This is a genomic window from Psychrobacillus mangrovi (assembly GCF_037104765.1).
In the GTDB taxonomy this organism is placed as follows: Bacteria; Bacillota; Bacilli; order Bacillales_A; family Planococcaceae; genus Psychrobacillus; species Psychrobacillus mangrovi.
The window spans coordinates 152407-210077 of sequence record NZ_JBAWSY010000002.1 but is presented as its reverse complement, the minus strand read 5'-3'; the positions used below and the strand labels follow the sequence as shown (position 1 = coordinate 210077).

At 34.1% G+C, this 57671-nt stretch carries 44 protein-coding genes and 4 pseudogenes (2 of these 48 only partly in view); 41 read left to right on the top strand and 7 right to left on the bottom strand.

Annotated features, from left to right (window positions below):
• Together WAX74_RS04080 and galE are read left to right on the top strand one after the other, a co-directional pair.
• A protein-coding gene (locus WAX74_RS04080) for an undecaprenyl-phosphate glucose phosphotransferase (RefSeq protein WP_336496386.1) crosses the window boundary here: on the top strand, positions 1–372 show its end. The gene continues 1038 nt to the left of window position 1, outside the view; the window shows 372 of its 1410 coding nt (coding positions 1039–1410); the start codon falls outside the window, past its left edge; the stop codon is at positions 370–372.
• Between the two features lie 150 nt (positions 373–522).
• On the top strand, positions 523–1509 hold the full coding sequence (gene galE / locus WAX74_RS04075) for a UDP-glucose 4-epimerase GalE (protein ID WP_336496385.1): 987 nt from the start codon (positions 523–525) through the stop codon (positions 1507–1509).
• Between the two features lie 191 nt (positions 1510–1700).
• Here the strand turns inward: galE and WAX74_RS20970 are convergent, their stop codons facing one another.
• Positions 1701–1880 carry a hypothetical protein gene (locus WAX74_RS20970; RefSeq protein WP_413788927.1) on the bottom strand — a complete coding sequence of 60 codons (180 nt, stop codon included), beginning with the start codon at positions 1878–1880 and terminating at the stop codon, positions 1701–1703.
• Positions 1881–2156: 276 nt separating this feature from the next.
• Between WAX74_RS20970 and WAX74_RS04065 the strand changes: the two genes are divergently transcribed.
• A complete protein-coding gene (locus tag WAX74_RS04065) occupies positions 2157–4409 on the top strand; it encodes a hypothetical protein (protein WP_336496383.1) in 2253 nt (750 codons plus the stop codon).
• A gap of 262 nt (positions 4410–4671) precedes the next feature.
• Here the strand turns inward: WAX74_RS04065 and WAX74_RS04060 are convergent, their stop codons facing one another.
• Positions 4672–5523 carry an SLAP domain-containing protein gene (locus tag WAX74_RS04060; protein ID WP_336496382.1) on the bottom strand — a complete coding sequence of 284 codons (852 nt, stop codon included), beginning with the start codon at positions 5521–5523 and terminating at the stop codon, positions 4672–4674.
• A 175-nt stretch (positions 5524–5698) separates the two neighbouring features.
• Here WAX74_RS04060 and WAX74_RS04055 point away from each other — a divergent pair, with 175 nt between their 5' ends.
• Positions 5699–7942, top strand: coding sequence for a hypothetical protein (locus WAX74_RS04055; protein ID WP_336496381.1), 2244 nt, complete (start codon positions 5699–5701; stop codon positions 7940–7942).
• Between the two features lie 79 nt (positions 7943–8021).
• Here the strand turns inward: WAX74_RS04055 and WAX74_RS04050 are convergent, their stop codons facing one another.
• Positions 8022–9344 carry a S8 family peptidase gene (locus WAX74_RS04050; protein WP_336496380.1) on the bottom strand — a complete coding sequence of 441 codons (1323 nt, stop codon included), beginning with the start codon at positions 9342–9344 and terminating at the stop codon, positions 8022–8024.
• A 265-nt stretch (positions 9345–9609) separates the two neighbouring features.
• On the opposite strand from WAX74_RS04050, the gene WAX74_RS04045 reads away from it, so the two are divergent.
• Positions 9610–10059 (top strand): hypothetical protein, encoded by a 450-nt coding sequence (locus WAX74_RS04045; protein ID WP_336496379.1) that lies wholly within the window; start codon positions 9610–9612, stop codon positions 10057–10059.
• A 160-nt stretch (positions 10060–10219) separates the two neighbouring features.
• On the opposite strand, the pseudogene WAX74_RS04040 reads toward WAX74_RS04045, so the two are convergent.
• Positions 10220–10976, bottom strand: a pseudogene (locus WAX74_RS04040) (IS3 family transposase).
• Positions 10977–11305: 329 nt separating this feature from the next.
• Between WAX74_RS04040 and WAX74_RS04035 the strand changes: the two are divergent.
• Together WAX74_RS04035 and WAX74_RS04030 are read left to right on the top strand one after the other, a co-directional pair.
• Positions 11306–11992 carry a hypothetical protein gene (locus WAX74_RS04035; RefSeq protein WP_336496378.1) on the top strand — a complete coding sequence of 229 codons (687 nt, stop codon included), beginning with the start codon at positions 11306–11308 and terminating at the stop codon, positions 11990–11992.
• Positions 11993–12190: 198 nt separating this feature from the next.
• A complete protein-coding gene (locus WAX74_RS04030) occupies positions 12191–13675 on the top strand; it encodes a hypothetical protein (RefSeq protein WP_336496377.1) in 1485 nt (494 codons plus the stop codon).
• Positions 13676–14004: 329 nt separating this feature from the next.
• On the opposite strand, the gene WAX74_RS04025 is transcribed toward WAX74_RS04030, so the two are convergent.
• Positions 14005–15570, bottom strand: coding sequence for an NlpC/P60 family protein (locus tag WAX74_RS04025; protein WP_336496376.1), 1566 nt, complete (start codon positions 15568–15570; stop codon positions 14005–14007).
• 262 nt (positions 15571–15832) lie between these two features.
• Between WAX74_RS04025 and WAX74_RS04020 the strand changes: the two are divergent.
• A pseudogene (locus WAX74_RS04020) lies at positions 15833–16349 on the top strand (SDR family NAD(P)-dependent oxidoreductase); the annotation flags it as partial.
• Positions 16350–16487: 138 nt separating this feature from the next.
• Here the strand turns inward: WAX74_RS04020 and WAX74_RS04015 are convergent.
• A complete protein-coding gene (locus WAX74_RS04015; protein WP_336496375.1) occupies positions 16488–17897 on the bottom strand; it encodes a TcaA 3rd/4th domain-containing protein in 1410 nt (469 codons plus the stop codon).
• A gap of 166 nt (positions 17898–18063) precedes the next feature.
• On the opposite strand from WAX74_RS04015, the gene WAX74_RS04010 reads away from it, so the two are divergent.
• The 4 genes and pseudogenes from WAX74_RS04010 to WAX74_RS03995 all read left to right on the top strand — a co-directional run bounded on the left by WAX74_RS04010 (position 18064) and on the right by WAX74_RS03995 (position 23249).
• On the top strand, positions 18064–18555 hold the full coding sequence (locus WAX74_RS04010) for a zinc ribbon domain-containing protein (RefSeq protein WP_336496374.1): 492 nt from the start codon (positions 18064–18066) through the stop codon (positions 18553–18555).
• Positions 18556–18565: 10 nt separating this feature from the next.
• Positions 18566–20155: a zinc ribbon domain-containing protein gene (locus WAX74_RS04005; protein WP_336496373.1), complete on the top strand. Its 1590-nt coding sequence runs from the start codon at positions 18566–18568 to the stop codon at positions 20153–20155.
• Complete coding sequence (locus WAX74_RS04000) at positions 20152–21480, top strand: TcaA NTF2-like domain-containing protein (RefSeq protein WP_336496372.1); 1329 nt, start codon at positions 20152–20154, stop codon at positions 21478–21480. The genes WAX74_RS04005 and WAX74_RS04000 overlap by 4 nt, the downstream gene beginning before the upstream one ends.
• Positions 21481–21681: 201 nt before the next feature.
• Positions 21682–23249: pseudogene (locus WAX74_RS03995) on the top strand (IS1182 family transposase).
• A 191-nt stretch (positions 23250–23440) separates the two neighbouring features.
• Here WAX74_RS03995 and WAX74_RS03990 read toward each other — a convergent pair.
• Positions 23441–23836 (bottom strand): hypothetical protein, encoded by a 396-nt coding sequence (locus WAX74_RS03990; RefSeq protein ID WP_336496371.1) that lies wholly within the window; start codon positions 23834–23836, stop codon positions 23441–23443.
• Between the two features lie 596 nt (positions 23837–24432).
• On the opposite strand from WAX74_RS03990, the gene WAX74_RS03985 reads away from it, so the two are divergent.
• From WAX74_RS03985 to WAX74_RS03850, 29 genes and pseudogenes are all read left to right on the top strand, one after another.
• A complete protein-coding gene (locus WAX74_RS03985; protein ID WP_336496370.1) occupies positions 24433–25680 on the top strand; it encodes an Nramp family divalent metal transporter in 1248 nt (415 codons plus the stop codon).
• Positions 25681–25692: 12 nt separating this feature from the next.
• A complete protein-coding gene (locus tag WAX74_RS03980) occupies positions 25693–26709 on the top strand; it encodes an NAD-dependent epimerase/dehydratase family protein (protein ID WP_336496369.1) in 1017 nt (338 codons plus the stop codon).
• On the top strand, positions 26710–27768 hold the full coding sequence (locus tag WAX74_RS03975) for a dihydrodipicolinate synthase family protein (RefSeq protein WP_336496368.1): 1059 nt from the start codon (positions 26710–26712) through the stop codon (positions 27766–27768).
• A gap of 60 nt (positions 27769–27828) precedes the next feature.
• Positions 27829–29151 (top strand): GGDEF domain-containing protein, encoded by a 1323-nt coding sequence (locus tag WAX74_RS03970; protein ID WP_336496367.1) that lies wholly within the window; start codon positions 27829–27831, stop codon positions 29149–29151.
• Positions 29148–29945 (top strand): 3-ketoacyl-ACP reductase, encoded by a 798-nt coding sequence (locus WAX74_RS03965; protein WP_336496366.1) that lies wholly within the window; start codon positions 29148–29150, stop codon positions 29943–29945. Before WAX74_RS03970 ends, WAX74_RS03965 begins: the two co-directional genes overlap by 4 nt.
• Before the next feature lie 116 nt (positions 29946–30061).
• Entirely contained in the window at positions 30062–30445 is a 384-nt protein-coding gene (locus WAX74_RS20965) for an SLAP domain-containing protein (protein ID WP_413788926.1), read from the top strand.
• 98 nt (positions 30446–30543) lie between these two features.
• Positions 30544–32097 (top strand): helix-turn-helix domain-containing protein, encoded by a 1554-nt coding sequence (locus WAX74_RS03960; protein ID WP_336496365.1) that lies wholly within the window; start codon positions 30544–30546, stop codon positions 32095–32097.
• Between the two features lie 117 nt (positions 32098–32214).
• Positions 32215–33384, top strand: coding sequence for a metal-dependent hydrolase family protein (locus WAX74_RS03955; protein WP_336496364.1), 1170 nt, complete (start codon positions 32215–32217; stop codon positions 33382–33384).
• 14 nt (positions 33385–33398) lie between these two features.
• Entirely contained in the window at positions 33399–34580 is a 1182-nt protein-coding gene (locus WAX74_RS03950; RefSeq protein WP_336496363.1) for a metal-dependent hydrolase family protein, read from the top strand.
• A gap of 12 nt (positions 34581–34592) precedes the next feature.
• Complete coding sequence (locus WAX74_RS03945) at positions 34593–35729, top strand: Xaa-Pro peptidase family protein (RefSeq protein ID WP_336496362.1); 1137 nt, start codon at positions 34593–34595, stop codon at positions 35727–35729.
• Between the two features lie 40 nt (positions 35730–35769).
• Positions 35770–37176: a sodium:solute symporter family protein gene (locus WAX74_RS03940; protein ID WP_336496361.1), complete on the top strand. Its 1407-nt coding sequence runs from the start codon at positions 35770–35772 to the stop codon at positions 37174–37176.
• Between the two features lie 431 nt (positions 37177–37607).
• Positions 37608–37853, top strand: a pseudogene (locus tag WAX74_RS03935) (SDR family NAD(P)-dependent oxidoreductase); the annotation flags it as partial.
• Positions 37854–38195: 342 nt separating this feature from the next.
• Entirely contained in the window at positions 38196–38765 is a 570-nt protein-coding gene (locus tag WAX74_RS03930; protein WP_336496360.1) for an RDD family protein, read from the top strand.
• A gap of 85 nt (positions 38766–38850) precedes the next feature.
• Positions 38851–39459, top strand: coding sequence for a hypothetical protein (locus tag WAX74_RS03925; protein ID WP_336496359.1), 609 nt, complete (start codon positions 38851–38853; stop codon positions 39457–39459).
• Positions 39460–39880: 421 nt separating this feature from the next.
• Positions 39881–40366, top strand: coding sequence for a hypothetical protein (locus tag WAX74_RS03920; protein WP_336496358.1), 486 nt, complete (start codon positions 39881–39883; stop codon positions 40364–40366).
• 559 nt (positions 40367–40925) lie between these two features.
• Positions 40926–41765, top strand: coding sequence for a DUF2599 domain-containing protein (locus tag WAX74_RS03915; RefSeq protein ID WP_336496357.1), 840 nt, complete (start codon positions 40926–40928; stop codon positions 41763–41765).
• A 273-nt stretch (positions 41766–42038) separates the two neighbouring features.
• Positions 42039–44642, top strand: coding sequence for a bifunctional 2',3'-cyclic-nucleotide 2'-phosphodiesterase/3'-nucleotidase (locus WAX74_RS03910; protein WP_336496356.1), 2604 nt, complete (start codon positions 42039–42041; stop codon positions 44640–44642).
• 243 nt (positions 44643–44885) lie between these two features.
• Positions 44886–46025 carry a hypothetical protein gene (locus tag WAX74_RS03905; RefSeq protein WP_336496355.1) on the top strand — a complete coding sequence of 380 codons (1140 nt, stop codon included), beginning with the start codon at positions 44886–44888 and terminating at the stop codon, positions 46023–46025.
• 465 nt (positions 46026–46490) lie between these two features.
• Complete coding sequence (locus WAX74_RS03900) at positions 46491–47621, top strand: hypothetical protein (RefSeq protein WP_336496354.1); 1131 nt, start codon at positions 46491–46493, stop codon at positions 47619–47621.
• A 135-nt stretch (positions 47622–47756) separates the two neighbouring features.
• Complete coding sequence (locus WAX74_RS03895) at positions 47757–48485, top strand: hypothetical protein (RefSeq protein WP_336496353.1); 729 nt, start codon at positions 47757–47759, stop codon at positions 48483–48485.
• Positions 48486–49409: 924 nt separating this feature from the next.
• Positions 49410–50135 (top strand): YveK family protein, encoded by a 726-nt coding sequence (locus WAX74_RS03890; protein ID WP_336496352.1) that lies wholly within the window; start codon positions 49410–49412, stop codon positions 50133–50135.
• Between the two features lie 6 nt (positions 50136–50141).
• A complete protein-coding gene (locus WAX74_RS03885) occupies positions 50142–50855 on the top strand; it encodes a CpsD/CapB family tyrosine-protein kinase (protein WP_336496351.1) in 714 nt (237 codons plus the stop codon).
• A 64-nt stretch (positions 50856–50919) separates the two neighbouring features.
• The gene (locus WAX74_RS03880; protein ID WP_336496350.1) at positions 50920–51687 is read left to right on the top strand and encodes a tyrosine-protein phosphatase; all 768 of its coding nucleotides are present in this window, start codon (positions 50920–50922) and stop codon (positions 51685–51687) included.
• 212 nt (positions 51688–51899) lie between these two features.
• On the top strand, positions 51900–53738 hold the full coding sequence (locus WAX74_RS03875; protein ID WP_336496349.1) for a polysaccharide biosynthesis protein: 1839 nt from the start codon (positions 51900–51902) through the stop codon (positions 53736–53738).
• A gap of 67 nt (positions 53739–53805) precedes the next feature.
• Positions 53806–54921 carry a DegT/DnrJ/EryC1/StrS family aminotransferase gene (locus tag WAX74_RS03870; RefSeq protein ID WP_336496348.1) on the top strand — a complete coding sequence of 372 codons (1116 nt, stop codon included), beginning with the start codon at positions 53806–53808 and terminating at the stop codon, positions 54919–54921.
• Entirely contained in the window at positions 54921–55559 is a 639-nt protein-coding gene (locus WAX74_RS03865) for a sugar transferase (RefSeq protein ID WP_336496347.1), read from the top strand. Before WAX74_RS03870 ends, WAX74_RS03865 begins: the two co-directional genes overlap by 1 nt.
• Positions 55504–56214 (top strand): acetyltransferase, encoded by a 711-nt coding sequence (locus WAX74_RS03860; RefSeq protein ID WP_336496346.1) that lies wholly within the window; start codon positions 55504–55506, stop codon positions 56212–56214. Before WAX74_RS03865 ends, WAX74_RS03860 begins: the two co-directional genes overlap by 56 nt.
• A 35-nt stretch (positions 56215–56249) precedes the next feature.
• Positions 56250–57536: a phenylacetate--CoA ligase family protein gene (locus tag WAX74_RS03855; protein WP_336496345.1), complete on the top strand. Its 1287-nt coding sequence runs from the start codon at positions 56250–56252 to the stop codon at positions 57534–57536.
• Between the two features lie 34 nt (positions 57537–57570).
• Positions 57571–57671, top strand: partial view of a glycosyltransferase family 4 protein gene (locus WAX74_RS03850; protein ID WP_336496344.1) — the 5' portion only. The gene runs 1138 nt beyond the window's last position; only the first 101 of its 1239 coding nucleotides appear in the window; the start codon lies at positions 57571–57573; its stop codon lies off the right edge, out of view.

The window sequence follows — 57671 nt, the reverse complement described above, 5'->3', positions numbered from 1 at the left end:
AACACAGAATGGACGGTAGAAAATGATCCTCGTCGAACAAAGTTTGGTACTTTTCTTAGGAAAACAAGCTTAGATGAGCTTCCACAGTTTTTTAACGTACTAAAAGGTGACATGAGTGTAGTAGGTCCGCGACCAGAACGTCCATATTTTGTAGAACAATTTAAAGAAGAAGTGCCAAAATATATGATAAAACATCAGGTTAGCCCCGGAATCACTGGATGGGCTCAAGTGTGTGGTTTGCGTGGAGACACTTCTATCGAGAATCGTATTGAACATGATATATATTATATAGAAAATTGGACTTTGTTGTTTGACGTAAAAATAATTTTGAAGACAATTGTAAATGGATTTATGAATAAAAACGCGTATTAAATTTTTTGAATGTGTCTATATGAATCTACTGAAATATTTTATGTTTCCCCTATCTTCTACTAGGTGGGACATAGTGTAGAGTTAGAGTTTTGTGTTTTCTTATTCTATTTAAACAATTTAAGTCATTACTTACGTAGGGATGGGATCATTATGATATTAGTAGTTGGTGGTGCTGGCTATATAGGTAGTCATTGTGTAAAGGAATTAGTAAAGGAACGCTCGGTTATAGTTTTAGATAATTTATCTACAGGTCATTTTTGGGCTATTGATGAGAAAGCTATATTTATCGAGGGTGATTTACGTGATGAAAAAGTAGTTGAAAAAATATTTCTTTCTTATAAAATTGATGCTGTTATGCATTTTGCTGCAAATAGCTTAGTATCAGAGTCAGTAAATAACCCAATAAAGTATTATGAGAATAATGTTGCTGGAACACTCAATTTATTAAAGCAAATGGTTAAGCATAATATTAATAACTTTATCTTTTCATCAACAGCAGCAGTTTATGGTATTCCAAAGGAAAATGTAATCACTGAGGAGTCATTTACAAATCCGATTAATCCATACGGGAAATCTAAATTGATGATAGAAGAAATGCTCAGAGATTTTCAGAGTGCATATGGTTTGAATTATGTTGTTTTTCGTTATTTTAATGCTGCAGGTGCACATAGTTCTAAAGAAATTGGTGAAGACCATGAACCAGAAACTCACCTAATACCACTAATTTTACAGCATTTATTAGGAAAACGAGAAAAAATTAAAGTATTTGGAACTGATTACGATACCCTTGATGGTACATGTATACGTGATTATATACATGTAACAGATATAGCAATAGCACATATTTTGGGTTTAGATGCTCTATTATATAAAAGAATTGATAATAATATATATAATTTAGGAAATGGCCATGGATACTCGGTCAAAGATATAATTGACATGTGTGAGAGAGTTACAGGCAAAAAAGCTACTATAGAATATGAATCTAGAAGAATAGGTGATCCTGCAAGACTGATTGCTTCTTCCAAGAAGATTAGAGAGCAGCTCGGGTGGGAAACGGAATATAATCTAAATAAGATTATTGAAACTGCATGGGAATGGCATATTAATAAGAATTTAAATAAAATATTAAAGTAATTACAATTTAGATATGATTTATAGTTAAAACTATGCAATAAGTTTCGAAATAGTAAGAGGGTACCACTAGTTCAATATGAACTAGTGGTACCCTCTTTAACGTTTAAGCTATCCATTTACATTCGGCATTGTTGTCTTCTAGTGACTGTGGAATCATTCTATTTTCCATTAACTAAAATTAGGATTTTCTTTCAAGAAAACTTCTTTGGAGATGGATGAACTAATTGGTCTTGCCTGTTTAGAAGAAATTTTAAATAGACCAAGTGGAAACCAAGTTTACATAACAAATCTCCAGTTGCATCAAATAATTGAATTGGTAGGTTTTCGATTGTTAAAACCTGAGAAAAAGCATTTCGAATAATAACATAGATATTTACTGCAACCTCCGACTCATGAAAGTGGAATCCAACAATCGAGATTTCGTTTTACTTGATAGGTTCTAACGAAGAAACTAGTGCATGTACATATTTAATTTGGTCTTCTGTTAGTCCTTATGACCAGTTTTCATCTAAGAAGTAAAGTAAAAATGGTGAAGTCACTTAATCGAGAAACGCTTAATGGGCTTTTTTGTTTACTAATAAACATATTATCGTTCCATATATACATATAATTACAATGATGGCTAGTATAAATGGGAGGTAAATTTTATGGTGAAATTAATTAGAACGGCAGTTTCATCGGTAGTTGCATTGTCGACCTTTGTTGCGACTGCGCCAACTCAACAAGGAAATGCTGCGATAAATATGGAACAATTAATGGTAGATGTACAAAATGCAGGTAACGTTTTAAAGTGGGCGATTTCTGTCGAGGGTTCTGCGGATGGTATGACTCAGCCATGGGAACAATTTAACAATGCAAAAATAGCAATTGCAAAAGTGGAAGGTGCACTAGATGGGGTAAGTTTTTCGGATAAGTTAAAGTATGAAGCCCAACTAATGGATACAAAAGTTCAAATTCAACGTGCTCAAGCGTATCTTGATGCAATTACGGCAAGTACGAAAATCGATGCAAAAACGAATGCACTTTCGAATGCAGTTTACTCAAACAACTTAGACCGAGTAGAAAAGACATATCATGAAATGACAGCGGAATTTCGTAAACAAACAATTTTGTTGGATCGCGTATATGGGCAATCTACTCGCGATAGAATCCGTAATGTAGTAAAAGGACCTGCAGAGAAGTTAATATTAGAATTAAAAAATGATGTGACCGTTCATATGCTAGCTAAAAGTGCTGAAGCAGAAGTGAGATGGGGGAATTATTCGGAAGCTGCTAAGAAAGTTTATGAAGCTCAAGCAATTCTTAATGCAAACGTTTTAAAATGGGAGAATGCTCTACAGAATAGGATAAATGGTGTTAATGTATCTTTGCCATTTCAAATTGTATCAAGCTCTATAATAAATAATACGACATTATCTATCAAACTTAACAGACCGATCTCTTCAATCAAACCTTCTGAATTTACAACAGATAATGGGTTGGAAGTTACAAACACTTCATTAAGTAAAGATGGGTTAACGATTACATTAACTACTTCCATTCAAATACCTGGATCAATCTACACGTTGAAATATAAAACTAATACGATTAGATTTAACATTCCAGGAAGTGTTGTACCTATTTATGTCGGAGATAAAACAATTCAACATAAGGAAACTTCGGAAATAGTTGCATTAGCGGCAATATTTAAAGAGTCGAATGGGCAGCCTTCTAAAGCTACAATCCGTGTTGATATTCCAACAGGATTGAAGCTAGTTTCAGTGAATGGAGCAGCAAATAATGCGGTTGGTGCTAAGTCAGTCAATCTAGCGCCAGATAGCAATGGTATAGTTACGATTGTATTTACAGCGAAAGAGCTAAATTCAGCAGCACTAGATAAATCTATTTCATTTAACAAAATGGAGAAAAACAAAGTGGTTGAAACACAAACTTCAAGTTCTTTGAATTTCTATGTAGCAGCAAAAGCAGGCTCCATATCAAAAAAAGCAGTGCATTTCATTGACAGTTTGAATAACTACTTCGTAACAACTGACGGATTAAAATATAATATGAAGTCTTCTGGCGACAATTACCGAAATGAAGGAACAGTTGTCTCTTTTGATTCGTTCAAGGCAGCATTAGATAAAGAAGACGTAGTTAATGGAACTTATTCCCCGTCTTCGGTGTCTTCCTTCAATATCACAAGTAATAAAGTGGTTGCTAAAATAAACCTAGATTCTAAGTTTTCAACCATACCTGGAACTGCTGGGTACCGCATGGATGGTAACAAAATCGAGTTGTATGGCACAGGTGAACCAAATTATGAGATCTACTTTTTCAAAAACGCAGGGAAATCTCTTGGAAAAACAAAAGTGGGTTCTAATGGAATCTGGACATTTAATACAGACTCGGAACAAAGTGCGATTACGGATTATTCGATGGTTCAACAAGCTGCAGGTATGGCAATTCCCGAATATGTCGGCTGGGGTCTAACGACACTAAGAGTAATTGAGGGACCATTTGAACTTGCTATGATTAGTGAAGGAACTAGTGATGATAATAACATTTCAAATGAAGTAATAACTTTTACGATAGCCCCCATAAAACATAAAAATGGTTCGGTATTAGCTCAGGATCAAGCATATGTTTCCAAACAAGCTTCGATTACTATAAGTGATTCCGATGGTACTAAAGTAAAATATACAAATAATCAAAGAGAAACGTACATCAATGCGGTGAAAGATGGCTTTACTCTTTCGTTCGGTTTAAAAGATAAGAACAAGAGTGTTGGTTCAATCATTGACAAAGGAAAAGACGGAAAGATATCTGGAACATTAAACGTTGTTTCAGTCGAAGGTGTTACGAATGAATATGGGTTAAACTTAAAAATTAATTCACATGATCAGATTAAGGGATACTAAATGTTAATGAGTTTTTTGTAGATAGGAAATAGAAAGAGGCTGTCCACTATGTCAGTAAATAACCGATTAGTAGAATCAGCCTTACTAAATAATTCTTTAGAGTATTCTTGCCCGTAATCCTATAGTTTTTAAAACAACATACCACCAAATATGGGATTAAAATAGGACGGTGAATATAACTATTCATCGTCCTCACTTTATTTTCTTATAGAATGTGTAATCCTTGAAGAACAATCAGAGAGATTTATATCGGTAAAAGAATCTAAAGAGTCTGTGGAATCATTTCAATCTTCCATGAGCTAAAATCGGGGGTTTCTTTTTGGAATACTTCTTTAGAGAAAGATAAACTAATCGGTCTAGCTTGTTTTGATGCTATTGTAAATTGTCCTAGTGGGAATCCGAGCTTGCATACCATATCACCAGCTGCATCAAACAGTTGAATTGGTAGGTTTTCGATTGTTAAGCCGTTAGAAAATGAATTTCGAATAATAATATAAATGTTCACTGCATCAGCTGATTCGTGAAAATGGAATCCAACTATTGAAATTTCATTTTCCTTAAGGGGCTCTAATGTAGAAACTAGTTCGTGTACATAGTTTTGTTGATCCTCAGTAAGTCCGTTTGACCAATTTTCATCTAAGTATAACTCGAAGTCTTTTACAACTTTTTCATAATACTCAAATGCCATCTCAAATTCCATTTCATTCTTTATTTCTTCATAAGGAACTGATAAGTCCTCCATTTCAAATAAGAAGTTCCATGGTCTAGCTGTACATGGCTCAAGATCTCCAAATAGCTGCATATCAAATTGCTTCTTCGCAAGTTCTTTTCCTTCTGTATCTTTTACTAATAATACTACTTGGTCTAGTCGTAATTTCTTTGGTAATGAGTGTCTAATAATAGCAGTTACAACTATTCCAGAATCTACTGTGTATAATTTTACGCCATGTACGTGTAACTGATTAGCCTCTAAATCTTTTAATTGTTGATGATAAAATTGAAAAATATATTTCTCTTGAGCTGGTATTTCCCAATCGGCCGAAAAATCTATTTCTGTTTTATATGTTTTAGGAGTATTTGTCATTAGTAAAATCCTTTCTTTTCTAGATAACATACTATTATTATAGCATACTAAAAGATTTATTCATCTTGTCCAAACAATGGTAGTTAGTTTTGTAACTATTTTACAATGCAAGTCGTTATTGGATTGTTAAAAGGTAATATATTCATGATAGACTTAATTATAGAAATGTACATCTAGAGAGACGTACTAGTAAAGGGAGAACAAAATGAGAAGAATTGCTAAAAAAATTGCATGTTCAATTGCAATTGTTGCTGTTATTTCATCATCAACACAACAAGCTGGTGCAGCGACAAATACAAACCAATTAGTAACAGACGCACAAAACGCAGGAACGATATTAAAATGGGCTATTTCAGTAGAAGGTTCTGCTGATTTTAAAACTCGCCCATATAATCAATACAATATTGCTAAAAAAACAATCCTAGCAGCAGAAAACGCAGCTTTGAATGTATCAACCTCAGAAAAATTGAGTGTTCAGGCTAAACTAGTTGAACCTAAGATTCATGTAAAAAGAGCTCAAGCCTACATAGATGCAATTACATCAAGTGAGAAAATTAAGGAATTAACTTACAATCTTCAAAAAGCTATCTCTTCGGAGGACCTCAATCAAGTTGAGTCCGCTTACCATACAGCAACTGCTGAATACCGAAAACAAGTCAAACTACTAGACCGCGTCTATGGGCAATCGACTCGAGATGGTATTCGAAATGCGGTTAAACCAGCAATGGAAAAGTTGATAAATCAAGTAAATTATGATGTTACGGTGAAAATGCATTTAGATAAAGCTTCAAATAATATTCAAGAAAACAAGCTAGAAGAAGCTGCTTTTGAATTAGAAAAAGCAGATTACTATTTAAATCTTAAAGATGCAAAATTCACTTTTAAAAACTTATTAACAAAAACTTATGCGGATATATTAGAATCATTACCATTAAAACCACTTACCGTTTTTACTGATGGAAAAAATACAGTAACTATTAATTTCTCTAAAATGTATGCTATACCATTGATTGGCTTTGAAGCTGGACAATTTAAAATATCAAGGGAAACAATACAATCCGCTAAATTATCAGAAGACAAAAAATCAGTAATTATAACAACTTCTGACCTTAATCCTTCTACATATTATACGGTTACTTGGAAAGACCATAAGTTAGAATTTGCTACAGAAGCAAAACCTGATACTACTGGTATTTTACTAAGTGAAACAAATGTTGCATACATGGAGACCACAAATAATCGTATATATAGTGCTAAATTAACAAATTCGGATGGTTCTCCTTATGTAGGTCGTGTAAGGGTAAGTTTGACAGATGCAAATCCAACAAATGAAACAACTACATCCTCAACGGCGAGGATAACCTCTGCAAATGGTAACTTTGGAACAGCAGGACAAGAAGCAACAACATACACCGATCAAAACGGGAATTTATTCTTTATTATTGAAGCAGGAAATTTAACCTCTGTAACGTATGTTCAGCCAATAATTCAAAAACTTAATGGAAATCAAACAAGTAAAAAAGCATCAATAACTCACTTTTTACAGTTACAAAATACAAGTGGATTCTATAAGTTAGGTATCAATGGCTCACACATATTTCTAGAGAATGACTATTTGTATTCTGTAGGATTTAAATACAAATGGGATTCAAACGATCTATTTTTCATTCGGGGACAAAATGTACCGCAAGAAGTATTTGAAAGAGCCCTTTCAAATGGAGATGCACTCATGGTTGGGTATGAAGTAAGAGATGAAAATATTTCTACTTGGAATATAACAATAGATGTCACCGAAGCAGCAAAGGTAGAAATTACAAACCCAGCGCATACCCCTGTGACATATGACGGTTCAAGCTATATGATCAGTGGTACTGGCCAAGCCGAATATACTGTTCATTTATATCAAAATGGTATTTTTCTTGGTACAACCAAAGTAGATGCAAATGGGGAATGGACGTATGGCTCAGTGAGTCTACTACAAAACGAAGCCAATAAATTTGAAGCTTATCAATATGCCCCTGGTAAAGATGGCCATAATGGGGAAGGATCTGAAAACCCAACTAGTCCGGCTAACGCTATAATTAACGAAGGTGCCTTTGCTTCAACTAAAATTACTTTAAATGATGTTGATAATAATGGAATAACTATCTCAGATACGATAGATTTTACTTTCTTAAATCCTTCATATGGACATCAGTTTAAAAAAGATTTAGCAGGTAGTTTGACAATTAATGATGGTTTCGGTAGAACTGCTGTAGTAAAAGTGGATTATATAGATGGAGATACACTTAAAGTAGTTGATTTTGTTACTACAGAACCTAAATTTACTCACAACTCTGCATCTTTAATCATTGTTGGAACAACGGGTGTAGTGAATCAAAATCAACTAGCATTCAATGTAAAGGTAACAAATTCTAATGGACCGGTAATTTTAAGTTCAGTTAAATAATAATATTAAAGAAGTTCTACTGATAGAATTCTCAGTATAACTTCTTTAATAGAAATAGTAGAATTAATAATCTTTGAGTTTAATTTAAACTTTTAGTTACAAAGTATTTTTCAAATGTAACATGGTCCTCTATCTTAATAACTAGTAGGTATTTAGTGTTCGGGAGTAGTAGTTCATTAGGAGTGACAATAATCTCTTTTTTGTTTAAATAAGAAGAGAGTGTTATAGGAACTTCCTTGCCTTCTCTATAGAGTTTAATTTCTAAAGTATCATTATCGTATATTTTCCGACTCATCTTAACCGTGAATTTTTTATTTAAGGGAATATCTTTTTGCTCGGCAATTTGTGAGGTTTTATTATTTAAAGTCATTGTGTTTTCTTCAAAATGTTTTACATTGACGATACCTTCTCCATAAATCGGGTCCCATCCCTGCTCACCTTTATCATCTACATATTTTTTCAATAGCAATTCAATTTGTTGAACATTTCTAGATGAATTTTCAAGTTTCATCATTGCAACAATTCCTGAAACGAATGGTGCTGCCATTGATGTGCCACTTACACTTCCATATTGCCCCCCTGGAATGGTAGAAACAATATCGACGCCAGGTGCAGAGATATCAATGGAGCTACCATTGTTACTAAAAGAAGCGATGATATCATTTTTATCTGTTGCTGAAACGACAATTACATTGTCCTCCGAAGCAGGATAAGAGTGCTTTGTATCTATGCTTTCATTACCAGCAGCTAGAATAATAGGTACGTTTTTTGAAAGGGCATATTTAATAGCAGAAGCAAGTATAGCAGAATATGTATCACCTGAAAAACTTAGATTAATAACTTCCGCTCCATTATCCACGGCATACCGTATACCTTTTGAAACATGCAAGTCATAGCCATTACCTTTTTCATTCAAAGCACGAATAGGCATGATTTTCACGTTAGGTGGTGTTGTGTCAGCAACAATCCCAGCAATATGCGTCCCGTGAAAGTGCACATCCATTGGGTCTGTATCATTATCAACAAAATCATAGCCGGCAACCATTCTGTCCTTTAAAAAGGGATGGTTATAATCAACACCGGTATCAATAATTGCAACAATAACACTATCATTGATAGAAGCAGTGAGACTCTTCAACCTGCTTGCACCAATCCGTTCAGCCCCCCAAGATTGTGTCGCAATATTATAGTCTATCATTCCAACTGAACGAATATAGTTTGGTTGGAGTACCTTGGCATTATTTAGAGTATATACCTCTTCTTTTAAATTCCTTTCTAATATTTGATTGTGCTTTTCATTCGTTACTTCTACAATTGTGTATTCAGGAACTACTGCAGAAGCAGGAAATGCACCAAAAATCACAAATAAGAATAGTGTACTAGCAAACAAAAATCTCTTCAATATCTCACCTCATAAAAAAATCTATTCCTATCTTACCATCTAATAATTCTTTAGTGGTGATTCAAAATACCTATTTTGAGAACTGAAGAGACCATCTTAAGATTTAATTATAGAGATTAATCTTTTAGTGGGTCTAATCGAAGGGAAAGTGAGTTAGGTAGTTATAGAGAAAAGTAGACTTTGTAAAATAAAAAATAGTAGAATTAACCATTTTAATGTAAACTAGAATAATAATGATCTTACTAAAAAAGGAGGAAATGAATTGATGAGAAAGGGGTTCCGGTTAGCAACAATTATTGTACTTATTATCTCTGTACTTACCTTAACTACAAATCAAACAAGTGCAGCCACAAAAGTGATGTGGGGTAAGACTGAATTAAAGATTGGTCAACTTGGTAAAGTAACGATTCTTTCAAACACAAGTTTATGGAAATTAGAGAGCGATGGTTCTTTATCAAAAATACGTGACTTGAAAAAAGGAGAAGAGTATCGGGTTTACAGCTATAAAAGTATTCATAGTGGATTATATGGGGTAGGTGCTGGAGCATTTGTTCAAAAGAATGTTTCCATTAAATATGAAACTCCTTCTAAGGCTAAGTTAAGATTATTAAATGGAAGCAAGCCTGAAATAATTGTTACACCTGTAGATCCTAATCCAGGTGAAACTAATCCGGTTGAACCCCCTGAGCCAGTGGAAGTAATCTCTGTAGAATAATTAAAGTGTGAAAGACTCTAAATCGATAAAGAATCTTTTTCTTTAACATTTAAGGTTGTATCTTGAGATTGACAAAAGTAATTATTTGGTTAGAACATAAGTCTCTTACTTACTTGAAAGGTACTCACTAACGTTTTTGAGACAGGAATAAAACACCCTATTATGCAGCCAATTGACGGTATTGAACCGGCGATTGGCTGTTTAGTTTCGTTTGAATACGGATATTGTTATAATAAGTAATGTATTCTTCGACGATTTGTATAACACGTGCGTTCGTTGTACGATAGATATCGTCGAGATAGAACGTTTCAGACTTTAGCGTGGAATGAAACGTTTCAATTGGGGAATTATGAGTTGGCGTGCCTTTGCGGGACATGCTCATGGTAATTCCTTTTTCTTTGACTGCCTTTTGATAAGCATAGGATGTATAAACGGAACCTTGGTCACTATGCAGAATACAGCCTTCTGGTAGCTCTGGCAATTGATAGAGCGTGTCCAACACAAAAACGGTGTCTAGTATGACGAGCGACCTACGCCTAGGTGTCGACATATCTCGCCTACTGGCATAAAATCCTTTAATTCTTCGACTAATTGAATTACTACTTTTGGCGTCACTTCCTTTCCAATTCCGCGTACTTTTTTAAGACTTCAATCTGCTGTTTCAAATACCGATTCTCCGTCTCTAGCTTTGCTGTTTGACTTTCATTTTCCGGTCCTTTGCCGAAGGCATATTGTTTACCGACTGGTTGATTAAAACGATGCATTTTTCCATTTTGATACCAACGCATCCATGTCTTCAGTTGGGTGTGGTTTCGAATATTCAATTCTTCCATCACTTCTTTTACCGGTACCTTAGCCAATCGCATTTCAATCGCCTTCATTTTCACTTCTACTGGATAACTAACTCTTGTCCCCATAGAAAAAACACCTCCACATTGAATTTAGGTATTGTATACCCGTTTTCAACGAAAGGTGTTTTTATTTGTCTCATTTTTTTAGGTCAGTGCAAACAGATACTTCTAAGTTTTTTTATTTTTGTTTTTCCATTCTTCTTTTTCTAAACCAACTTTTCATCAAATTTTTTTACTGCTTTACTTAAACTCAAAAATACCAATGAGTATAAAAAATTCACATATTTTTACTTAAAATTAACCGGGTTATTAGTACTATTGTTTTAAAATGTATACATTACTATAGACTTATATATTTTCTAGATGTAGTATTAAAGGTATTGGAGGGATACAAAATGTTTAATAAAATTTTTAAGATAATTTTCCTATTTGTATTGGCACTTGGAGTAAGTACATACAATGCCGAAACTGCAGACGCAGCAACGAAAGTAATGTGGGGCAAAACAGAATTAAAACTAGGACAGATTGGAAAAGTAACAATTTTAACAGATACTACACTAGTGAAATTGGAAGGTGACGGATCGCTTTCAACTGTACGTGCAATGAAAAAAGGTGAAGAATATCGTGTATACAGCTATAAAAATAACCACGGAGGTCTATACGGTTTAGGTGGTGGAAGTTTCGTTCAAAAGAACACAAAGGTAAAATACGAAACTCCATCAAAATCAAAATTAGCTTTACTAAACGGACCAGCATTTAATAGTGGAAGTGTATGGGAAGGAACATACACTGCTAATCAAGGAGAAACAAAAGTAACATTAACCGTTAAGGAAGAAACAGTAGAATTCGCTTTTGGTCCTACCTTAGGAAATCCTACAGTACCTGAAGGAAAATTTGTTATGTTTTACGAATATGATAGTGTAACTGGGGCTTTAAGTTTAGAGCAAGGTAAATGGATTCAAAAGCCAAATGGATACAGAATGCTTGATATGGTTGGAAGTGTTTCTGGAGATTATTATACTGGTGTTCTTTTAGATGGTAATTCTGTAGAAGGTAAGTTTAGTGTGAAGAAAATAAAATAGTATCCATTTAAGAGGACTCTATATCACAAATGCGATTCTGATAATGGTCGATGACACTGAGAATTATAGTCCCTCAATGGAAATTCCGTTGAGGGACTTTTTCTTGTTGTTTATTGAAAAATAGAAGTACATTTTTCGGATAGACAAAAAACCGTATAATAACTACTCGATTTTTTTAATATGATAGGAGCTAATAAGATGAAGAAAAAGTGGATTGTTGCTGCAGCTGTAATGCTAATCGTAGCTGGATGTAGCAACGAAACAGTGCAGGACGAACTCAAGGAGGAAACAACGAAAACCAAAGTTGCCGAGACTTCAACAGTAAAGGAAGATGTTAAAAGCTTAAAATCGGCTGACCTGACTGAACTTAAAGAAGCGGTACCGGCTTTGGCAAAGGAGATAAGTAACAAGCTTGAGACGATCAAATTGCCCGCCATACAAGAAGGTCATCAGAACAGACCTATCTCAAGCCTTAACATAGATGAAGATTCTTTTAATCTGTACATATCTTTAGAAGAGATTAGCACAGAATCATCGGGAATTCCGTTGAATATTTTTATACGGACTTTCGAAAAGGAAGACTATCAATTCTTCCTAGATGAAGGATTTACCAAACTTGAGTCGAATCGGGAGTATCTAATTGCTCCTAACGGAAGTAAGAAAATTGTCTTCATTGATGGAGATTATCTTTATGAGATGGATTCAATTTCAAATGTTATGAATTATGAAGGTAGCACATACTCGGTAGAACAGCTGTTGGACATAGCAGATAAATTGAATATTGATTCTGGATACAAGCAATTTTTCGTAGTAAATATAGAGAACTATAAATTACCTACATATTTCTTAAATGACGGAAAAGAGCCGTATCGTTTGTTTGTAAATTATTCTGGTAAAAATGATAAGTTTGAACCTAAAGAACAATCTCTACAGATTAGCAATAACACTATGAACTTCGAACAGTCTGCTCTGTACCCACATTATGAAGCCTATGGAGATGAAATAGTCATTCAGGAAAATGTTGGATACTTAAGTTTTGGAGATAATTCAATCTTCGAAATGGTGATTGGAGATCGATTATATAGTTTAAGCCTTGCTACTGCAGATGTGAACCAAACAACTGGTAAGCCATCATATGTGGAAGTACCCAATTGGCAAGAAGAAATAACTAAGGTGATTGAAAGTTTAAATCTACCTAAGCAAGAAAGTGCCACCAAGGTAAAAGATACTTCCGAATATGAGAAAATGTTGAATAAGCAACAAAAAGAAAGGGAAATGAGAATAGCTAAAATCAAGGAAGTGTATATCGAATCTACGCTAGCTGACGATGTGTTCTTTGAAACGGCTGTTCAATTCAGTAATTTAGGTCCAGAAAACTCAGTTGGTTATATGAAAGAGCAACTCTTTAAGAGATTCATTAAGGTCGAAAAAGAATTTGAGCGGTTAAATCTAATGGAGATTAGTAAAACGCATATTGGATTAATGAATGAAAATGCTGAAGCGTCTATTGATGATTTATTTGAATTTTATATGATCAATCCAAATGAGGTGTTTTACCTGCAAGAAGAAATAGATGGTGAACCAACTTTGTACTGGATGTTACAAATGGAGCAATCAGTTGATGGATATAAGGTGCTAAATATTTACGATACTGAAAATGATATATTCTTGACTGATTTTTGATTATTAATCTAGCTTTTTCGTGAAGTCAATAGATATGTATAATTGTTGAATGATTATTCAAAAAAACACCTTTTATAATTGGAGATTAGGAACGTAAAAGAAGTCAAAGTAAGATATTGGTTTTCCTGATATAGATGATGGAGTTTCAGGATTCTATGAATAATATGGTTCAAACGATGTGCAGAACCGAGCAAGCCTTACAAATTGACTTTGTCATATTAACAAGTTAGATTTCATGAATAAATTAAGCAATATATAATACGTAAAATGTATCAGATAGTTAAAAATAAAGCCTTGCAAAGAAAAATCCTTGCAAGGCATTTTTATATTCATTTCAAATATCTTCTTGCACCTGAGTAGTTTGTTTTATAAACACCAGCCGATATAGATTCAATTTTTACCTTGTCTGAAGAGTTTGGTGCGTGAAGCATTTTACCTTCTCCGATGTATAAGCCCACATGATAAACTTTTCCTTTCCCTCTATTGCCAGCGAAAAAGACTAGATCGCCAGGTTGTAGGTCATTCTTTGCAACTGGTGTTCCTTTCGTTGCTTGGTAAAAGGAGTCACGTGGAATGACTATTCCGTGATTTTTGTAAACGGAATAGATAATTCCGGAACAATCAAAACCAAAAGCTGATGTACCTGCCCATAAATATGGGAGGCCAAGGAACATTTTAGCACTATTCACAATATCCTTTTGGGTTGGTTTTGGAACTGATGCATAGTTTTTGTGTACCTTTGCATCTTTTTTAGGTAAGTATTTTACTCCGTTTTGTGGGGTAATTACGTGTAACCATTCTCCATCTTCTTTTACTACAGGAAGGATAGTTGTATAGCTGATATCTATATATTTGTTCTTTTTGTTTTTATCGCTGTAAAGAGTAGTAGATTTGGCATTTACAATCGCAATAGAACAATTAGTTGTATCAGTTGTTGTTTCATATAAGTGGGAACTAGGAACCCAGCCGGGATACCCTTCCTTTTGGTAAGGTACATATTGATCTTTTATTGCTATTTTGGTCCATTTTCCGCTTTTTTGTAGAACAACTACTTCATCGCCAAACAATGCTTGAGTATCCGTTTTGTCTACGAGCCACCATTTCTGTTTTAAATTCATACTTTTCGTCCACTTAGAAATGTCCACTGGTGTTTTAATAGAAGCGAGGTCCACAGCTCGGTCAATCCCGGGTGTATGCCAAAGAGATGTAACTTGAACGTTTACTTTAACTTTTTTTGTTTTACTAGGCTTTTCACAAGAGACAGCTTCAGGAATTGGAGTAGTAGGAACCTTCCGGAAATCTGGATTTAAAGTACGGGCAAGTTGAATGGCAAAATCCACTTTCGTAATGTTAGCGAGTGGTTTATATGTATTGTCTGCATAGCCTGTGGCAATTTTATTTGCTTGTAAAATGTTGATAGACTCTGAAACCCAATAATCAGCTAATACATCCACAAACGGCGTTTTAACTGTACCCTTTAAATCATAAGCTCTCACAAGGAAGACTGCGCTTTCCCCTCTAGTAAAAGGAGCATCTGGATTAAATGCACCATTCTCATCTGTTTTCATTATTCCTTCATCCACAATGGTAGCAATGATTGGATAACTGGTGTGATCTGGAGTTATGTCTGTGAAAATAATTGCTGGCGGATTTGTCGTTTCTATTCCTAAAGATTTTATTATCATCTCAGCAGCTTCTAGGCGAGTTATTTCTTTGTTAACATCAAAATTCTTCGTTGGATCCCCTTTTATTATTCCTTTAGAAGCTAAAAAATCCAACTCTGCTTTAGCAGAATATGTATCTTCTACATCTTTAAACAATGGAGCCGCTGAAACAGTGCTATATGTAGAAAATAAAACAATAAGGGCAGTGCAAAAAGCTATTAATCTCTTCATCTTTCTAGATCTCCTTTAAAATAAAAGTAAAACAATATACACAATGTTATGGAATTCCCCCGTTCTTTGTATTTATTTTAGGTTGAAGATTTTACTTCTATAGTATTATCGTCTGTTTAGTAATTGCTTTTAACCTTGTGTTTGCTTTTCTATAGTGAAAGCTTCCTTAGTTCACTGTGATATTTCTCTCACTCATCCTTATTATGGAATTTATTCTTAATTTAAGACATATTTAAGTCATGTCATTAATTTTTTGCTTCAGTTGTCTTCAAATGATGAAGTAAAGAAAGCAATTGAGCATTGACCAGTGGACTGGGTCAGGTGGATATACTAATCAATAACGCAGGAATAGCGAAGTTCGGTAATTTTATGGACTTGGAAGTATCGGAATGAGAAAAAAATATTTCAATTGAAGATGATGGGCGTGTATTATGTAACACATGCTGTCCTACCTGGAAAAATCAGGCGATATCATTAATATTTCCTCTTCGGCTAGACAAAAGGGAGCACCTTTGACAAGTGCGTATAGCGCTTTAAAGTTTGGAGTATTTGGTATAACGGAGTCACTGGCGATGGAAGTGCGCAAGCATAATATTCGTGTGATAGCTTTAGCGCCTAGTACTATTGCAACAGATTTAGCCTTCGGAAAATAAATTAACTAACGGCAATCCGGACAAAGTGTTGCAATCGGAAGATATTGCAGAATTTATCGTGGCACAGTTGAAACTGAACAAACGATCTTCATTTAGAAAGCATGCCTTTGGTCGACGAATCAATAAATTGGTTATGAATAGAATGATGATCTAAAATGGTAAAAGCCGACTCCAATTATGAAGCCGGCTGTTTCTATACTGGGATATTCGATGGAGTCTTCATGTCTGCCCTTGTTACAAGTCAATGATGCACTATTTATCCAATTAAATAATTTCTTTTTCTGTTGTCAATTGCTCAATATTTGTTATAAAGTATTGATCACCATTGATTGTTACAGTATATCCTTTTGTTTTGTTGTATATGTAATCTTCGTCATCAGAATAAAAGTAGAACACTTCTGCAGTTTCTACATATAATGTATTTTGGTCAATTGCTTTAATATCAGTAATAGTGTTCGATTGAAAATCGTAGTCATAATAACCATCGATTTTACCGTGGTTTTCAATTTCCTTTAAATAAATAGATTGTATCTCACTACTAGTTGGGAAATACCCCGATATATATGAAAAGTCTGCTGAGTTTAGTGCATTTTCAAAATCATATCGGAAGTTATCAATATAGTAACCTACATTTTCTTCGTGCTCGTTCTTCAGCAGACGCATTACTTCAATTTCCAGTTGTTTCTTACGATCAGAAGCAATTTTATCTTGAATATGAGCAAACTTTATATGGGCAGAGTTAGACTTAATAGCGACTTGTTCTCCTTTAACAATCTTTCCTTCTGTATCTTTTGCCTCTGCGGTTATGGTCACTGTACCATCATATGGGACTGGTCCAAGGGAAGTAATTTCTGTAACTGTTTTTCCAGTAGATTTGTTATTTACCCATAATACTGCATCAGGTAAATCCGACGTTATTGTTGCCATACCTGCTTCCATTTCAGGCTTAAATATAAATGAATTATTTCCATCCCCTATAACGTTAATGATCCCTTCATTTTCAATAGTTGCAAACTCACTTGGTGCTGAGGCCTTCCAATTATATTCTCCAGGTAGAAAGTTTCCAATAGTTATACTTTTTCCTTCATCTTCGGTTACTGTTTGTTCGTTTATCACAATTGAAGTTTCATTAAGTGGAATTTCTGCTTGCACTTTTATAGGATGCAATACAAAAGAAACACGATCATATAGACCAAAAAGTAAAGGTTCATTTGTAACAGACATTAACTTGTTTCCATGAGAATCTAAAATAATATTCGATAATTCATCATCTTCCAGAATTTTAACTTCTTCTTTTATCTGGTTACGCAATTGATCCCAGCCTTCATCTTCAATAAATGAATAAAAACCTTCACTATCTTCAATTACTTTTTCGGGTATAGAGAAGAATGAAAGAAATTCAGTATGTTCACCTTTTACATAAGCTTTATTCATCTCGATAATTATTTTAGAAGTATCATATTTCCAATTTAGGAATAAGTGTGCTCCATATAAACCTACTATGATAACAAAAATAGAGATTATACTAGCTATGCGCATTTTTTTTTGTTTAGGATTAATTGTACTTCTCTTTGTTGTTTTTATTGGAACAACTTCCTCTAGTTTTGTTCCACAATTTAAACAGAAATTTTCTGTTCCTTGCCTTTTCACTCCGCAGTTTACACAGTTTGCCATTGTCAGCTTCCTCCATGATGTTTCTATAGTTCTATAAATATAACACGTAAAATAGTTCTTTTGAATAACAATTATTTTATAAATAGAAAAAAATACATATAATATTAATAGTAATATGGTATTATTTAATTGTAAATTATTAATCATTGTATATGGAGGGATACTCATGAATGAAATCCAAAACAAAATAGGTGGAGGATTGAACAAGATTCAAGATTCATTGCAACAAGGAAAACAAAAAATCCAAGTAGCGCAAGAAGTAAGTCAGATTCAGCAAAATATTAACTCTTTAAGGCAAAAACGACAGGTGTTAATATTACAAATTGGTAATATAACGCATAAAAAACTACGGCTTAATTTAATTTCTGATGAGGATTTAAAGGATATTGCATTGAATATTGAACAAATAGATAAAGAAATTTATATTCAAGCTAGTAATATGAAAAGATTAAATGAGACTGTTCAAAATACATATGAGTGTGTTTCATGTAATTCCGCTATTAATCCGAACGATAAATTTTGTGGTTCTTGTGGAACACCAGTTGTTATTCCACCAAAAGAAGAAGAGTCATTCAAACTTTGTAGTACATGTGAAGAAAATATTCCTAGTTCAGCTGCATATTGCCCTTGTTGTGGCAATGCAACTAATGAACTGTAGGAGGATATAAATGTTCTGTAAAGAGTGTGGTCAACAACATGATCCAAATTTAAATTATTGTCCTAGAGATGGACAAAACTTACACCCCGAATTACCGTTTGGTGTAGAACATCGTGCTTCAGGCTTTTGTGCTAGTTGTGGAAAATCAGTCGTTTCCGACGCTCAGTATTGCCAACATTGTGGAGAATCACATAGCACAATTAGCTTTTCAAAAGGTGGTCCTAAAAAAAACACCAGTGAATCATTTAAGAAAAAAAGCTTTGCAACTCCAAGTTTTTCAGTTGCAAAATTCTCATCTGCATCGGTCACTCCAATATTATTAGCAGTTGGAATATCTATTCTACTTACATTATTAGGTGCGTTTTTTATTAAATCACAAGTTGAAAATAGTATTATTGAATATTCGGGAAATGAAGTAACCTCGGATGATATAAAAAATTTGAATATTTTAACAGAAGAGTTAGAAAATGAATCTGGAATTGACTTGAATTTGCCTAATATTTATAACATTTTTACTTATGTATCTCTTATGCATAGTGTTGATTTTAAACTAACAGGTGAAGTTAAGAGTGATATTATAGATGGTGAAAAATTAAGTGAAAGTGCCACACTAATTCTTCAAAATTTATCTTTGACGTTCTTACCCGTCGTTATTTTTATATTATTAATAAGTGGACTTATTCTTGGATTTATTGCTAAAAAGCGAAATCTATCTTTTAGTAGCTCTATTTTAGGGTTTGGCATACTTTATGGAATCTTTTTGTCTATTTCTTCTTTTATAGCAAATTTTACTTATAAAAATGGAATTTCTATTTTCTTTACAGATATTGATGTTTTAGTAAAAGGAAGATTTCCACTAATTGAATCTTTTATAGTAGGGTTTTTACTTGCTATTTCTATTGCAGGAATTGCATCTATGTTCATGTTATACAAAAGAGATGTTTTTGCATTTATTAAAACAAAAGCATCTTACATTCAGTACACAATCTATTCAACTGTTATTATGATAATTGGTACCTTTTTGTATACTGTAGTTTCTTTTTCTATACTGTCTAAAATAGAAGAAGTACGCGATGAATATTTACATTACTTGTTTACTGGGCCAGTTGGAATGATTTTTTGGAAGATGAGCCACCTAATTCCTATTAACTTTGTGTATAAAGAATATTCACAAGAAGAATCCTTCTCTCTCCATCTATTTAGCTCAATTGCAAAATTTGAGGAAAGTGGTTTTGTAAATGAATTTCTAGAATTTTCAATGGAAAATGGAATCCCTTTTTGGTTGAAAGCTAGTATTCTAATACCTGCTGTATTTCTAATAATTGCTGGATATAATCTATATCAAACTCACAATATAAAAGTTGCGGAACTAGTTAAATTTTCATTAATTTATGCATTCATTATGTCTTTAATATCTTTACTTTCTAATATTAAGTATTCTGTCGAAGGAAAAGGATCTGAAATATTTGATCTTGGTCATACTATGTTTCAAGTGAGCTCAGGGGTTTTTGGGACGTTCTTCATTTCTGCTATTTTTGCATTTATCTTTATTACCCTTGGGGGATATATTAAACATTATGTAGGGGATTCTACTAAATGAAAAATTGTCCAAATTGTACAGAGCTAATAAAAAATGAAAGCCAGTTTTGTTCACATTGTGGCTTAAGGTTCCAAACACAGAAAAAGAAACAAACTAATTTAATCATCCCAATCATTTTTATAGTATTGCTCGGTGCCATTTTTATAACGCATGGGCAAATAAAAGAAAAAACTGGTCCATACAGAACGATAGTAGAATTGGATAACATCTTATCTCAACAAGATGCTACTGCCGCTTTAATTCTATTCGAATCGCAATTATCAGGTACTCCACTGTCTGAACCAATCATGCAGGACTTTCTGAATTATTTGTACCTTGAAACGAATTGGGAATCCACTTTAAAAGAATGGAAAAAAGCCGCATTACGTGAAAAAGAAACATATAAACCTCTTAAAACTTATAATGGAGATGTACTTTTCACACTTGAAAAAACAGGTTCTATTTTAGGGATTTATCCGAAATATGAAGTGATGGTTCATCCTTATTCAGTTCAAGTCAAAACAAATACAGAGGGAACACGTGTAACTCTTAATGATCAAACAAAATCTTTAACAAAAGTAGACGATTTCCAAAAGGTTTCTAGCATTTTACCCTCTGAATCGATTCAAGAACTTACCTTTAAAGTGGAAACGAAATATACGAATTTTAGTGATTCAATCGATTTTTCGACAATGACGCAAAAACCAAATATAGTACAACTAGAACTTCCTCTAGAACTAGTTGACATAAGTATCTACTCTAACAAATTGGATGCAATTGTCTATGTCAATGGGAAAAGTACAAGTACAAGTGTCCGAGACATTGGATTAATTGGTCCTTTGCCTACAGATGGAAGTATATCAATTCAATTAGAATTAGATGGAAGAAAGACAGAAAATGTAGAAGTCTATTCAGGTGGAGAATATCAATTAATGTTTGAAGAAGAAATGGAAGTTGCTTCTTTTTATGATGACTTATTTAATCCCAATAAAGAGGATTTAGAACTTCTATATGATTCTTTCATTGCTACATCAGTGAATGCCATAAATCATCGTGATTTTACACTTGTAGAACAGTACTTTCATCCACTTGGTAACTCGGGTATAGAGTTAGAGGAGTATATTCCATATTTAGAGACGAAAGGGATTACAGAGCAACTGTTAGAGAGTGAAGTTGTAAGCTTCGAGGTTCAAGATGATGGTTTACACCTTTTTACCTTTGAATCCTATATTATAAATTACCCAGATAAACCATCAATACAAAAATCATTTTATACAGAAAATCTACTAGTGATAGATGATAATCAATGGAAATTCTATGAACTTCTTAAAACAACTGAGTTATAAAGCAGTATAAAGAATATTTCAGGAAAAAAATATTAAGCAAAAAGAAGAGGCTGGGACAAAACCCACCTCTGAAATGAAAGTAGCCGATGGCTTTTTACGAAAGTAAAAGTCAGCGGCTATATTTTTTGCATGAAAAAAGAACACTATCTGTTAAAATTTAAGTATCTGACCCCAAAAATTTTAAAAGAAAGAAGTGTCCTTATGTTTAAAAATTATAACATGAATCAATTAATTTTACCTTTAGATTTAGAAGTAAAACTAAAAAAAAATGATATGCCTTCCATGTTCATCATTTAGTGGAAAGTATTCCTCAAGAAGCCTTTGCCCCATTTCTACGAAATGAGGGTTGTCCTGCATATCATCCTCGCATGATGCTTAAGATTATTTTATGCGCTTATACTCAATCAACTTTTTCGGGTCGTAAGATTGAAGCTTTGCTACAAGACAGTATTCGAATGATGTGGTTAGCTCAAGGTTATGAACCTAGCTATCGTACAATCAATCGCTTCCGCGTTCATCCCGAAGTAAAAGATTTAATTCGTCAGTGCTTTATTCAATTTCGTTGTCAGTTAGTTAAAGAACAATTAATTGATCAAGAAGCCCTTTTTATTGATGGTACAAAAATTGAAGCGAATGCGAATAAATTTACCTTTGTCTGGAAGAAGTCTGTAGAAAAATATAATCAAGCCCTTATAGAAAAATCAAACCAGCTTTACAATGAACTTTTAGAAAATGAAATCATCCCTGAAATAGAACGTGAAAACGAGGAACAATTATCCTTAGAAGAAATTGCGCAGCTTGTTCAAAAAGCAGATGACGTGGTACATGAATATGATAAGCAAATTGAAACATCGACAGATGTTCCAACAAGAAAAGCACTAAGAAATCAACGTAAATACCCTAAGCAAATTAGAAATCAATTGTTAGATATGGTTGTGCGAAAAATGAAGTATCAACGAGATTTAGAGATATGTGGTTCAAGGAATAGTTATTCAAAAACTGACCCTGATGCAACATTTATGCGTATGAAAGATGATTACATGCAAAACGGACAATTAAAAGCTGGATATAATATTCAAATTGCGACAGAAGGTCAATATACGCTAGCCTATAGTATATTCTCTAATCCAACGGATACTCGTACACTGATTCCGTTCTTAGATATAATTGAACAAAACTATTTTGAATTACCCAAACATATTGTCGCAGACGCAGGTTATGGTAGCCAACAAAACTATGATGACATTTTATCTAACCGCAAACGAGAAGCTTTAATTACTTACGGTATGTATTTGAAGGAGCAAAAGAAGAAACATAAACAAAGTGAATTCAATACAGACAATTGGGTATATAACAACGAAACAGATACCTACACTTGTCCAAACGGAAAACAATTATTCTTCCAATACCATTCCGTTCGGAATGATCGATATGGCTTCCAACGAAAGTTTAAGATTTACGAATGTGAAGATTGTACCGGTTGTCCGTTACGTTCTCTTTGCACAAAAGCATAAGAGGGTAGTAACCGTAAACTAATGTTCAATGAAAAGTGGGAACAACAAAAAGAATATGTTAGAGCGAAGCTTTCAGAAGAAAAAACTAGTTCGATTTATCGTAAGAGAAAAATCGATGTAGAACCAGTTTTTGGATTCTTGAAGGCTAATTTACGTTTTACTCGATTTTCTGTCCGTGGGACATCGAAGGTTGAAAACGAAATGGGCCTAGCGTTAATGGCCGTGAATTTAAGGAAATTCACGGCTAACGCCTAAGCTAAACACTTAAAATTCTCTAAAAGTTAAAAATCCAGATTTGAATGTGCTCAAATCTGGATTTCTCATTATTAGAAGCTAGATATGTCCCAGCCTCTTCTTTATGATTCTATGTATATATTAATTTTAGAGCTTAAATATGTATATTTCCAAATTCATTTAGAACCTGAAGTTAAATATTAAATACCCCATTAGTAGTTGCTATTTTGAGTATCGTAACGCTTTGCTTGATTCAATTTCTTCAGTGCAATAAACACCCCAACGATCCAGCCTAAACAGAGGGCTAGTCCAATTCTTAAAACTGTTCCCATTAATCTACCATTATGATAAATATTACGTTCTTGTACAGTGTAGTATCTGTCAGCTGGTAAGTAAGGTTCCGTGTAGCTAGCGTAACCAAGTATATAACGCCATCCGTAAACAATACCTAATGGGTAGAGAGCTACGGTGAAAATTACATATAATCCGCCGTCGAATATATCGATTGTTTGATATTCAATCATTACGCTAACGACAAATGCTATTGCAAGGATAATTCCAATGATAAGCAATATCTTCACTTTTTTTAGTTCTTTCTTAAAAGCCATTATTTAATTTCCTCCTAGTTCCTTTGTGGTGAGTATTATTTACTAAATATATTAAAAATAATAGTTAAAGTAAAGTGTAATTTAGAATTGTTAAAACAGTTATAAAGCAACTGTTTTAGATATTATAATTGAAAATAATTTAGCTTTTTAGAACTAATTTTGAATGGTGGATAAGATAACAAGTTCAGATGAAATAATGGGTCCATAAATAAAAAGTTTGAGGAGAATCGGACGAGAGGATTACAGAAAGTGATGAAGATTATCCGATTTTAATACTTTATTACGAAGACGTAAATATACTTGTCCATGTCCGTAGACTTGACGCTGCTCGTTTAGTAAACTGCAGTTGAATTAAAAAATGAATAAGGAGAAAGAGATTAAAAGTAAAAACAGAAAGGTAAGACACTAAAAGCTTGAATGTCAAAACTAGTTGAGCAATTAGAATGGAGAAAAGTCATTAATCGTTGTAATTGTTTGATGGCTTTTTTTCTTAAGTTTGTGTTAATTAAAGACATATTTAAGACGTGTCATTAATTCTTTGCTTCAGTTAATATAATGATAGAGTATTCAGAATAATTAATCGGAGGGGAATTAGTTTGAATGAAGGGGCGAAATTATCATCAGTAACAAGTAGTGGTAAAGTGCGTACGAAGAAAAATATTTTCAATTACTTAGGCCCTGCTTTGATTACTTCGGCGTTGGTGCTTGGTCCAGGGAGTGTCACGTTGTCATCCAAAATAGGCGCAATTTATGGATCACAATTAGTTTGGACACTTGTTTTAGCTGTCGTTCTGATGATGGTTTACACAGAAATGAGCACGAGGATTGGGATAGCGGCAAAATCTAGTTTCATAGAAGTTATTAAGAAAAAATGGGGTTTTGTAGCGGGGTTATTAATAGGTATAGGGGCATTTCTCGTAACTGCATCTTTTCAAGCAGGCAATGCGATTGGAACTGGTATAGCTGTGTCCACAGTTACTAATTTGAATCCGACAGTTTGGATTGACATTTTTACTCTTTTATCCATTGCTTTGTTGTTTGCAAAACAATTTTATCAAATTCTAGAAAAGTTGATGCTTGTTTTAGTAGTAATAATGCTTCTTGCTTTTCTTATTACAGTAATTTTGGTTCAGCCTTCATTAGTTGATATTTTTAAGGGGTTCATCCCTACTATTCCACAGGGAAGTACAGGGTTAATAATTGCGCTATTTGCTACAAGTTTTTCAATTGTAGGTGCCTTGTATCAATCGTATTTAGTAAAAGAAAAAGGCTGGACGATTTCCGATGCAGGAAGTGGGAGAAAAGAATCGTTTCTAGGTATTTTCCTACTAGGTTTTATTTCATTTCTTATTATGATTACTGCTGCAACAATTTTAAAGCCACAGGGGCTTATAGTAAATGATGCGACTGAAATGGGGTTGGCGTTAGAACCGCTTTTCGGAGGTTGGTCTACATTTGTCTTCATGCTTGGTCTGTTTGGAGCATCCTTTTCATCTCTTATGGGAAATGCAACAATCGGGGGATCTTTACTAGCAGACGGTGTTGGAGTAGGGAATAATCTATCGAATATGAAGGTAAAATTTTTAATCATTCTCGTTATGCTTTTCGGTTCCGTCATTGGAATTGTTTTTGGATCAGCACCATTGAATTTAATCATCTTCGCACAAGCAGTGACAATTTTCGTTGTGCCTTTCATCGCTATTTCGATTTTAGTTGTTGCAAATGATGAGAAGGTAATGGGCGAGCTCAAAAATAAAATGCTAAGTAATGTTTTAGGGATTATCGGACTGCTCGTTTTATTCTATCTTGCATTTAACAATGTAAAAAACATCTTTTTTTCTTAAGGGGGAAATAAGTTGAAAACAGTTGAAGAATTAGAAAATTTAATGACAGGACCATCTGCTGCTTTGATTGAGGATATGGTGAAAATAGAAGGTAATATAATCATTCTAGGTATTGGTGGGAAGATGGGACCAACGCTTGCTGTTATGGCAAAGAGAGCGATCGATGCTGCAGGGTTAGATAAGAAAGTTATCGGGGTTTCTCGTTTTTCCAATGGTACATTGCAACAGGAACTGGAGTCTGCAGGTATAGAAACGATTGCTGCCGATCTTTTAAATGAGGAAGAGTTAAAGCGTCTTCCAGTAGAAAAAAACGTGATTTACATGGCAGGAAATAAATTCGGAACTACTGGAAATGAGCATTTTACTTGGGCGATGAACGCTTATTTACCAGGTCGAGTGGCTGAGCATTTTAAAGGTTCCAATATTGTTGCATTTTCAACAGGAAATGTGTATCCATTAGTGCCAGTATATTCGGGTGGTTGTGATGAACTTCACCAAGTTGCTCCTGTTGGCGAATATGGTCAGTCATCACTTGGAAGAGAAAGAGTCTTCACATACTTTTCTCAAAAGGATCAAACACCTCTAACGATTTTTAGATTAAATTATGCGATTGATATGCGGTATGGAGTAATACTAGAAATCGCTCGATCCGTATATAATGAAAAGCCGCTTGATTTATCGATGGGCCATGTAAATGTGATTTGGCAGGGAGATGCCAATGAATATGCGATTCGCTCGTTATTGCTAGCTAGTACAACGCCAACTATTCTTAATGTAACTGGACCGGAGACACTATCTGTTAGATGGATTGCAAATGAATTTGGTCGTTTGTTTGGTAAAAAGCCAGTTTTTGTTGGAGCAGAACAAGAAAATGCATTGTTAAATAACTCAAGCAAAGCGCATAAGTTATTTGGATATCCACGAGTTTCCATAAGAGAAATGATCGAATGGACAGCTGATTGGGTTGCAAATAATGGAGAAACGATTAATAAACCAACTCACTTCCAAGAGCGGAAAGGGGAGTTTTAAATGGCATTATCATCAGAACTGAAAAAGCATTTACTTGACGGGGCATTTATTCCTGCACATCCTTTGGCAATTACGAGCGATAAGCAATTGGATGAAAATTCACAGAGAAGATTGACGAGATACTATATTGAAGCTGGTGTAGGTGGAATTGCTGTAGGTGTTCACACGACTCAATTTGAAATTCGAGATCCTGCTTTTAATTTGTATGAAACGGTTCTTAGAGTTGCGATGGAGGAAGTAGAGAAGGCAAAGCTACAACGCCCCTTTTTAAAGATTGCAGGCGTTTGTGGGGGAACGGAGCAGGCGCTGAAAGAAACAAAAATAGCTAAAGAACTTGGCTATGATATGGTATTATTAAGTAACGGCGGATTGAAAGATTATTCTGAAAAAGAACTTCTTGATCGAACGAAAGAGGTTGCAAACGAGTTGCCGGTGTTTGGATTCTATCTTCAACCAGCAGTTGGAGGTCGAGTTTTCAGTTATGATTTTTGGAAAGCATTTGCGGATATACAGAATGTAGTAGGGATCAAAATAGCTCCATTCAATCGATATCTAACTTTAGATGTGATTCGTGCGGTTTGTGCTTCCTCTAGAAGAGATGAAATTGCTCTCTATACAGGAAATGACGATAATATCATTACAGATCTATTCACTTCTTATGCTGTTGAACTTGATGGCAAAATTGTAACGAAACAAATTGTCGGGGGACTTTTGGGACATTGGTCAGTATGGACACACAAAGCTGTAGAATTATTTGAACAACAAAAAGTTGCTCGTGACAAAGATCAAATCGATAAAAAATGGTTTTCAATTGCTCAAAATGTAACCGATGCAAACTCTGCATTTTTTGATTCTAAAAACGATTTTAAAGGAAGTATTGCAGGCATCAATGAAGTGCTCAGAAGACAGGGACTTCTACAAGGAAACTGGTGTTTAATGGATCATGAAGTATTAAGCCCTGGTCAGTCAGAAGAAATTGATCGTGTCTACGCAACCTATCCAGAGTTAAATGATGATGAATTTGTAAACTCTTTTCTAGAAAAGGAAAGTGTACATTAAGAAAGAGGAAAAGACACATGATTAAATGTGTCTTTTCACGTTGTTGGGGGGAAGGATATCATGAAAACACATATTAAGGTTGGGGTAATCGGACCACTTTGGATTCGTGAGACGCTCATACGGTGCTTCGATCTCTTTCCTACCATTCAACCTATTTTTCGATTGTCGGATGTGTTAGAGGAAGCTAAAGATTTCACCATTGAACTTAGAGACGAAGTAGATTGTTTGTTTTACTCTGGTCGAATACCTTACTTGGTGGCTAAAGAGGAAATACCTGTGGAAACTCCGGCATTTTATATTCCTTTAAAAGGGTCTGGACTGTATCAGGCACTTTATAAATTAAAAGCTAAAAAGAATCTTACGCAAATAAGTCTTGATGGAATTCAAAATGAACATATAGATATTGTTAAAAAAAATTTGGACGAAACCTTTACGTATTGTATTTATCAAGGTATGGTTTCCGATGAAAATATAGATGACTTGGTTAATTTTCATCTTGAAAAAGTAGCAGAAGATCCTAAGACGGTTGTGATAACTAGTTTGAGATTAGTAAGTGAATCATTGACAAATAAAAACATTATGAACGAGTGGTTGAAGCCTTCAGAAGAAGATATTATTGTTGCAATTGAAAGAATGCTTCTAGGAACAAACCAGCGAAAACAAAAAGAGATGCAAATTATTATAGGAAGAATTTTTTTAGATAATTCCGCATCAACGATAAATGAATTCATGACAGAACAGCAGGTACAAAACAGAAACCATGATACATACCGTATGCTACTTCATTTCGCGGAGCAAATGAGCGGTTATTTAACGGCACTCAGTAGCAATGAATATTTGTTTGTCACTAATCGCGGAACGTTTGAGAGAATTACAGAAGGATATAAATCTTTACCTATTGTCGATGAAGTAAAGAAAAAATTGGGAGTACATTTATCCATAGGGATTGGAATTGGTTTTTCTGCTTTGGAGGCCGGCTCCCACGCAAGAGTAGCACTTATTCAAGCTCAAGATAGCGGAGGGTCTTGCTGTTTTATTGTAAGAGAAGACCGTAGTGTATTTGGTCCAATCGATTTGATTGCCCCGATGAAATATCCATTAACTGTGACTGATCAATTATTAATAAATCAGGCAGAAACTATAGGAATGAGTGCAGCGAATATTGAGAAGACAATGGCTTTAATTAAACGAAAAAAGAAAAATGAATTTACTGCTCATGAATTAGCTTCCGTTTTAGGAATTACACCGAGAAGTGCCCATCGAATTATCCAGTCTTGGTTGGATGGAAAATTAATCGAAGTAATAGGCATGGAAAAAATCTCAAGAAGAGGCAGACCGCGACAAGTTTTTTCTCTATTAAACAGTGAGGGGACTAGCGTATGAATATCGGATTAATAGGCTTAGACACATCTCATAGTGAAATATTTACAAGATTATTAAACGACTCAAGTGACCCCTATCACGTGGAGGGTGCTAGAATTACACATACTATTCCTACCTATTCAGAGGATTTGGGACGAGCGATTGCACTTGCACTAGCTGCTGAAGGAGTTAATGTGGGTCTTCTTGCACAATCGGAAGCAACATTGGCGGACGTTGCGAAGGAAGTGGAAGCATTCGGTGTGAAAGCAGCGATTGCAACAGCTGATGTGTCATCAAATGATGAAGTGAATCAAGCAATCGAGTCATTGACGGGTGAACTGGGTCAGGTGGACATATTAATCAATAACGCAGGAATAGCGAAGTTCGGTAACTTTATGGACTTGGAAGTAGCTGAATGGGAAAAAATCATTCAAGTTAATCTTATGGGTGTGTATTATGTGACACGTGCTGTTCTACCTGGAATGATTGAGCAAAAATCAGGCGACATCATAAATATCTCCTCTTCGGCTGGACAAAAGGGAGCACCTTTGACAAGTGCGTATAGCGCTTCAAAATTCGGAGTGTTTGGGATAACGGAGTCATTAGCAATGGAAGTTCGCAAACATAACATCCGTGTGACAGCTTTAGCACCTAGTACTGTCGCAACAGATTTAGCGCTCGAAAATAAACTAACCGACGGCAACCCGGACAAAGTGATGCAACCAGAAGATATTGCAGAATTTATTGTTGCACAGTTGAAACTGAACAAACGTATCTTCATTAAGGAAGCAGGCCTTTGGTCAACGAATCCATAAATCGGATATTGATCTAAGAAGAAAAGTGTCGATTCCATTATGGGAGTCGGCTTTTTTTATACTAGATTATTCTGCTAATGCTAGATAGTTGGTCATTGTTAAAAGACATAAATTAAATAGCTGAGAGATCTTTCCTCTCAACTTCCAAAGCCTTTAATTTAATTCTTTTAATCACGATTAGCAATGTACCACTGGAACTCTTTGGCGCAACAGGTAACTTAGTAGCACAACTCGGCTTCCCTTTAGAACAGTTCACAGTGAATCCAACAAATGCACGTCCAATAAGCCTACGTTTCCCAAAATCAGTATTCACAAAAAAAAACCAGACTGGACAACCTGGAATATATCCAACTTACAGCACAAGGTTAATAATTATATTCCAAAGCCGCTGCATCGGTTTATCGATGCAGCGGCTTTATGATTTACGAATTGTTTTAAAGAGACATTGTAACATATCAAATACACTTAATACTTCTTTAACACCTCAGACTATGATATAAGGTATTTAATTTTATACTACATATTTATTATTGTATTATTCTGATAAAATATTTTATATAAGTAAATAATGCTACCCTATTTGAAAGGAGAAAAGAAAATGGTTACTGTTAAACAATTTGCGGAGAAGTTAAAGTTCTACAACATAAACTTGATCGCTGGGATGGATGGAATGGAAGTTGAATTGAATTATCTTAGCATTCAAGAGTTACCGTTGATAAGTGAACGAATACAAAGCCGTGGTTTTATTATGACAACATTTGCAGCTTTTACAAGCGAAGTTGAAATTATTAATCATGTTAAATGGTTGTTGACTAGAGAAATTGCTGCTTTAGCAATTCACTCAGTCGTTTTGGATGAAATACCTTCGTCCATTATTTCTATTGGAAACGAGTACAGTTTACCTATTTTATCGATTCCATTTGAAGTTTCATATCACGAGATTTTAAAAACATATAATCAATTATTGCTTGAAGAAAGTGATACCCTTCGAGAACAGATGGAAAAGATGAACCTAAATTTGTTAGAGTCCATCGCTGAAGATAAAGGGGCAAGTTATATAATTGCTACTATTGGGAAATATATTAATTCTCCTATATTGTATTTCGATAAAGAGTTGAATATTATTACTGTTTGGACGGATAGATCAATAAAAAGGGATGAATTCAGTCTACGTGTTAAATCAGCTTTAGAAAATTCTAGTAACCTGTTAAAAAAAGAAAAATTTGAAAAAGTCAGCGCTCTACTTAAAAATGAATTTCTTGAAGAAAGTGAACTAACATTTTGTCTTTTTCCAATTGCAGATAAGTTAGATAAATATGGGTTCTTAGTAATTGGATATAGAAATACGCAGAATCTATTAGTTGACTCAGCAGTAAAGTATGGGAAGACAGCTCTGTTAATAGATGCAGTCAAAAGAAAATCACTAGTAAAATTTTTAAAAAACCAGGATATCCGTTTACTGGAATCTATAATAGAAGGAAAAGCAAAGAATAGTTCCAAAACCGCTAATTTTTCTTTAATGATGAAAGAGTACAATCAGATGTATCTGTTTCATTTTTCTAACAAAGAATTGGTTAATTATGGATTCACATATATTTATGATGAATTAGATGGACAAGCACAAGATAAAGTTATTTGGATTTATGAACAAGAAGTCATCTGTTTGACATCCTCTAAAATAAAAATACAAAATTTAGAAAATATATTAGAAAACTTTACTGGCGTAATATGTGGTATCAGTGAATTTAAAGAGAATACGTATGAAGAGGATATTCTTAAGAAATTCAAACAAGTTCAAAGAAGTATCGAGGTAGCAAAATTTAAAGAAACTCGTTTAATATTCTATGAAGAATTAGGATTTGAAAAATATATGTTTATATTAAAAGAAGAGGAGGAGGCAAAAGAAGCTGCAAAAAGATTATTAGAACCTCTTATTGAATTTGATTTGAATAACCGAGCAGAATTAGTTCTCACTTTAAAATCGTATTTACGTAATTTTTTTAGTTTAAAAAAAAGCGCTGAAGAACTATTTGTACATAGAAACACAATCAGTTATCGCCTTGAAAAAATCCATGAGTTGTACAAAGGAATTAATTTTGAAAAACAGGAAAATTACCTACTATTTACTATGTCGTTAGATTTAATTGAATAAATCCCTTCGTGTGGAAGTCATATATTGACTTCTTTTTTTTGTGCTCTCAATACAATGAAAAAATTATCAGAAAAATCTATTATTTAATCATAAAAATAAAAGAAAGTAGGTTTAAAATTGAAAACTATAATTTATAACTGTTTTTTAATAGATGGAATCTGTACAGAGGTACAAGAAAATGCATACTTAGTGATAGATAACGAAAAAATTAAGGAAATTGGGATTGGTGAGATAGATTTGTCTGAAGCAGATCAAGTTGTGGATGCTAAAGGCAAATATTTACTGCCAGGTCTAATTGATTGTCATGTTCACTTAGTTTGGGACGGTTCTGAAGATCCACAAAAAAAGATACATTATTTGGATGAATCTACGCTCGCATTACAAGCTTATTCAAATGCAATTGCTACTTTGAAAGAAGGAATTACGACAGTGCGGGATGTTGCATCACCAAAAAAAAGTGTGTTAAATCTCCGTAATGTCATCAACAGTAAAATGTTGCTAGGACCTACTATTATCGCTTCGGGACCAGCCATTTGTATGACTGGTGGTCATGTTCACTACTTAGGAAAAGAAGCTGATGGTGTAGATAATGTAAGAAAAGCTACGAGGGAAGTCATGAAAGATGGAGCAGATCTTGTTAAGGTGATGGCTACTGGAGGTATTTATACCTTTGGAGAAGAACCAGGATCTCCGCAATTAAATACAGAAGAGTTAAAAGCAGCAGTAGAAGAAGCGCATAAGAAAAATAAAAAGGTTGCTGCTCATGCTGAAGGGCTATTGGGAATTAAAAATTGCTTAGAAGCAGGAGTAGATACGATTGAACATGCGATATATGCAGATGACGAAGCATTGGAAATGATGAAAGAAAAAGGTACATTTTTAGTGCCAACGATGGTTGTAATGAAGCGTTTAGCGACGGATGATCGTATTCCAGAATGGGCTTTAGAAAAAGCGAAACATGTAGTTGAACCTCATCAACAAATGTTAGAGAAGGCGGTTAAGCTTGGAGTAAAAATAGCAACTGGAACAGATTGTGGTTCTCCAGTCACGCCACCTAAGTATTACCATGATGAACTTTTGATAATGGAAAAAGCAGGGATGTCACCAATGGAAGTTATTCATGCATCTACTCGAATAGCCTCGGAATGCTTGGGATTAGAAGACCGTGGAGTGCTAACAAATGGAATGTATGCGGATTTACTAATAATAGACAAAAATCCTTTAGAAAACCTTGAGATTCTGAAAGAACAAAAACAAGTAATGAAAAATGGTTTGTTTGTTCATTAAAAGGAGTATATAGCATGGAAAAAATTATTATGGGTGCTACTCTTCTGTTAGGAGAAAACTTAAAAGAAACAAGAGGGTATGCCGTTTGGATTAAGAATGGTATTATTCACCGAATTTTACCGAAGAATTCTATTCCTAATAGAATTCCGGTAGAAAATTTGGACGGAGCTTATCTACTCCCCGGATTAGTAGATTTACATGTCCATATTATGTGGGATGGTTCTCCTGATCCAGTTAACACTCACGAGAAAGAAACAAAAGAACAAATGCTTATAAGAAGTGTTGCAAATGCACAAATATATCTTAAATCTGGCGTGACAACAATTAGGGATCTAGGTTCGATTGATGACATTGCATTGCATGTTGCTGCTGCAATTAGTGAGGGGATAATCGCAGGACCAAGAATTATCGCATCTGGAAAAACAATCACCATGACCGGTGGACATGATCCATTTTGGGCGAAATTTGTAGATGGAAAAGATGCAGCACTAAAGGCCACAAGAGAGCAGATTTATAAAAACGCTCAAGTCGTTAAAGTGAGTGCTACAGGAGGGGTTTATGGACGAAGAGAAGGTGAAAAAGCAGAGAACTCTGAACTTAGTCTTGAAGAATTAAAAGTGGTTTGCCACGAAGCGCATCGTTTTGGGCTTAAGGTAGCTTCTCATGCTATTGGAAGAGAAGGGATACTTAATTCAATAGAAGCGGGAGTAGATACTATTGAACATGGACATTATCTAGATACAGAAATTGTAGAAAAGATGATAGAAAAAAAAGTTGCATGGATTCCCACACTGTATATTTATCAACAAATTGCAAGTTTAGATGGTGTTCCAGAATACGCTAGAGAAAAAGCTAAAAATATAATTAATATGCATGTCAGTGCATTTCAGAAATTCTTCCACAGTGGAATTTTAATAGGAGCTGGATCCGATGCGGGTGCTTGTTTTACACCACATACCTCAATAATTGAAGAGATTGAAAAAATGTCTGAATATGTTGACGGAAACAGGGATATTTTAAAAACTGCAACAGTTAACGCTGGAAAAATTTTAGGACTTAAAGTAGGACAAATTACAGAAGGTTATTTTGCTGATTTTATTGTAGTTCCAGAGAATCCATTAAATCATTTAAATGTGTTACGTCAAGTAAAGGCTGTATATATAAATGGCCAATCTAACGGTAGTGTAAAATTATAGGAGGAGTTAATTGTGAATTTGAATAAAAGAATCCATTATTTACGCGAACTTACAACATCAAAAGAGATTGCTTTTTCAGTAATCATGAATTTTGAAAACCAGTATTATTTTAGTGGTTTAAAAGCAATAACATACTCTAGACCGATTGTGCTATTTGTTGATGAAAAGGAGGTTCAATTTATTGTGCCTTCCTTGGAAGAAAACCATGCACAGAATAAATCTAATGCAGATCGTGTACTTGTTTACTATGAAACACAATTGCACAGGGAACATGCAAATTCATATCTTGAACTTTTCGAAAGTGTAATTGAATCCTATCCACAAAACTCAAGAGTAGGGGTAGAATTTGGTGCATTGCCAGTTTCATTAGCTAATAGACTAAGAGAAAAAGGTTTTGAGTTAGTAAGCCTTGATCAAGAGATTGCGAAGATGAGAGCAATTAAAGATGAGGAAGAGATTGAGCAAATTACCGAGTCAGGTAGATTAGTTAGTTTAGCTCTAGAGGAGTCTCTTAAACACGCTACACCTCATGTTACAGAAATGGAAATTGATCACTATGGAAATCAGGCATTATTTTTGGAGGTTGCTAAAAAACACCCGAATGCTACATTAGATTATTTTGTAATGTCCCCTTCAGGAAAAGAACGTACAAACATGCCACATGTATTTTCAAATACAAGAAGTCTAAAGAAAAATGATATCGTAATTCATAGTAGGCAAGTTGGATTGAATGGCTATAGGGCAGAGTGTGAACGAACGTTTTTTGTGGGTGACCCAACAAACGAACAAAGAGAAGCTTTTAAATTAGCTCAAGAAGCACAACAACTAGCATTGGAGTTTATCAAGGTAGGAGTTCGTGCAAAAGAAGTAAATGAAGTAGCTATAGATATATTTAGAAAAGCAAATTTAGAAGAGTATGTAAATCATCGAACAGGACATGGCATAGGAATCGGAATTCATGAAGAGCCATCCTTGAAATACTCCAGCGACTTTATACTTGAGGAAAACATGGTATTTTGTGTGGAGCCAGGAATTTATATACCAGGCGTAGGCGGTTTCCGGCATTCCGATACAGTAATACTAACGAAGGATGGAACTAAGCTTATTACGGACTACCCAAGAGCGATTGATGAATTGATTTTTTCATGATTAATGGTTTGCTAGGAAGAAAAAGATTAGGAGGGATAGAATGAGTATTTACTTAATCTCGGTCATCATCTATTTGGTAGTCATGGCATTGATGGGGGTCTATTTTGGAAGAAAATCTATAGAGACTAGTACTGATTTTATGGCGGCTGGAAGAAGTTTACCAATTTTTGTTGTTATGGGAACCCTACTTGCTACTTTTGTTGGTTCAGGGACAATCATTGGTGGAGCAAGCTTTATATACCAATATGGACCTTGGGCTGCAATTTTTAATTTATCGGGGGGAATTGTTGGGATAATAGTTCTCTACTTTATCGCTGAAAAAGTAAGGGTAGGGGAAGCTTATACAGTTCCAGAAATAATTGAAAAACGATTCGGCGGGAAAGCTAGGCTAATATCATCTATATTTATTCTTTTAGCATATGTAGGGATTACGGCATATCAGTTTACTGGTGGAGCATATGTACTTCAAATCACAACTGGTTTATCTATTGAAACAAGCGCAATTATTATCGCAGCACTTGTAATCTTTTTGACAGTAAGTGGAGGGCTCTTCTCAGTGGCGTATACGGATGCTTTGAGTGCTTTATTAATTGTATTTGGACTTTTATTGGGCTTACCATTTGTATTGAATAATGTAGGTGGATTTGAAGGATTAGCATTAAGTCTCCCTGAACAAGCGAAACAGTGGAATGGTGGTTTATCTTTTTTACAATTATTAGGTTTCTTTTTGCCGCTGTTCTTGTTAATTCTTGGAGATCAAAATATGTATCAACGCTTTGCAGCAGCAAAGGACGCTAATACAGCAAAAAGATCTACTATTGGATTTTTTGTAGGAAGTGTTTTAGTTATAGGTTTAACCATTATATTTGCCACTGCAGCTATCGTCATGTTTCCAGATATAAAACCTGATACAGCTGTTTTGAATATGGCAATTAACGGTCTGCCATTAGGTATTGGATTGGTTGTCCTTTGTGCGGCTGTGGCATTTATAATTACTACTGCAACATCCTATTTACTTTCTGCGTCTGGAAATATTGTATATGATATTTATAAACACTATAGTAAAAAGGAAATTCCAGATAAAAAACTTCTTAGTGTAAATCGTTACGTTGTAGTAATATTAGGTGTTTTAGCTTATATACTAGGAATGTATTTTCCTTCTGTACTTGCTATTCAAATGTATTCCTACACTATGTACGGAGCAGCGATTACACCGGCAATTTTAGCAACAATTTTGTGGAAAAGGGCTACAACAGCGGGAATTCTTAGTTCGATGGTTATAGGAGGAGTAAGTACTATCTTATGGGAAGTTATCTTAGATAGACCTTTTGAATTAAATAGTGTATTATTTGCACTTCCAATGTCTGTCTTAGCTTTGGTGGTTGTCAGCTTACTGACCCAACCAAGAACTGTTGAAGTTGAAAACTCTATAGTGTTAACTAAATAGTTCGAAGAAGGTGTCTGTGTATAAAAATTCTGCAGTACTCTGACAATACTCTACAATTTAAATTGTATATAATTTGTGAAAAGGAAAGAAGTAGCCGTAGCAAAAGAGCATTAGCTACTTCTTTTTGACATGGAAATTTCTACTTAAATTGTGTTTTAAAAATACATGGTCATAATAGTTTCTGAATTGTGTCTTACACAGGGAACCTATTAGTAATCTTGTAATCTTGGATTCGATCAAAGTAACCTGTGTAGGGCTCGATTATCGCTTTGTCATTTAATAGACCTTCATATTAGCGGGATTCTTTTACTTAGATTGACTAACTAATACGATTCAGAATATGATAATTGCTTGCGATAGCAAGATTAACATTTACTAGTCTTGCTAAAAAATATTCGAAACGGAATGTTCTTGTAAATAAGTGCATCGTCTCAAAATTCGGAGTTTTTGGGATTACGGAGTCATTGGCAATGGAAGTGCGCAAGCATAATATTCGTGTGATAGCATTAGCACCAAGTACTGTTGCAACAGATTTAGCCTTCGAAAATAAATTAACCGACGGCAATCCGGACAAAGTGATGCAACCCGAAGATATTGCAGAATTTATCGTGGCACAGTTGAAACTGAACAAACGTATCTTTATTAAGGAAGCGGGCATTTGGTCAACGAATCTATAAATCTGATATGAATAGAATATTATCGAAAAAGCTGTCTCCATATAATGAAATCATATGATTTCATACAGTGTCAAAACCCTTGGTATTCAAGGGTTTTTTCTTTTTTTCTATATCATCTAGTTTCAATGAGTATCAACCGAACGTAGTCAAAAACGTAGTCACCCACTACATTTTGAATATAGCTGGCGAACTTTAGTGTTGCTGGTATGCTACTAAGCTTGTTGTTTTACAGAAGATGTATGTTTGTGATGACTATAGACATTTTATATATACAGGACTTTTATCTCGTATTTTATGATAAAATTGTAGTGCTTAAGAAAATCTAGAAAAGGGGAGTATAAATTGTTCTGTTCCAAATGTGGAATTAAATTAGGTGTGGAAGATACTTTTTGTTTTAAATGTGGTGCAAATGTTTCGGTTCCAACAGTAGGGGAAGTGCAAAGTGAAGTAGCAGCTTCCTTTATTGGGGAGATTAGTCATAATCAAACTAGAAGTACTAGAGCGCGAAATCTATATAACCAGCGTTCTGAATTAAGTTATGCAGGATTTTGGCAACGAACGGGTGCAACTATAATTGACCTAGTTTTGTGGATAGCGTTCTCTTTAACGATTGTACTACTAATGCCTATAGATGAAGAATTAATAACTTTTACTGGATTCTTTATAAGCTGGATGTATTACGCTTTGTTAGATAGCTCTTCTTGGCAGGGGACTATAGGAAAAAAGGTTATGGGTATATCTGTATCCGATTTAGATGGAGAACGAATTTCATTTTTGAGAGCAACATTTCGTTACTTCTTTCATATATTTTCAGCATTAATTTTGTATATTGGATTTTTAATGGTTATCTTCACTCAAAAAAAGCAAGCTTTACATGATATGATGACTAGTTGCGTCATTGTTAAAAAATAATTTAATAGATCGTAGGGATAGTATAATGGAGCGTTTTATATTATTTTTGATTATTACAGCTTTAACCTTAGTAGGTGCAGTCTGGATGTCAGATAGTACGAGTTATCCTAAGGAGAATGCGCAAGAATTATCTAATGAGTCATCATACGTTGAAAACTTAAATGATGAAAATAATACATATGATTCTTATAGTGAACTTAATACTGAATCTGAATCAAATAATCAATCTACTGAGAGTAATTTAGAAGATAACCAGAATAGTAACGGTGGAATAAACAATAGCTTTAATTTAAGTCAGGTAGTAGACAGATTTCTTAATGAAAAGATTATTACAGTAAATGGTGTAGATTTAACCTTTAAACAACCCCTTAATGAAAATTTTATTTATAATTCGTTCGGTAAACCATCTGATGTAACAGAAGAGATGTATTTGAATTACGAATACCCGGATTTTCGTGTAAGTTTTTATGAGGACAAATTAATGAGTGTTGCCTATTATAATTTAGATATTGATAAACAAGAACTAATTGATGCTTTAGGTGAACCTGATTTCTTCTATGGAATAAATGAATATCACCAAAAATCTTATGGCTATAGTGTATATTTTAGTGGTGAAGAACATGGAGAAAATTACATTGTACTTGACTTTGCGTTCAGTGCTGATGGTACTTTAGAATACTTTACAATTAATTAGGGTTCACTTCTTTTTCCTTATTTTAAAAAATTATAACTTACAAAATGTATAGATAAATATTAATTCTTAAATCCCTTTTTAGTAAATACATAGTCAATTAGTTTTATGATATCGTTTATGGTTTCTTATATTGACCTCATAACTTCTGTTGGTAAGTTAATCATTTGTTAATTTGGTTGGATGATTATGAAGGAAATGAATATCATGTCCGTAATTTATAGCGAATAAACCATAACAGATTTTAACGTCTTAATTTCAAAAAAAGTAGGATAAAGTAATTGTCACTAAGGATCTAAGGGAGATATGACTATAAGTTAGTTTTTAGTGATTCATTTATGCCTGGATTATTAAACGATCATTTTATACTAAGCATTGGAAAAAGCAATAAGAAAGATGAGTCATCAATTTAGGAGGCAGTTTTGTGGGATGCTTAAAATATTTATTAAAGCTGTTAGGAATAGTTTTTATAGGAATCATTATTATTCTTGGCGGTATGTATGTATACATGTTCACGCACGATCCACCTGCTAGTTCATATAATGTTTCCGAGGAAATGTATAGGGACTCACAAGAATTACTAAGTGTCATTAATATAGAATTTCAATCATTTAATTTATCGACAACTGTTAATGAAGAGAGGATGGATAAAGTTGTGGATGCAATCGAAGGATATACTACTAAATATGTTGGAAGCGGTAGTATAACAGCTGAGGAAGAGGAGTTGCTGCAGGAGATCGGTAAAGTTGTTAGGGATTATATTCAACTATATGAATTGGCTTTATCATATCAAGAAGTAGAGCTTGGTTTTAATGAGAGATTTGGCGATTATTCTGGGGAGAATCGGAATATTTATGAACGGTATTTGCTGCATAAAGCAGACTTAAAAGATACATATGGGTTTGAGTAGATAATTACAGTAAAAATAAATAGTAGTCTCTTCAACTAATAATCCCTCCTTAATTCGGTACAATATGTATATCTATCATACTATTAGGTATAAAATTAATAGTAGGCTAATTATCCTGTGTTTATAAGAAGTCGCTCCTATCTATTTATCACAATGGACAAGTGAATCGTGGTGTTCAAGTTCTTGTTTGTCGCTTTCCCGATATCGTTTCTAGTAATCCACTTTAATATAAGAAGTCGTCTAATCTTTTGCAGAAACACCTCCGACGACTTCTTTTTTGCGTCCTTTTAATAGGTATAAAATAGTGGATTAATTATTACAACAGCATTACTGGTGCCAGAAACTAGTAATATTAATGTTAATTATTAGGTCTATGAGTACAAATTTAATTACAAACATATTAAAAATAACAACTAAATTACTAATAATAGTAAATAGGACTTATTACTATGTATTTTTTTATGCCGATAAAAACAATGATAGGATTTATACCGCTCTTTCTGCCTGTTTTTGTTTTTGTTAGCGAGAGTAAATACACAGTGAAAAGGTGAAAATTGTAGTGAAAGCATTTAGGAAATTTGTAGTCGGTCTTTTGGGAATAACAATTGTCTTTAATCTTTATCAGGTAACAGCTAGTGCAAAAGAAACAATTACTTACATATCTACTGAAGAGGGAACAAAAATTGGGGTCGATATGCCAATAATTAAATCAACTTCTGCTGTTTCGGTAAGTAAGAATAAATCTAATAGTGGAGAATCTAAATATGAACTAACTATGAACAAAGAGCAAAATAGTGTAACGGTTTCTTTTTTAATTGCTCCTTCATTAAATGGATCTACGTTAGAGATTCCATTAGTTTTGACAAATGGGGAATCTGTAGTTCTCATGAAAGGTCAAGAGGATAAAATAATTAGTGCAGGTAATATTTATAATAAAGACAAAAGGTCTATTGGAGTAATATCAACCAAAGTTGATAACAATCAAGAAAAGATAAATATTACGCAAAAAATGAATGATAACAAATCATTAATTATAAATATAGGTGCAAATAAAAAATCTCTAAATGTTCAAGTAGATTTAGCAGTTTCTAACTATTCAACATATTTTTCAGCGTTCTCGTGGATTACTAGAGGGGGGAAAGAATCTCTCAGTTTATCCCATAAGCCATACCTTACCGATACAGATGATTATCTATTATCAAGTGTAAAAAGAATAGATGCCTGGGATAAGGTAGTATCGCTACATGGGCAAGATGTTAAATGGTCCAACACAAATGGTTTAAAAAATCAGTTTGATTGCCATTATTACTTTGCTAAGCAAAAAGACTCTTGGAATATAGAATCTAGCAGAAAAGATGTTGGTTACATGAAAACCGTATTCGCTGGATGCAATCCATAAGAAGTTTAACTTAAGAGTCTCTTCATCAAACATTTGATGGAGAGGCTTTTATTTTTTTGCTATTTTCTTATTACAAGTTAGTAATTAATAAAGAAAATTCAATTAAATGTTCTTTAATAAAATAATAATTTACCCATTTATTATTTACAAAAACATTATAATATTCACATTGTTTTACGTATTGTCTTAGATTATCTTTAAATAGGGGTCTTATTATTCTGATAATAGAGTAATATTGAGGGATTTAGCACAACTAAAAACAGGAGGGGAATTATGAAGAAGAATACGATTAAAAAGTATGTAGTGGCTACGGCTCTTGCGACGTCTTTGTTAGCTTCTACAAATGTAGGATTTGCTAATAGCTCGATGCAAGGTTTAGCGGATCAGGCGAAAAAAGAAATGAAGGCAGCTACTCAAGGTTATGTAGTGTCTGCTCAAAAGGGCAAATTAGCTGCAAGTAAGGATTTATATCCTACGTTAAATAAGGCAAAAGCAAATTACGAAAATGCGAAAAATGCTATTTTTAATTCTAAAGAAAAGAATAAAGCAGCTTTGTTAGTAGATCTAAACAAACAATATAACGATAGTATAGCAAAAGGACTTATTCCATACATTGATGCTTACAATTATGCGGACAAGTATTTGAACCCAATTATGGCGGATATCAAGAAGGCAGAAGAAGCAAAAGATTGGGCTAAAGTAGAGAAATTATACCATCAACTTTCTTATCAATTAAAAGGTCGTACGGCTATTCTTTATAGAATTACTGGTAAAGCTGCGAGAGATTTATTGTTAAATGAATATAAAAAACCAGCAGACCTAAAGCGTGACCAGTTAAGAGTACCAGTTACTATTTATATGAAGGTTGTTCAAGCAGAAAATCTTTTAGCTGCTGGTAAAAAAGAAGAAGCGGTAAAAGTATTAGAAACTTTGAAACCTTTACTTGATAAATTACCTTCTACTAGCACTCTACCTATAGTGAAAGAATTACTAGAAAAAGTAGAAGCAGTATTGAAAGCAGCTGGCTTAGATTCAATTCCAACGCCATCAGGAGACATAGTTTCTTTACGTATTTTAGGTACATCTGATATTCACACAAATATCGTGAACTATGATTACTACAAGGATATAACATCTAATAGCTTAGGACTTGCTAAAACAGCTACATTAATTAAAAATGCACGTACGGAAAACAGCAACACTCTATTATTTGATAACGGAGATGCAATCCAAGGAACTCCACTCGGTTCTTACAAGCAAGCAGTAGACAAGCTCGTTGATGGAGAAGAACATCCATCTGTAACGGCAATGGAATTACTGAAATATGATGGCGCAACATTTGGGAATCATGAATTCAACTATGGACTTGATTATTTAGATGAAGTAACAGATGATGCGAACTTCCCTTATGTAAATGCAAATATCCGCAATGCGGCTACGAAAAAATTAGCTTATACTCCATATGTATTGATTGACAAAGAAGTGGTTGATTCAAAAGGTAAAAAATCGACAATTAAGGTAGGGGTTACGGGTATTGTACCTCCACAAATCTTGAAATGGGATAAATCTCATTTAGAAGGAAAATTAACAGTCGACGATTCTGTTCAAGCGGTAGAATCAATCGTTCCTGAAATGCAAAAAGCTGGAGCAGAAGTAATCGTTGTTCTATCTCACTCTGGCCTTGGCGATACGAAGCACGAAGTTGGAGAAGAGGACGTTACGTATTTATTGACAAAGGTTAAAGGTGTAAATGCGATTATTACTGGACATGCTCACCAAGTATTCCCTGGTAAAGTTGACGCTTCTTTAACGAATGTTGATGTAGCGAATGGAACGATCAATGGTGTTCCAGTTGTAATGCCTGGAAAATTCGGCAGTCATTTAGGTGTAATCGATTTAACACTTGAGAAAAAAGGAAACAAGTGGTCAGTAGCGACTTCTAAAGCAGAAGTTCGTACAATTGCTAAAGATGCGACAGACGTAGATCAAGCAGTTGTAGATGCAGTAAAAGAAGCACATGAAGGAACGATTAAATACGTTCGTCAAGCAGTTGGAACAACGACAGCGGACATTCATAGTTATTTCTCACAAGTGCAGGATGATTCTTCCATCCAAATCGTAACAAACGCTCAAACTGCTTATGTGAAAACAAAACTAAAAGGTACAGCAAATGAAAATCTTCCGATTCTATCTGCTGGTGCACCATTTAAAGCTGGAACAAGAAGCGATCCAGATTACTACACATTTGTTCCTAAAGGCGAATTAGCAATTAAAAACGTAGCAGATCTGTATCTATATGACAATACACTTGCAACTTTAAAAGTAACAGGAGCAGATGTAAAAGAATGGTTGGAAATGTCAGCAGGTCAATTCAATCAAATAGATCCAGCAAAAACTGGTGAGCAACAGCTGATCAACCCTGATTTCCGTTCCTATAACTATGATGTGATCGACGGAGTAACTTACGAAATCGATGTAACTCAACCTTCAAAATACGATTCAGATGGTAACGTGAAAAATGAAAATGCATCTCGTATTAAAAATCTACAATACAACGGTAAACCAATTGACTTAAAACAAGAATTCATCGTTGCAACCAATAACTACCGTGCAAACGGGTCATTTCCAGGCGTACGTAATGCAACAGCAATCGAAATCTATCCAGACGAAAACCGTCAAGCAATCATCGACTACATTCTTGCAGAGAAAACAATCGATCCATCTGCTGACGGCAACTGGAAGTTCTCTACATTACCTGCTAATGCAAACATCGTATTCGAATCATCAAAACAAGCAGAGAAAGTTATCCCTGCAGATGGAAATATTAAATACATTGGTGATGGTACCGATGGATTTGGAAAGTATTCTATTAAATAAAATGAAGAAGCTGACTCAAAAGATTACTGAGGTAATCTTTTGGTCAGTTTTTTTGTGGTGGATAAATGCATAGAAATCTTGATTATATTCCCATTTTTTCTTTTGTCTATAATAGGATTTTATCGAAAAATGTAAAATTATAGCGAGTTAAAAGTTGAAGAATAGAAAGTTAGATAGTATTATAGAATTGTTGAAATATATTGATAATTTCTCAACGACTAAATTCACAAGAGGAGGAGTATTATGGGAAAAAGATTTTGGAAACAAACGGCAGCAGCAGTATTGTTAACATCTTCGGTTTTATCATTTTCATCAGTTACCTCAGCGAACACGTCAGTCGATCAATCTATTAACAAGGTGAAAGCGGAACTAAACAGAGGTACTACCCACTATGTAAATCCTGCATTAAATGGGCAACTTGTACCGAGTAGTAAATTATATCAAGCCTTAAATAGTGCAAAGATAAACTATCAAAAAACGAGAAATGTTGTAAGTACATCAAATCTTTCATCTGCACAAAAGCAATCAAAAATAAAAGAACTTGATACTTTGTACAATGAAAAGATCTCAAGAGGTTTAATACCTTATATTGATGCTTATAATTATGCAACAAAATATTTGGTGCCAATTTTGAATGAAATAAATGCTGCGGAAAGCCGAAATGATTTCGCAACTGTAGAGAAAGAATATCATAAATTGTCTTATCAATTGAAGGGTAGATCCGCAATTTTGTACCGTTTTTCAGGTAAAGCAGCTCGTGATTTATTGTTAGATAATTATAAAAAAACAGCAGATTCTAAACGAGATGAACTTATGGTTCCTGTGACAATCTATATGAAAATTGTAAAAATAAATGACCTGTTGGCTAATGGTAAGAATGCAGAAGCAATAGCTTTGTACGCAGAAATCGATGCGTTACTAAATCGTCTTCCAAATGCTTCAACTAACAAGTTTGTAGCTGCATTATTAGAAGAAGTGAAGAAAGTAAAAACAGCAATTGATGGCATTTCTACATCAGCTCAACAAGAAATACTTACAACAAAAGTTGAAAGCTTAGTAACGGAACTTAACACTACCCCGAATTTTTCGAATATCGCAACAGCATCAACAACTGGTACTAATTCATTAACTGTAACGATAAATAATGATTTACCGATTGTTGTTTTTTTAGGACAAGGTTTCTTTACAACATTTAATACACAACTAGGAGTAACACATATTAATGGCTTCGAACCTGCATCAGCTGAAGCAGTATCTTTCCTTCAAACAAAGTTTGTCGGAGTAGATTCACTTGCTGATCTTAAAGGGAAAAATGTTAGCCTGCCAGTAACAGTAAATAATGGTTCACCATTAAATGTTGACTTCACAATTACATTTCAGTGATGATACAGTAATTTTTTAGTAGCAAACTATTAGTATAGTGATCCCCTTAATTTTAAATAGTTAAGGGGATTTTTTCTGTTAAGACGTTCTCTTAAAAAATGCCATTAATGCCCTTCAACATATAACCTTCAGTATTTTAACCTCTTTCGCAATAATAATTATTTACATGAAAGAAAAGAAGATAATATTGTTTGAAAATTTAATAATAAAAAAAGAAATTATAACTACATTAAAGGAAATAAAAGAATGATAAATAATCTCTTGAATTTATAATTGCACTCTACTTTAATCCTGTAAAAATCTATAATTCAATGTATTTTATGAGACTTTAGATATTTTTTATGAATTTTTCTAAATACTTATTAACATTAAGTTGAATAGATTTTTATTAAATAGTAATATAAATCTGTTGATAGATACTGGTAATATCTCAACAATCTACCTAAATGTAAAGGAGGAAAAAACATGAGCAAACGTTTAATCAAACAGGCAACAGCAGCAGCATTATTAACGACTTCAGTATTATCTTTCTCAACCGTTGCAAACGGAGCTTCTACTTCAGTTGATCAACAGGTGAACAAGGTGAAGTCGGAATTGAACAAAGCTACAACCCACTATGTGTATCGCTCATTGGATGGGAATCTTGCACCAAGCAGCTCATTATATCCTGCTTTAAACAGTGCAAAGAAAAACTATCAACTTACTAGAAAAGCGGTAGCTTCTTCTAAACTTTCCTCTTCTCAAAAAAATAAGAATTTGAAAGAAATTGATACGCTTTACAACCAAAAGATTTCAGGAGGATTGGTTCCATATATTGATGCGTATAACTATGCAACAAAATATTTAGTACCAATTATGAATGAAATTGAGGCTGCAGAGTCTAGAAATGACCTTGCTGCAGTCGAAAAAGCATACCATAAATTATCTGTCCAATTAAAAAGTAGAACAGCAATTTTGTACCGCTTTTCAGGTAAAGCGGCTCGTGATCTAATATTAGCGGAGTATAAAAAACCTGCTGATGCAAAACGTAATGAGTTAATGGTACCTGTTACAATATACATGAAAACGGTAGAAATAAAATCTTTGATAGCAGAAAATAAAATGGATGAAGCTAAAAAAGAATTTGCAGAAATTGAAGCACTATTAGATCGTCTTCCAAGTGCTTCTACAAACAAGCTTGTTGCTACATTGTTAGAAGAAGTAGCTGAAGTGAAAGCGGCAATTGACGGTACTTTGACTCAACAACAGGTATTTGATACGAAAATAGCTGCATTAGTCACAGCGCTAAATGCAAATTTGGCTGAAAGTGTAACGGCAGCAACAACTGGTTCTAATTCTTTAACTGTTTCAGTGAAACAAGATTTACCGCTAATGGATGTTCCAGGTAAAGGATTCTTCCCGACATTCAATACTCTACTAGGCGTGACGAAAATAAACGGCTATAATCCTACATCAATTGAAGCTGTTGCTTTTCTTCTATCTGAGTTTGGAGGAGCAGATTCGCTTGTAGATCTGAAAGGGAAAACAGTTGTACTTCCTTTAACAGTAAACAATGGTTCTGCTTTTGATGTAAACTTTTCTATTACATTTGAATAAGTATAATTTTCGACAAAAATCCCTTCATATAGACAACTAATGAAGGGATTTTCTTCATATTTTGACAATTTCTACTATTAATCTTTTGTTCTTCATGTTAAAATTACGATACTTATGAAAATAAAGGGGAATTCTATGAAGAAACTTAAAATCTTTTTAATAGCAGCAGTGGTGATTATACTTGGTGCAGGAGTTTACTTGCTCTATATGTTTAAGTTTAAGGAATATGATGTGGCGGATGAAGAAGTGAAGGAAATTATCGCTGATCCTTATAAAGTAGAGTTGCCGGATGGAAGTACTATAATAATAGACGAGAACGGTGAAATCAAAAAAGAAACTGGAACATCAGAATCAACGGAAGAAAATGATAAGATTACAACTAATGCAACTTCGAATGAAGAAAAGTTAGAAGGAAAGACTGCCGGGGTTACTCCGCCAAGTACAACCAACAATAATAATAGTTCAACGAGTGATAAAAACGCTTCAACAGGAAAAACAGATTCAGCAGAAAAGCAAACTGTTGCAGTGGTTAAAGATAAGTACAGACCAGCGTTGGAAGGACTAGAAACGCAAGCAGACTCTAAAATCAATGCACTTACTGGACGCGCGATGAAGGAGTACAAAGATAAGAAAGCAAATGGTGAAAGTATTGATTATGGTTATTTCTACAATAAATACATGACTGCAGCAAAAGATTTAGAAGGAAGTACAGATACAATTTTCGAAGCAGTGTTAACTGCTGTTGAAAACGATCTTTCAGCTAATGGATATGACGAATCATATGCGCAAAGCCTTAAGGACGAATACGAAGCTACTAAAAAAGCACGTCGTGATAGTATAATGAGTAAAGCTCTTGGTAAATGATAAATCTCAAAAATCACTCAGCTCAAACTTGGTGGCACTGAAAAACTCGAAATTAGTATTTGCACTTAAAAGCTTACGTTTTAAATGACGTAATTGTTTTTTGAGTAAGAATAAGGCACTTACTGTTCCATTTTGAACAGTAAGTGCCTTATTTCTTTGTCTATTTGTTAATACTCGTGAATGGACTTAATGTAGAGTTTCTTAAGTTGAAATCATGGGGGCACTTGTATTTACTCTAATTTATTACTTAGGAAAGCGATGTTATAGAAGAAAGGTTTAATTGAAAGTACACTATAGTTGATTTACGTTTCAGGCGGCGACTCCAGCCGGAATAGCGTGAGCTGAAGACCCTGGACTGAACGTAGTGAAGGAAGCGGCTGAAGCCATGCCGGCGGAAAGCGTCCGCCTGGAACGGAAATCAACGGTGCCAGACAAAAAGGGAGTATGTGAACGACATTTCGTTCACATACTCGCTAAGAAATACCTTGAAAAGTTAAATAAATTAGCCAGGCTATTGATTTCATATTATTCAATTTCTTAAAGTTTACTAAAACTACATACAGAATTAATATTTGTTCAGTTTTTCTAATGAAATTATAATATTTCATTTAGGTGGTAAAATATCCTCTTTTTCAGTAGTTTCACATAGAGAATAAAGGACTACTTTTGGTTTCATTCTCTACGAGATTACAATTTATCTTCCATAATAAATAACTTAATATAAGTAAGAATATTCAGCTTGTCTAAATCCGTGGGTACAATAATACGACTAACTTTCATCTTAACTCCACCTTAACTCCTACTTAAGATTCTAATGAATATCATACTTCCCGTGGATAGCATATTCTTCAAAAAGACGTAAAATGACAATATGTGATATACTATGACAAAATAATTGATGAATTAAAAGGAGTTTTTAATTTAATGGAAGAGACTATAAGCCTCCAAGATTTATTTAAAACACTGAAAAAAAGAATGTTATTAATCTTATTAACAACATTCCTAGCTGTTGCGGTTGCTGGAGTTATTAGCTTTTTTGTTTTAACCCCAATTTATCAATCCTCTACTCAAATTTTAGTTAATCAAGAAAAAGTAGATGTAACAACATTAAACTCTCAAGACATAGAAACGAACTTGCAGCTGATCAATACATATAATGTAATCATTAAGAGTCCGGCAATCTTATCCAAAGTAATAGAAGAGTTAGACTTGGATACTACGCCTGCAGCTTTAACCAATCAAATTACTGTAAAAAATGAACAAGAGTCTCAGGTAGTGAATATTACGGTACAAGATGCTAATCCACATAAAGCAGTGGATATTGCCAATACGACTGCATCCGTTTTTCAAAGAGAAATAACAAATTTAATGAATGTAAATAATGTAAGTATATTAACCCCTGCTTTGTTGGGAGAAAATCCTTCACCTGTTAAACCAGATCCTATGTTAAATATGGCGATTGCAGCTGTTATAGGACTCATGCTGGGAGTAGGTATTGCATTCCTATTAGAATACTTAGATACTACAGTGAAAAATGAACAAGATGTCGAAGATCTATTAAATTTACCTATACTTGGTTTGATCAGTCCAATTTCAGAAAAAGATAATATGAACTCAAAAGTTAAAGTAAAACCAAGAAGAAAGCGGTGATTACATATGGCAGGGAAAAAGAAACAGAAACATGCAATTCAAACTGCAGCACGAAAGCTTGTTACTACTGAAGAAAATACAAGATCAATAGTTTCAGAGCAATTTAGAACTCTACGAACAAATATAAACTTTTCTATGCCTGACAAGGAATTGAAAACTTTTATTTTTACTTCTACCTCTCCAGGGGAAGGGAAGTCTACAGTAGCTGCTAATACAGCAGTTGTGTTCGCGCAAGAAGGTAAAAAAGTTCTTTTAGTGGATGCGGACATGCGCAAGCCGACTGTTCATTACACATTCCATCTAACAAATACTTTAGGTCTTTCTAGCCTATTAACTCGTCAAGAGAATATGATAGATGTAGTAAAACCAAGTGAAATTGAAAACCTGAAAATTATTACATGTGGACCAATTCCACCCAATCCAGCCGAGCTGATTGGCTCTAAAACTATGGAGAGATTGCTTGAAGAAATGAAGGCGCATTTTGATGTGATTATTTTTGACGCGCCTCCTGTATTATCTGTAGCAGATGCCCAAATACTTTCAAATAAATGTGATGGAACCATTTTAGTATTAAATGCGGGTGAAACGGAAAAGACGGGTTTAGTAAAAGCAAAAGAATCACTTGTTTCTTCTAATGCAAACATTATTGGGGTGGTCCTAAATAATTTTGAACTCAATAAGGACCATTATTACTATCAATATTACGCAAGTGCAGAATGATTGGGTAAAATTGCCTATTCGTTCTTTTTTTTGTTTATATTATAGGAAAAAGGGGTAATAAAAAATGGTTGATATACATGCGCATATTCTCCCGGGTGTAGATGATGGGCCCGGTACTTTAATAGAATCAATTGAGCTTATTAAGCAGGCGTTGAAGGAGGGAATAACAGATATTATATCAACATCTCACGCTTATAATCCTCATTATGATGTGTCGAAAAATACTGTATTAGAAAAAATAGAGTTATTAAAGAACGAGATGGAAAAACAGAATCTTTCAATTAATATTCATTCCGGCCAAGAAATTAGAATACAAGATTCTACCATTGAAAGATTGAAGAGCGAAGACGCTCTTACACTGGCAAAATCAAAATATGTTTTACTGGAGCTACCCACAAGTAGCGTTCCTGTTTATACTGTTAAAATTATTCAAGAAATTTTGAATTTAAATAAAGTACCAATTATTGCACACCCTGAAAGAAATAGAGCGATTGCTGAAAAACCAAGTAGGTTGTTGAAATTAATTAACCATGGTGCAATTGCTCAAATTACTGCAGGAAGTTTATCTGGTCATTTTGGTAGAAATATCCAAAAGCTTTCATTACAATTGGTTGATGCAAATTTAGTGCATACGTACGGTTCTGACGTTCATAACACGAAAACCCGTCCTTTGTTGTTTGATAAAGGTTTAAGTTATTTAGAAAAACATAAAAGATTAGATGCAGTCGACATTTTTCTTGAAAATAATGCAAGAATCGTAGAAAACGAAGAAGTAATCATTTTAGAGCCGAAAGAACCAGAAAAGGCGAAATGGTGGAGTTTGGTGATGTAATAGGACTGTGAATTTTAGTAATATATGGAAATAAATGAAAAATACATTAAATATAGTTACAATAATTGGCATATAAAAGGGTACTATTATACTGGAAAAATGGTATATATGAATAAATGAGTAAAAAATATCAATCTTCATTCTTTTGTGAGTGCTATAATCATTTTTGTGTAACTTTATACAAATTAGTTTAAAGAATGGGTGGGTGCTATATGTCATTAAGAAAAAGAATGTCGTTGTTAGTGTTTGTCGATTCTGCTATTGTTTTATTTTCTATTTATATTGGATATTTTTTACTGCATCCAATAGATAATCCTTTTACAAATACTTTTCTCTTAATAAGTTCCCTTACAATTTTTTTAGCACACCATGGTTTTGCTATGTATTATGGACTTTATCGAAAGGTTTGGGAATATGCATCTATAAGAGAGTTAGTATCTATTTTTAAAGCAGTGACATTTTCGATATTAACTGTTGCTCTTGTACAGTTCCTTGTAAAAGGAGACATACTTTATCGTGCTTTATCCATCACATGGATGTTACATATTTTACTTATTGGAGGTTCGCGATTATCGTGGAGGGTTTTACGCAACAAGTTCGTATCGGGCGTAAGCGTTGAGGAAGGTAGAAAACGTACGCTGATCATAGGAGCGGGTTCTGCGGGTACGATGATTGCACGGCAATTATTAGAAAATAATGAGTCACCTTTAATGCCAGTTGCTTTTTTAGATGATAATACTACAAAAATAGGATTAGAAATTTTTAATATTCGGGTACTAGGTGGGACAGAAATTATTGAAGATGCTGTTAATGACTTGGACATTGAACATATTATTATTGCCATCCCATCACTCGATAAATCTACGGGGTCTATACTAATGCAACATTGCTTAGATACTGGTATACGTACACAAACAATGCCCTTCATTGAAGACCTACTAACTGGAAAAGTGTCTATCAATCAAATTAGGGATGTCAAAATTGAAGATTTACTCGGACGTGACGAAGTAGAACTAGACGTAGAATCGATATCTACAAAACTGACAAACAAAAAAATTCTCGTAACTGGAGCGGGCGGCTCCATAGGTTCTGAGATTTGTCGACAAGTAGCAAGATTCGACCCAAAACAAATTATTCTACTCGGACACGGCGAGAACTCAATCTATACTATAGACATGGAATTGCGTCGAAAAGTTTCACCAAATACAGAATTAATCCCGATTATCGCAGACATTAAAGATCGAAATCGAATATTTGATATCGTGGCGGATTATAAGCCTGATGTTATATATCACGCTGCAGCCCATAAACACGTACCTCTAATGGAATATAACCCGATGGAAGCAGTAAAAAACAACATCTTCGGTACGAAAAATGTCGCTGAAGCAGCTAATATGTTCGGTGTAAGTTACTTCGTCATGATTTCAACTGACAAAGCGGTAAATCCACCAAACATTATGGGGGCAACAAAACGTTTTGCGGAAATGGTTGTTCAAAATCTTGCGAAAGATAGTGAAACTAAATTTGCAGCTGTAAGATTTGGAAATGTGCTTGGATCCAGAGGCAGTGTTGTACCCCTATTTAAAAAACAGATTGCCGAGGGCGGACCAATAACCGTAACTGATCCGAAAATGACTCGTTATTTCATGACAATTCCAGAAGCGTCCAGGTTAGTTCTACAAGCTGGAACTCTCGCAAATGGTGGGGAAGTTTTTGTTCTAGACATGGGAGAACCAGTAAAAATTGTTGACCTAGCGAAAAATCTTATTAATCTATCTGGCTATGAAGAAAATGAGATAGGCATCAAGTTTTCAGGCATTCGCCCCGGAGAAAAGCTATATGAAGAATTATTAAACGAAAACGAAATTCAAAGCAGATTTATTTTTCCTAAGATCCACATAGGGAAGGCTTCTCCGATAAGTGAGAGAGAGCTTGAATATGTGTTGGAGAAGTTGCCAGAAATGACGGTGCGTGAAGTGAGAGAGACGTTGATTGGTTTAGCTAATCAGAAGAATGTTAAAGTTTTACTACCACAAGCGACATATGGTTGATTTATAAAAGGTGTAATACGGGAGTCCGATAATAAAAGGGTTATTAAGAGGAAGGAAGTCTTAGACAATGCAAGAAAGAATATTCCTTTCATCACCACATATGAGTGATGAAGGTTTTGAAAAGCAATATGTTCAGGAAGCTTTTGATACAAACTGGATTGCACCTTTGGGCGAAAATGTTAATCAATTTGAAAAAGAGTTGGCAGCTAAAGTGGGTTGCGAAGCGGCTGCCGCACTTTCATCAGGAACGGCTGCTATTCATTTAGCACTTAAAGCGGCTGGAGTTGGAGAAGGAGATGTTGTATTTTGCCCAACACTAACATTTTCGGCTACTGCTAATCCTATTATCTATCAAAATGCTATTCCTGTTTTTATAGATAGTGACTATGAAACTTGGAATATGAGTCCTAAAGCATTAGAAGAAGCTTTTGTTAAATATCCTAATGTTAAAGCTGTTATTGTAGTCCATTTATATGGTTTATCTGCTGATATGGAAAAAATAGTAACACTTTGTAAAAAGCATAATGTAGCTTTAATAGAAGACGCAGCGGAATCCTTAGGTACATATTATAGAGGACAGCACACAGGAACTTTTGGGGATTACGGTATTTTCTCTTTTAATGGGAATAAAATTATTACCACATCTGGCGGAGGCATGCTTGTTTCTAACAATGAAGAAATTATTGCTAAAGCTAGATTTTGGGCTACTCAATCTAGGGACCAAGCTAGGCATTACCAACATAGCGAATTAGGCTATAACTATAGAATGAGCAATGTAGTTGCAGGAATTGGTAGAGGTCAACTAAAAGTCTTGGACAAAAGGGTAGAAAAGAAAAACTATATTTTTGAATTTTATAAGAGAGAACTCGGTGATCTTAAAGGTATTGAATTTATGCCTAGTAATGAATGGAATACACCAAACTATTGGTTAAGTTCTTTGACTTTAAACGGCAATATAAGACCGCTTGATATTATGCAAGCTCTTGAAAAAGAGAATATAGAGTCTAGACCAGTGTGGAAACCGATGCATATGCAACCTTACTTTGAAAAGTATGACTTTATCGGTGAAGATGTAGCTGAAAACCTGTTTAGAGATGGTATTTGTTTGCCGTCGGATACGAAAATGACGGAATCAGATTTAGAAAGAGTTATAAAGATTATAAGAGAATTGTGGGGATTATAATGATGTCACACAAAGATGGATTTTATAAAAAACTCATTAAAAGGCCTTTAGATTTTATTATATCCTTGGTAATGCTTATCATTCTAAGCCCTCTTCTTTTGGTTGTGGCAATTCTCGTAAGAAATAAACTAGGTAGCCCCATCCTATTTAAGCAAAAAAGACCTGGTTTAAAAGAGAAAGTATTTACAATGTATAAGTTTCGAACGATGACAGAGGAAAAGGATGAAAATGGTGAGTTTCTTCCTGATAGTGTGAGGTTAACACGTTTTGGAAAACTACTCCGAACTACTTCTATTGATGAACTACCTGAGCTATTTAACATATTAAAAGGAGAAATGTCTTTTATAGGACCACGACCTTTGTTAGTTGAATATCTTCCTTTGTATAGTGAAGAGCAAAGAAAGCGGCACGATGTCCGACCAGGTTTGTCTGGACTGGCTCAGGTAAGTGGAAGAAATTCACTCGCCTGGGAAGAAAAATTTGACTTGGATGTTAAATATGTAAAGACTATTACCTTTTTGGGTGATTTGAAGATAATTTTTTTGACTGTGAAAAAGGTTTTTGTTAAGGAAGGTATTAATTTTGAAAATACCGCCAAAAGCAATCGTTTCCAAGGAACAGATAATAACCAAAGATGAATTCAATAATAGAGGGATATATATGAAAAAGCTCTTTATCATAGGTAGTGGTGGTTTTTGTAAACAGGTTATTGAAATAATTGAAAAGCTCAATATAGATGAAAAAAAATATAACCTGTTAGGTTTAATTGACGATAATGACCGTCTACTTGGAAGTGAAGTTTTAGGTTATAAGGTTTTAGGTACTACTGATTATTTAATGGATTATTCAAAACAAGAGGAAGTATATGGTGTTATTGCAATAGCTAACGGAAAAGTTAGAGCGCAAATAAATCAAAAGCTAACTGAAGTTAATTGGATAAATTTAATTCACCCCAATGCGGTTATTAGTAATTATATAGAAATGGGTAAAGGAAATATAATCTGTGCGGGGGTAGTCATCAATCCTGAATGTCTAATCGAGAACCATTGTCATATAAATATAGGTACTACAATTGGTCACGATGTAAAAATGAAGGATTTTGTTACAATCATGCCGGGCAGTCGAATTTCAGGTAATGTTGAGATTAAGAAATGTTCTCTGGTTGGGACTGGTTCCACAATTATACAAGGTTTATCTATTGAGGAAAATGTAATTATTGGAGCTGGTGCAGTAGTCACTAAAAATACAAGTGCTAATAGTTTATATAAGGGTGTACCAGCTAAGAGATTTTAGATAACAGAAAGTCTTTAGAATGAAAGGTGATTGTAATGGTAGGAAAGACTCTTAGAGGGACCGTTTTTTGGGGGATTGATGCTTTAAAGGGTAAAACCGTCAAACAGCATTATAATGATATAAAACAATTGATGGATAGTAATGCTCCAAATACGAAACAGCTTCAGTCTATTTGTAATCATGCTTATAATACCGTGCCATTTTATACCCCTTTAAAATTAAAAGATTTTAGTGAACTGCCGGTAATAACAAAAACACAATATAAAGAGATGTACGCATCCTTTCAATCTCAAAAATATTTGGATAATGTGTACCATCAAATGTCTACTAGTGGATCTACAGGAACCCCTTTTACAGTTAACCAAGATAAGGTGAAGCGTGAAAGAACAATGGCAGAGGTAATCTACTTTAATGAGATAGAGGGACAAACACTTGGTCAGAAGTATATGCACTTTAAAGCTTGGTCAGAAAAGAAGTCTACGATTGAACGACTTAAACAAAATTTAGTACCTATTGATATACTTCGTTTGGATGAAGAGGCGTTAGAGAGTATCAGAGGATTACTGAAAACTGACAAACAGATTAATAGCTGTTTAGCTTATGCCTCATCTTACGAGGTTCTATGTAATTATTTGTTTGATAAAGGTGACACACCAAATATGTTTCATTTAAATGTTATCTTTTCTAGTTCCTCGTTATTAAAAGAAGAAACGAGAGAAAAGCTAGAAAAGATTTTTGATTGTCCCATTATTGATAGATATGCCAATCAAGAGAATGGAATATTAGCTCAAACAAAATCAAACAGTAGAATATTTAATGTAAACAGAGCGAGCTATTATATTGAATTATTAAAGTTAGATAGTGACGAGCCGGCAGAAGCAGGGGAACTAGGAAGACTAATTGTTACAGACTTATATAATTATGCTATGCCAATTATTAGGTATGACACTGGAGACCTAGCTATTTCTGACGATTTAGACCGTCAAAACATTTCGACTTTACGAAGTATCCAAGGAAGATTGGTTGATATCATATATGATACTCAAGGAAATATTCTAACTCCTCATACTATAAGTGTACATATGAAAAAATACGGTAGATTAAAACAATGGCAATTTATTCAAGAAGATAAAAATGAGTATGTGTTGAGAGTTAATGGTGCAGAGGGTATTTATAACGAGAATGATTTTGTGAATTCACTTAAAACTATTTTAGGCGAAGATGCAAATATTGAAGTTAAATTTGTAAATGAAATCCCTGTTTTATCTTCAGGTAAATTTAAAAATACTATATGTAATTATAAAATACCACAAGGGAAATAAGTAATTTCTAAAACAAATAGAAGAGGATATGACAATGCAGAAAAAAACGGTATGGATTTTCAATCATTATGCTCACGGAACATTCTTTAATAAAGGTGGGAGGCATTATTGGTTTGCCAAAAATCTAATAAAAAA

What these genes read in the sequence shown, in the direction of transcription:
- galE (WP_336496385.1), top strand. Translation starts at nt 523, where the DNA reads ATGATATTAGTAGTTGGTGGTGCTGGCTATATAGGTAGTCATTGTGTA.
- WAX74_RS04065 (WP_336496383.1), top strand. Translation starts at nt 2,157, where the DNA reads ATGGTGAAATTAATTAGAACGGCAGTTTCATCGGTAGTTGCATTGTCG.
- WAX74_RS04060 (WP_336496382.1), bottom strand. Translation starts at nt 5,523, where the DNA reads ATGTTATCTAGAAAAGAAAGGATTTTACTAATGACAAATACTCCTAAA.
- WAX74_RS04055 (WP_336496381.1), top strand. Translation starts at nt 5,699, where the DNA reads ATGAGAAGAATTGCTAAAAAAATTGCATGTTCAATTGCAATTGTTGCT.
- WAX74_RS04045 (WP_336496379.1), top strand. Translation starts at nt 9,610, where the DNA reads ATGAGAAAGGGGTTCCGGTTAGCAACAATTATTGTACTTATTATCTCT.
- WAX74_RS04035 (WP_336496378.1), top strand. Translation starts at nt 11,306, where the DNA reads ATGTTTAATAAAATTTTTAAGATAATTTTCCTATTTGTATTGGCACTT.
- WAX74_RS04030 (WP_336496377.1), top strand. Translation starts at nt 12,191, where the DNA reads ATGAAGAAAAAGTGGATTGTTGCTGCAGCTGTAATGCTAATCGTAGCT.
- WAX74_RS04025 (WP_336496376.1), bottom strand. Translation starts at nt 15,570, where the DNA reads ATGAAGAGATTAATAGCTTTTTGCACTGCCCTTATTGTTTTATTTTCT.
- WAX74_RS04015 (WP_336496375.1), bottom strand. Translation starts at nt 17,897, where the DNA reads ATGGCAAACTGTGTAAACTGCGGAGTGAAAAGGCAAGGAACAGAAAAT.
- WAX74_RS04010 (WP_336496374.1), top strand. Translation starts at nt 18,064, where the DNA reads ATGAATGAAATCCAAAACAAAATAGGTGGAGGATTGAACAAGATTCAA.
- WAX74_RS04005 (WP_336496373.1), top strand. Translation starts at nt 18,566, where the DNA reads ATGTTCTGTAAAGAGTGTGGTCAACAACATGATCCAAATTTAAATTAT.
- WAX74_RS04000 (WP_336496372.1), top strand. Translation starts at nt 20,152, where the DNA reads ATGAAAAATTGTCCAAATTGTACAGAGCTAATAAAAAATGAAAGCCAG.
- WAX74_RS03990 (WP_336496371.1), bottom strand. Translation starts at nt 23,836, where the DNA reads ATGGCTTTTAAGAAAGAACTAAAAAAAGTGAAGATATTGCTTATCATT.
- WAX74_RS03975 (WP_336496368.1), top strand. Translation starts at nt 26,710, where the DNA reads ATGGCATTATCATCAGAACTGAAAAAGCATTTACTTGACGGGGCATTT.
- WAX74_RS03970 (WP_336496367.1), top strand. Translation starts at nt 27,829, where the DNA reads ATGAAAACACATATTAAGGTTGGGGTAATCGGACCACTTTGGATTCGT.
- WAX74_RS03965 (WP_336496366.1), top strand. Translation starts at nt 29,148, where the DNA reads ATGAATATCGGATTAATAGGCTTAGACACATCTCATAGTGAAATATTT.
- WAX74_RS03960 (WP_336496365.1), top strand. Translation starts at nt 30,544, where the DNA reads ATGGTTACTGTTAAACAATTTGCGGAGAAGTTAAAGTTCTACAACATA.
- WAX74_RS03950 (WP_336496363.1), top strand. Translation starts at nt 33,399, where the DNA reads ATGGAAAAAATTATTATGGGTGCTACTCTTCTGTTAGGAGAAAACTTA.
- WAX74_RS03940 (WP_336496361.1), top strand. Translation starts at nt 35,770, where the DNA reads ATGAGTATTTACTTAATCTCGGTCATCATCTATTTGGTAGTCATGGCA.
- WAX74_RS03925 (WP_336496359.1), top strand. Translation starts at nt 38,851, where the DNA reads ATGTCAGATAGTACGAGTTATCCTAAGGAGAATGCGCAAGAATTATCT.
- WAX74_RS03910 (WP_336496356.1), top strand. Translation starts at nt 42,039, where the DNA reads ATGAAGAAGAATACGATTAAAAAGTATGTAGTGGCTACGGCTCTTGCG.
- WAX74_RS03905 (WP_336496355.1), top strand. Translation starts at nt 44,886, where the DNA reads ATGGGAAAAAGATTTTGGAAACAAACGGCAGCAGCAGTATTGTTAACA.
- WAX74_RS03900 (WP_336496354.1), top strand. Translation starts at nt 46,491, where the DNA reads ATGAGCAAACGTTTAATCAAACAGGCAACAGCAGCAGCATTATTAACG.
- WAX74_RS03895 (WP_336496353.1), top strand. Translation starts at nt 47,757, where the DNA reads ATGAAGAAACTTAAAATCTTTTTAATAGCAGCAGTGGTGATTATACTT.
- WAX74_RS03890 (WP_336496352.1), top strand. Translation starts at nt 49,410, where the DNA reads ATGGAAGAGACTATAAGCCTCCAAGATTTATTTAAAACACTGAAAAAA.
- WAX74_RS03885 (WP_336496351.1), top strand. Translation starts at nt 50,142, where the DNA reads ATGGCAGGGAAAAAGAAACAGAAACATGCAATTCAAACTGCAGCACGA.
- WAX74_RS03880 (WP_336496350.1), top strand. Translation starts at nt 50,920, where the DNA reads ATGGTTGATATACATGCGCATATTCTCCCGGGTGTAGATGATGGGCCC.
- WAX74_RS03875 (WP_336496349.1), top strand. Translation starts at nt 51,900, where the DNA reads ATGTCATTAAGAAAAAGAATGTCGTTGTTAGTGTTTGTCGATTCTGCT.
- WAX74_RS03870 (WP_336496348.1), top strand. Translation starts at nt 53,806, where the DNA reads ATGCAAGAAAGAATATTCCTTTCATCACCACATATGAGTGATGAAGGT.
- WAX74_RS03865 (WP_336496347.1), top strand. Translation starts at nt 54,921, where the DNA reads ATGATGTCACACAAAGATGGATTTTATAAAAAACTCATTAAAAGGCCT.
- WAX74_RS03855 (WP_336496345.1), top strand. Translation starts at nt 56,250, where the DNA reads ATGGTAGGAAAGACTCTTAGAGGGACCGTTTTTTGGGGGATTGATGCT.